This is a genomic window from Candidatus Hydrogenedentota bacterium (genome assembly GCA_016791475.1).
Classification (GTDB): Bacteria; Hydrogenedentota; Hydrogenedentia; order Hydrogenedentales; family JAEUWI01; genus JAEUWI01.
Map to the genome: position 1 here is coordinate 1 of JAEUWI010000046.1, position 57,671 is coordinate 57,671.

40 protein-coding genes and 1 tRNA gene (1 of these 41 running past the window's edge) are annotated in these 57,671 nt (G+C 60.7%); 20 read left to right on the forward strand and 21 right to left on the reverse strand.

The features are described 5' to 3' along the window. Positions 1-204 precede the first annotated feature (204 nt). From JNK74_20950 to JNK74_20965, 4 genes are all read left to right on the forward strand, one after another. Positions 205-3,027: a family 78 glycoside hydrolase catalytic domain gene (locus JNK74_20950; protein ID MBL7648652.1), complete on the forward strand. Its 2,823-nt coding sequence runs from the start codon at positions 205-207 to the stop codon at positions 3,025-3,027. 1,223 nt (positions 3,028-4,250) lie between these two features. Beyond that, positions 4,251-5,027, forward strand: coding sequence for a carboxypeptidase regulatory-like domain-containing protein (locus JNK74_20955; protein ID MBL7648653.1), 777 nt, complete (start codon positions 4,251-4,253; stop codon positions 5,025-5,027). A 1,937-nt stretch (positions 5,028-6,964) separates the two neighbouring features. Further along, a complete protein-coding gene (locus tag JNK74_20960; protein MBL7648654.1) occupies positions 6,965-7,540 on the forward strand; it encodes a DUF4256 domain-containing protein in 576 nt (191 codons plus the stop codon). A gap of 195 nt (positions 7,541-7,735) precedes the next feature. Further along, complete coding sequence (locus JNK74_20965) at positions 7,736-10,729, forward strand: beta-galactosidase trimerization domain-containing protein (GenBank protein ID MBL7648655.1); 2,994 nt, start codon at positions 7,736-7,738, stop codon at positions 10,727-10,729. A gap of 75 nt (positions 10,730-10,804) precedes the next feature. Here the strand turns inward: JNK74_20965 and JNK74_20970 are convergent, their stop codons facing one another. Then, positions 10,805-11,644 (reverse strand): hypothetical protein, encoded by an 840-nt coding sequence (locus JNK74_20970; GenBank protein MBL7648656.1) that lies wholly within the window; start codon positions 11,642-11,644, stop codon positions 10,805-10,807. A gap of 853 nt (positions 11,645-12,497) precedes the next feature. On the opposite strand from JNK74_20970, the gene JNK74_20975 reads away from it, so the two are divergent. From JNK74_20975 to JNK74_21015, 9 genes are all read left to right on the forward strand, one after another. Further along, the gene (locus JNK74_20975; GenBank protein MBL7648657.1) at positions 12,498-13,964 is read left to right on the forward strand and encodes a PQQ-like beta-propeller repeat protein; all 1,467 of its coding nucleotides are present in this window, start codon (positions 12,498-12,500) and stop codon (positions 13,962-13,964) included. Between the two features lie 29 nt (positions 13,965-13,993). Beyond that, positions 13,994-15,001 (forward strand): hypothetical protein, encoded by a 1,008-nt coding sequence (locus tag JNK74_20980; protein MBL7648658.1) that lies wholly within the window; start codon positions 13,994-13,996, stop codon positions 14,999-15,001. A 75-nt stretch (positions 15,002-15,076) separates the two neighbouring features. Continuing rightward, positions 15,077-15,304: a hypothetical protein gene (locus tag JNK74_20985; protein MBL7648659.1), complete on the forward strand. Its 228-nt coding sequence runs from the start codon at positions 15,077-15,079 to the stop codon at positions 15,302-15,304. Then, positions 15,273-15,839 carry a ferredoxin gene (locus JNK74_20990; protein MBL7648660.1) on the forward strand — a complete coding sequence of 189 codons (567 nt, stop codon included), beginning with the start codon at positions 15,273-15,275 and terminating at the stop codon, positions 15,837-15,839. Before JNK74_20985 ends, JNK74_20990 begins: the two co-directional genes overlap by 32 nt. Before the next feature lie 2 nt (positions 15,840-15,841). Further along, a complete protein-coding gene (locus tag JNK74_20995) occupies positions 15,842-17,107 on the forward strand; it encodes a 4Fe-4S binding protein (protein MBL7648661.1) in 1,266 nt (421 codons plus the stop codon). A gap of 9 nt (positions 17,108-17,116) precedes the next feature. Further along, entirely contained in the window at positions 17,117-18,931 is a 1,815-nt protein-coding gene (locus JNK74_21000; GenBank protein MBL7648662.1) for a PQQ-binding-like beta-propeller repeat protein, read from the forward strand. Next, complete coding sequence (gene nuoE / locus JNK74_21005; protein ID MBL7648663.1) at positions 18,928-21,384, forward strand: NADH-quinone oxidoreductase subunit NuoE; 2,457 nt, start codon at positions 18,928-18,930, stop codon at positions 21,382-21,384. Before JNK74_21000 ends, nuoE begins: the two co-directional genes overlap by 4 nt. 473 nt (positions 21,385-21,857) lie before the next feature. Beyond that, positions 21,858-23,372, forward strand: coding sequence for a (2Fe-2S)-binding protein (locus tag JNK74_21010; protein ID MBL7648664.1), 1,515 nt, complete (start codon positions 21,858-21,860; stop codon positions 23,370-23,372). 70 nt (positions 23,373-23,442) lie between these two features. Next, positions 23,443-24,675 carry a PQQ-like beta-propeller repeat protein gene (locus JNK74_21015; protein MBL7648665.1) on the forward strand — a complete coding sequence of 411 codons (1,233 nt, stop codon included), beginning with the start codon at positions 23,443-23,445 and terminating at the stop codon, positions 24,673-24,675. A gap of 8 nt (positions 24,676-24,683) precedes the next feature. Here JNK74_21015 and JNK74_21020 read toward each other — a convergent pair whose 3' ends face one another. From JNK74_21020 to JNK74_21030, 3 genes are all read right to left on the reverse strand, one after another. After that, positions 24,684-25,370, reverse strand: coding sequence for a sulfite exporter TauE/SafE family protein (locus tag JNK74_21020; protein MBL7648666.1), 687 nt, complete (start codon positions 25,368-25,370; stop codon positions 24,684-24,686). Continuing rightward, on the reverse strand, positions 25,370-25,849 hold the full coding sequence (locus tag JNK74_21025; protein ID MBL7648667.1) for a hypothetical protein: 480 nt from the start codon (positions 25,847-25,849) through the stop codon (positions 25,370-25,372). The genes JNK74_21020 and JNK74_21025 overlap by 1 nt, the downstream gene beginning before the upstream one ends. A gap of 232 nt (positions 25,850-26,081) precedes the next feature. Then, the gene (locus tag JNK74_21030) at positions 26,082-27,395 is read right to left on the reverse strand and encodes a PQQ-like beta-propeller repeat protein (GenBank protein ID MBL7648668.1); all 1,314 of its coding nucleotides are present in this window, start codon (positions 27,393-27,395) and stop codon (positions 26,082-26,084) included. A gap of 253 nt (positions 27,396-27,648) precedes the next feature. On the opposite strand from JNK74_21030, the gene JNK74_21035 reads away from it, so the two are divergent. From JNK74_21035 to JNK74_21050, 4 genes are all read left to right on the forward strand, one after another. Then, a complete protein-coding gene (locus tag JNK74_21035) occupies positions 27,649-28,941 on the forward strand; it encodes a glycosyltransferase family 4 protein (protein ID MBL7648669.1) in 1,293 nt (430 codons plus the stop codon). Then, positions 28,938-30,326, forward strand: coding sequence for a PQQ-binding-like beta-propeller repeat protein (locus JNK74_21040; GenBank protein ID MBL7648670.1), 1,389 nt, complete (start codon positions 28,938-28,940; stop codon positions 30,324-30,326). Before JNK74_21035 ends, JNK74_21040 begins: the two co-directional genes overlap by 4 nt. Positions 30,327-30,453: 127 nt before the next feature. After that, the gene (locus JNK74_21045) at positions 30,454-31,143 is read left to right on the forward strand and encodes an ABC transporter ATP-binding protein (protein MBL7648671.1); all 690 of its coding nucleotides are present in this window, start codon (positions 30,454-30,456) and stop codon (positions 31,141-31,143) included. Then, positions 31,143-34,406 carry an FtsX-like permease family protein gene (locus JNK74_21050; protein MBL7648672.1) on the forward strand — a complete coding sequence of 1,088 codons (3,264 nt, stop codon included), beginning with the start codon at positions 31,143-31,145 and terminating at the stop codon, positions 34,404-34,406. Before JNK74_21045 ends, JNK74_21050 begins: the two co-directional genes overlap by 1 nt. Before the next feature lie 81 nt (positions 34,407-34,487). On the opposite strand, the gene JNK74_21055 is transcribed toward JNK74_21050, so the two are convergent. The 5 genes from JNK74_21055 to JNK74_21075 all read right to left on the reverse strand — a co-directional run bounded on the left by JNK74_21055 (position 34,488) and on the right by JNK74_21075 (position 40,959). Further along, positions 34,488-35,393 carry a hypothetical protein gene (locus tag JNK74_21055; protein ID MBL7648673.1) on the reverse strand — a complete coding sequence of 302 codons (906 nt, stop codon included), beginning with the start codon at positions 35,391-35,393 and terminating at the stop codon, positions 34,488-34,490. Between the two features lie 312 nt (positions 35,394-35,705). Beyond that, positions 35,706-37,724 (reverse strand): right-handed parallel beta-helix repeat-containing protein, encoded by a 2,019-nt coding sequence (locus JNK74_21060; protein ID MBL7648674.1) that lies wholly within the window; start codon positions 37,722-37,724, stop codon positions 35,706-35,708. 52 nt (positions 37,725-37,776) lie between these two features. Next, positions 37,777-38,190, reverse strand: a complete 414-nt coding sequence (locus JNK74_21065) for a type II toxin-antitoxin system MqsA family antitoxin (GenBank protein ID MBL7648675.1) — start codon at positions 38,188-38,190, stop codon at positions 37,777-37,779. Between the two features lies 1 nt (position 38,191). After that, entirely contained in the window at positions 38,192-38,524 is a 333-nt protein-coding gene (locus tag JNK74_21070) for a type II toxin-antitoxin system MqsR family toxin (GenBank protein MBL7648676.1), read from the reverse strand. 89 nt (positions 38,525-38,613) lie between these two features. Then, complete coding sequence (locus JNK74_21075; GenBank protein ID MBL7648677.1) at positions 38,614-40,959, reverse strand: DUF4838 domain-containing protein; 2,346 nt, start codon at positions 40,957-40,959, stop codon at positions 38,614-38,616. Between the two features lie 170 nt (positions 40,960-41,129). Between JNK74_21075 and JNK74_21080 the strand changes: the two genes are divergently transcribed. Both JNK74_21080 and JNK74_21085 read left to right on the forward strand, forming a co-directional pair. Then, complete coding sequence (locus JNK74_21080; protein MBL7648678.1) at positions 41,130-42,413, forward strand: acetylxylan esterase; 1,284 nt, start codon at positions 41,130-41,132, stop codon at positions 42,411-42,413. Between the two features lie 205 nt (positions 42,414-42,618). Next, complete coding sequence (locus tag JNK74_21085) at positions 42,619-43,896, forward strand: acetylxylan esterase (GenBank protein MBL7648679.1); 1,278 nt, start codon at positions 42,619-42,621, stop codon at positions 43,894-43,896. Positions 43,897-44,115: 219 nt separating this feature from the next. On the opposite strand, the gene JNK74_21090 is transcribed toward JNK74_21085, so the two are convergent. From JNK74_21090 to JNK74_21145, 12 genes are all read right to left on the reverse strand, one after another. Continuing rightward, positions 44,116-46,899, reverse strand: a complete 2,784-nt coding sequence (locus tag JNK74_21090; protein MBL7648680.1) for a hypothetical protein — start codon at positions 46,897-46,899, stop codon at positions 44,116-44,118. 101 nt (positions 46,900-47,000) lie between these two features. After that, on the reverse strand, positions 47,001-47,393 hold the full coding sequence (locus JNK74_21095) for a BlaI/MecI/CopY family transcriptional regulator (GenBank protein MBL7648681.1): 393 nt from the start codon (positions 47,391-47,393) through the stop codon (positions 47,001-47,003). 210 nt (positions 47,394-47,603) lie between these two features. Next, the gene (locus JNK74_21100) at positions 47,604-49,244 is read right to left on the reverse strand and encodes an acetolactate synthase large subunit (GenBank protein MBL7648682.1); all 1,641 of its coding nucleotides are present in this window, start codon (positions 49,242-49,244) and stop codon (positions 47,604-47,606) included. Positions 49,245-49,508: 264 nt separating this feature from the next. Beyond that, a tRNA-Asp gene (locus JNK74_21105) sits at positions 49,509-49,585 on the reverse strand. A 109-nt stretch (positions 49,586-49,694) separates the two neighbouring features. Further along, the gene (locus JNK74_21110) at positions 49,695-51,131 is read right to left on the reverse strand and encodes a UDPGP type 1 family protein (GenBank protein ID MBL7648683.1); all 1,437 of its coding nucleotides are present in this window, start codon (positions 51,129-51,131) and stop codon (positions 49,695-49,697) included. Between the two features lie 58 nt (positions 51,132-51,189). Further along, positions 51,190-52,383 (reverse strand): DUF1573 domain-containing protein, encoded by a 1,194-nt coding sequence (locus tag JNK74_21115; GenBank protein ID MBL7648684.1) that lies wholly within the window; start codon positions 52,381-52,383, stop codon positions 51,190-51,192. Positions 52,384-52,387: 4 nt separating this feature from the next. Beyond that, the gene (locus JNK74_21120) at positions 52,388-53,398 is read right to left on the reverse strand and encodes an ATPase (protein MBL7648685.1); all 1,011 of its coding nucleotides are present in this window, start codon (positions 53,396-53,398) and stop codon (positions 52,388-52,390) included. A gap of 117 nt (positions 53,399-53,515) precedes the next feature. Then, on the reverse strand, positions 53,516-54,352 hold the full coding sequence (ybgF, locus tag JNK74_21125; GenBank protein MBL7648686.1) for a tol-pal system protein YbgF: 837 nt from the start codon (positions 54,350-54,352) through the stop codon (positions 53,516-53,518). A gap of 53 nt (positions 54,353-54,405) precedes the next feature. Then, entirely contained in the window at positions 54,406-55,269 is an 864-nt protein-coding gene (locus JNK74_21130) for a tetratricopeptide repeat protein (protein ID MBL7648687.1), read from the reverse strand. Between the two features lie 27 nt (positions 55,270-55,296). Then, entirely contained in the window at positions 55,297-55,809 is a 513-nt protein-coding gene (gene pal, locus JNK74_21135; GenBank protein MBL7648688.1) for a peptidoglycan-associated lipoprotein Pal, read from the reverse strand. 437 nt (positions 55,810-56,246) lie between these two features. Beyond that, entirely contained in the window at positions 56,247-57,038 is a 792-nt protein-coding gene (locus JNK74_21140; protein MBL7648689.1) for an endonuclease/exonuclease/phosphatase family protein, read from the reverse strand. Positions 57,039-57,056: 18 nt separating this feature from the next. Then, positions 57,057-57,398 (reverse strand): cytoplasmic protein, encoded by a 342-nt coding sequence (locus JNK74_21145; protein ID MBL7648690.1) that lies wholly within the window; start codon positions 57,396-57,398, stop codon positions 57,057-57,059. Positions 57,399-57,631: 233 nt separating this feature from the next. Between JNK74_21145 and JNK74_21150 the strand changes: the two genes are divergently transcribed. Next, positions 57,632-57,671 carry the 5' portion of a polyprenyl synthetase family protein gene (locus tag JNK74_21150; protein ID MBL7648691.1) on the forward strand. 842 nt of this gene lie beyond the right edge of the window, so 40 of the gene's 882 nt are visible here — the first part of the coding sequence; the start codon lies at positions 57,632-57,634; the stop codon falls past the right edge of the window.

The following is a 57,671-nucleotide window of genomic DNA, read 5'->3' on the forward strand; positions in this document are numbered from 1 at the left end:
ACCTCCTTTCCGAGATCCACAGTATGGGGACATTTTCAAAGAGTTAGCAGGGGGACATTTTCAAAGAGTTTCGACACAGCTTGCCCTCACCAGAGGTGCTGTCTATACCGGCGGAAGAAATGTTTTATTCACGGGCCAGAGCCGTTATGATGAAGGGCGTTGTCCAATTGGCCCTCAACTCAACACAACCGAGTGAGTTATCCCATGTTTCGCTTCCTGAATGCCCTACTCTTCCTCGCCCTCCTCGCCACCGCCGCCCATGCGGAGCTCACGCCCGGGCGGCTCCGCTGCGAATACCTGGTGAACCCGCTCGGCATCGACGCCACGGCGCCCCGCCTGAGCTGGATCGTCACCTCCGAAGAGCGCGGCCAGAAGCAGACCGCCCGCCAAATCCGCGTCGCTTCTTCGCCCGACTTGCTCGAAACGCCCGACCTGTGGGACAGCGGCCAGATTACCAGCGACGAAACCATCCAGATCGCCTACGCGGGCAAGCCTCTCGCCTCGCGACAGGCCTGCTACTGGCAGGTCAAGGTCTGGGACAAGGACGGCAAGCCGAGCGAATGGAGCGCGCCCGCGTCGTGGTCCACGGGCCTGCTCAACAAGTCCGACTGGTCCGCCCAGTGGATCAGCTTCAAGGACGATTCCCCCCTCGAAGCCTCGCCCGAGAAAATGGTCCTCCCGCCCGCGCGGCACTACCGCAAAGACTTCGCCGCGCCGAAAGAAGTGAAGCGTGCCACGATCTACGCCACCGCCCTCGGCGTCTTCGAGTTCAGCCTCAACGGCAAGACCATCTCCGATCAGCGCTTCGCCCCCGGCTGGCCGGACTACCACAAGCGCGCCTACTACGAGACCTTCGACGTCACCAGTCTCGTGAACAGCGGCAACAACACCTGGGGCGCCGTCCTGGCCGATGGCTGGTACAGCGGCTACATCGGCTTCGGCCTCCTCGTGGGCTATGGCCCCAGCAAATCCGGTCGCGCCTTCTACGGCAAGACCCCCGCCCTTCAGGCCCAGCTCGAAATTGAGTACACCGACGGCTCCACCGAAACCGTCATCACCGACCCCTCCTGGAAAACCGCCACCGGCCCCATCCTCACCGCCGACATGCAAATGGGCGAAACCCACGACGCCCGCCTGGAAATGCCCGGCTGGGACGCCCCCGGCTTCGACACGGCAACGTGGCAAAACGCCATCCTCGCCAAGGACAACGGCAGCATCAAATCACCCTACTGGGATCAGGGCGGCAAGCGCGAAGTGGAGCTGGGCTTTCAGGAGCCCGCCATCTACCAGGCCCACAGCGGCGTGCCCGTCCGCCCCATCCAGCGCATCAAGCCCGTTAGCGTGAAAGAGATCAAGCCCGGGGTCCACATCTTCGATCTCGGCCAGAACTTCTCCGGCGTCGTCGAGCTCAAGGTCAATGGCCAAGCCGGTACCCGCGTGCAACTCCGCCACGGCGAAATGCTCCACCAGGACGGCACACTCATGACGGAGAACCTCCGCAAGGCCCTCGCGACGGATGTCTACATTCTCAAGGGCGACTCGGCAGGCGAAGTGTGGCAGCCCCGCTTCACCTTCCATGGCTTCCAGTACGTCGAAGCCACCGGCCTGCCCGAAGCCCCCACGCTCGACACCATCACCGGTATCGTCCTCCACTCGGACACGCCCCTCACCAGCAAGTTCGCCTGCTCCGACGACATGGTCAACCAGCTCTACAGCAACATCGTCTGGACCCAGCGCTCCAACTTCCTGGAGCTGCCCACCGACTGCCCCCAGCGCGACGAACGCCTCGGCTGGACCGGCGACGCCCAGATCTACGTCCGCGCCGCCACGCTGAATGCCGACGCCGCCGCCTTCTACACCAAATGGCTCGATGACCTCTTCGAGGCGCAAGAGCCCAACGGCGCCTTCCCCGAATACGCCCCCCACCCCATGAACCACGGCCGCGACGGCATCACCTGGGGCACCGGCTGGATGGACGCGGGCATCATCTGCCCCTACACCATCTACAAGGTCTACGGCGACACCCGCATCATCGCGAAATACTACGACGCCATGGCCCGATTCATGGACTTCCGCCGCGGACTCGCCCCCGACTTCCAGGGCGTCTACACCGGCAACGACTGGGGCGACTGGCTCTCCCTCAGCAAGACCCCCATCGAATACATCGACGCGGGCTACTTCTACTACACTGCGTCCCTCATGGCCGAAATGGCCGAGGCCCTCGGTAAGAAAGAAGACGCCGTGAAATACCGCGACTGGATGAAAAAGATCCAGGGCCGCTTCATGGCCAACTACCTCAACGAAGACGGCAGCCTCGCCATCCGCACCCAAACCGCCTACGCCGTCGCCCTGTGGATGAGCATCCTCCCCGAAGACAAGCGCGCCGCCGCCGGACAGCACCTCGCCGACCTCATCGCCGAAGAAAACAACGCCATGAGCACCGGCTTCATCGGCACCCGTCCGCTACTGCCCGCCCTAACCGCCACGGGACACCACGACCTCGCCACCCGCCTCCTCCAAAACCGCAAATACCCCTCCTGGGGCTTTGAGGTAGTCAACGGCGCAACCACGGTGTGGGAACGCTGGAACAGCTACACCAAAGAAGGCGGCTTCGTCGCCGGCATGAACTCCTTCAGCCACTACTCCTTCGGCGCAGTATGCGAATGGATGTTCGGCTCCCTGGCCGGCATCGACACCAAAGGCCCAAGCTACAAGCACCTCATCCTCCGCCCCCAGATCCCAACAAAAGACAGCAACCCCGACTTCACCCCAATCAACTGGGTAGAGGCCGAATACGACTCCATCCGCGGCAAGATTAAAGTGGCCTGGAAGAAGACCGATGCCGGGCTGGAGTACATCGTTACCATTCCCGCCAACACCACCGCAACGCTGCAATTGCCCGTACCCGACGGCGAGACAGTGACCGAAGGCGGAAAAGCCCTGGCGGAAGTGCCGGGAGTGACCACGAGCGCGACCAGTGTGCTAACACTCGCGGCGGGCACCTACCACTTCAACGTCGCGCCATGAAGGAATTGCAGCAATCGATTCTGCCGCATACGATATGCCGTTCCTTCTTAGTCGCGAAGCGGCGCCATAGCGTAGCCCAGCGGCGAGCGAAGCGAGTCCTGGGATCAAGGCCCCCCACCGTATGAGTCCCGGAGGGGCGACATAGGTCTCGCCTCTCTTCAATCCAAGATCCACCGAACATCGTATTTCCACTCCGTGAACCGACAAAAAATATCAGTCGCGAAGCGGCGGCATATCGTAGCCCAGCCGCGAGCGAAGCGAGTCCTGGGTCCCGTGTGCCCTCCCAAAAATAGTCCCAACGGGGCGCAATAGGTCGCGCGTATCGTCGATCCAGGTCCACCGCGCGTCATATTCCTCCTCCTGAGCCAATGCAAAGAATCAGTCGCGAAGCGGCGACATATCGTAGCCCAGGCGCGAGCGAAGCGAGTCCTGGGTCCCATGTGCCCTCCCCAAAATAGTCCCAACGGGGCGACATAGCCCCCGCGTCTCCTCAATCCCAGATCCAACGCACGTCACATTCCACTTTGTGCGCCAACGCCGGATCCAGTCGCGAAGCGGCGGTATATCGTAGCCCAGCGGCGAGCGAAGCGAGTCCTGGGTTCAAGGCCTACCCCCCACCGCATGAGTCTCGGAGGGGCGGCATAGGTCTCGCCTCTCTTCAATCAAAGATTCACCGAGCATCCTACTCCACCTCCTGACCCAACGCGAGATCAGTCGCGAAGCGGCGACATATCGTAGCCCAGGCGCGAGCGAAGCGAGTCCTGGGTCCCGTGTACCCTCCCCAAGTTAGTCCCAACGGGGCGACATAGGCCTCGCGTATCGTCAATCCCAGATCCAACGCGCGTCATATTCCTCCTCCTGAGCCACCACCCGATCCAGTCCCGACGTGGCGGCATCTCGTAGCCCAGAGTGAAGCGAGGCACGAGCGAAACGGCTCGCTCTGAAAAGGACTCATTGAACATTTTCCCGTTCCCATCGTTATAGAATCAGGAGTGCATTTCGACCATCAAAGCTCGGAGTGAAGCATGTGTATATTTGGCAGGATTTCGAAGGCGTGGCGAGTTAACCTCGTGCTGTATTTCGCCCTGTGCCTGCAATCCTGCGAAACAACGAGAACGCCGCCATCGCCATCCCATACTCCAGGGCCCATTGGTGGTCGCGTAGTCAATGAATGTGGTGAGCCCGTTGACGGTGCGAAGCTATACCTCGTACAGGAATCAGATTTGCATGCAGACCGTTTGCACACCATCGTGGAAACGGATTCCACAGGCCGTTGGATGCGCATCCCCAACCGACCCATTCCGCTCGATCTTGCCATCGTCGTAGAGCACCCCAAGTACGCTCCGTCCGTTTTCAACATCAGTCCGCAGCGCCATACGGAACTCTCAAACCATACCGCTGAATTGAAAATCGAGAGAGGGTGTGAAGTATCCGGAGTGACCGTGGACCAATTAGGTAAGCCTGTTCATCGGGCAACGTTGCGCGTGCTTCTACCCATCTCGGCGACCAGAGAAGTCCTGTATTGGCCGATTCTCGTCCCCTCACGAACAGACGGCACCTTCGATCTGAGAATACCATCGAAAACCACCTGTAATGCGCACCTTCTTGCGCGGGGATATCGTGAGCAATCCATCGAACTGACTGCCCAGGCATTGCCGCTTACTCTCACCCTCACACCTTACGAAAAATTGCGCGGACGAATCGTGGATGAATCCGAGCTTCCTGTTAAGAACGCCGAGATTGAACTCCACCCATCGGACGACGAATTCTGGAACAGCGTCGAAATGTCGGTCTCCCCAGACGGATGGTGCGCCCAATCCGCTGGTGGTGAAACTTGGAGCCGTAAGTCGGATCCAGATGGTATTTTCGGATGGCTCGAACTTGAAAACACTCGTTATGACCTTACGGTAAAGTGTGAGGGATATCGAGATCTTGTGCTTGCTCTGCCCACGTCCGACGAAATTCAAACAATCATACTGTACCGCCTGCCTGCGGAATGAAAATTCACGGGGGACTTGGGGCAATCTTCGTTCACCTGCGGTAGAAACGTCTTCACTCGTCCCCAAGCTCCGCTTGGGAATGCAGTCCCCGAAGCTCCGCTTCGCCACCGACTTCCGCGCACCAAGTGAAACCTGACTGTTTCACCCTCTCCTAATCCCCTATGAACCTCGCTGCCCCCGACCATTCGGAACGAGATTCTGGCGCAGGATCACGGAACGAGCAAGCCGCTTCGTTGGCCAGGAGCGAAGGCTAAAACCATTCAATGGGGAAGCGTACTTTCGACTGAGCGTATGCGAACCATTCGAAAGCTTCAGCTTTCGCACGGGTCAATGTCGTCATTCGAGCGAACTTGCTCCAGTCCGAGAATAGAGAACCGGTCACGCATGATACCTGCGCGAACGCCCACATGCTTCAATGCCCGATTGATCACGTCCGATTCGCCCCACTCCGGGGCCATCCGTACCTCACCTCCCGAGTACACAACGCCGCCCTGACCTCCCACTCCGCCGAAATACTCCGTCTCTACGTAAGCCAAGTCTCCCAAGTGAGAAAGGTCTCGGAGGAAATCCTGAAAATCACTCGTCAGCCAGAGAAAGTCCTCGAACGGTTCGGAACGACTTGAGTGTATAACCACATCGTAAAAGTCCGAATTAACAGGAATTATCGCAAAGCCAACTGCCGTATTCCGACGCGGAAGCATTGGATACCGATGGCAAATCAAATCTGCGGTGGCAGTTGATGTGATAATGGCCTGTATATTATGTCCCATTGTCTTCTATCCTCAACTGCTCACAATGTCCACTACTTAGGTGTCCCTCACTAAGAAACTTTTCGCGTACGACCCCGCTCTAAAGGCTCAGTATCAGAATCAGGCTTCCGCCCCACATGACAATTTCCCCGCACTTCATCAACGCCTACTCGCCACCCTGCGCCTTCGCCAATTCCGTACTCGATAAGAAACGCTGCGCTGATCGCCGGCCGCCGCCTGGCAGCGGGCCGCGACCGCATCGTTAGCGTAGTGTGATTTCAACATAGTATGCGCAGACCGCGCGCGGTGTTCAACGCTTTCATCCCGAAGGACCGAGATTGTCACGCGCAGCGGCATGTGCGGAAGACGTCTTCAGACTTTGTAACACTATACCCAAATGGAATAGCCACGGTGCGCCTTTCTAATGCGCTACTGCCAGGGAAAGTGTCATCCAGAGGCTCTTGGACATTCATGTCCAAGATCCGTTGAGCGGTCACACTCAAAAAACCAGCGATCACGGCATGGGACAAATTCTCCTTCATTCCGCTAACGTATGGTCATTCTTCCAACGCTCCCCCCCCCAAAAAAGTGCAACGCCCGATCCATATATATGGAGACCGATTGCGAGGAATATCCAATCGGCGTACAACGCGCTGGCCGGGCGTCGCGCGGACCATCCCCTGGGGAATGCTAGCTACCCCCTTCGGATGCCGCCGATGCCCCCGGTGCCATTTGGATGGCACCCAAAACGGTACGCCGCCTGGACCCGGGTTCGCAATCGATCCAACCCCACCCATCGAAGACCAAGGTGGAACCGTATCCGGCGCAAGGATCTTGGGCATTCCCGCCACGGCGCGTCTTTGACTTGCCCGAGACAAAGCGCAACCAGCCAGGAAGGCACCCTTCGAATTGCAGGTGTGTACTGCACCATCCAAGTTGCGACTTTGGTGATGCACGACCTCCTTGCAAGTACTAAGGTCGTATGGATTTGGCGTGAGCACTGCCTCGGGCAAGTCAAAGACGCGCCGTGGCGGGTCAAAGACGCGCCGTGGCGGGTCAAAGACGCGCCGTGGCGGGAACGCCCAAGATCCTCGGCTTCCCCCTTGAAAACCCCACCACCCCGCGCTATCCTCTACCCATCTGGCAGCAACCCTTTCCCGACACCCCATTTCCAAAGAGGCAGCACCCATGAGCAAAGCCAAGCCCACGACGAAATCGCTCACCCCTGCGCAACAATCCGAACTCCTCGCCACTCTGAAAACCCGCTTCGAAAAGAACCCACAGCGCCACAAAGGCATCGAATGGGCCGCCGTCCAGAAGAAGCTGGAAGCCGCGCCGGAAAAGCTATGGTCCCTCAATGAAATGGAGCAAACGGGCGGCGAACCGGATCTCGTGGGTCAGGACAAAAAAACCGGCGAATTCCTCTTCTACGATTGCGCGGCGGAAACGCCCAAGGAACGCAGAAGCATCTGCTACGACCCCGCCGCCCTGGAATCGCGAAAGGAACACAAGCCAATAGACAGTGCCATCGGCATGGCAACCGCCATGGGCATCGAAATCCTGACGGAGGAAGAATACCGGGCCTTGCAGGAACTCGGGAAGTTCGACACAAGAACCTCAAGCTGGTTAAAGACACCCCCCGAAATCCGGAAACTCGGCGGCGCGATCTTCGGCGACTTCCGCTACGGCCAGGTCTTCATCTACCACAACGGCGTGGAGTCCTACTACGCCGTCCGGGGCTTTCGCGGTTCGCTGCGGGTTTAATGCTGCCGGGCTGAAAACGCGAATGAAAACAAAGGGATTGGAAACCACATAGAGCACAAAGAACTCAGAATCGTATTCTTTGTGCTTTTTGCGTTCTTTGTGGTTAAAAATAGAAAGCCTCTACGCTGTATACCCGATATCCCGAAGTTAATCCTTCGACACGCAGCCCCCCAAACCCTGTGAGATCCCGAACCCATGCTGAGTCTCCCCCGGGCGACGCGCCATTCCGCCGCCCTCCTCCTGGCCCTGTTCGCTCTTCCTCAACTGGCCCACGCCGAGACCCACTTCATCGAAGCGGAGTCCTTTGCGCCGTCCGAGGGCTGGAAAACCAACACCGACTCGCTGCTGCGGAAGGCTTCGCGGGCGACCACCTTGTCCGGTGCGGATGGCCCTGGTGATGGCGTGGCCACGGCAACGGTGACGCTCGAGACTGCGGGGCGCTTTCGCGTCTGGGTGCGTTCCCTGCAGGTTGCGGCGTGGCGCGGACCCTTCCGGGCTTCCGCGAGCGCGGGCGGAAAAGATCTCGGGGCCGTGGTGGTTGACCTGGAGCCGGATCCTGCGGTGGAGGACTGGAATTTCGTTTGGAAGTCGTTCGATGCGGACCTGCCCGCCGGCGAGATCACGCTGTCGCTGGCGAAACACGAGCAGCAGAATTGCAGCGGCTATGTGCGCCAGGTGGATTGTCTGCTGGTCACCAGCGACTTCAATCTCGTGCCGGACCATGTTCCCTTCGGTCCCCAGACCTTTCTGCGCGTCACGGTCGGAAATGAAATGGAGCAACCCGTATACCTTCACTTCTTCGCGGACCACTACCGCGATCCGTGGTACAGCTATCACGCCCTGGGGCGCGCCACCCTGCACGATGCGACGAGCGTTCCGGAAGCCGAGTTGCTCGCGCCGGGTGAGTCGTCTCCCTGGAGCAACATCTCCCCCATCGTCTTTCAGGATTCCGGCGTTGCGCTGGATTTTTCCCTGCGCTTCACCTATCAGTCCATGCCCGACCACATGAATGCCCGCATCGAATTTGGTCGCGCCGACACGCCGGAAGGCACCGTCGAACTCGTCCGCGCTTTTGATGTGGACGCTCGACCCAATGGCGTGGTGGTCGTGGTGCCGCCAAATCTCGATTCCCCCGAGAACGTGGCGCGGCTCCGCCGCGATGCGGAGTTTGCCGAGGAAACAGGAGTACGCGCCGACGCCCACCCCTGGCCCACCATAGGCAAGCGCCCCAAACGCATCCCCTTTTTGGTGAGCGCCCATATCGGCGGCTACGATCTGGATGTGGACGCAGCGGTGACGGCCCGGGAACAGAAGACGCTGAACTATTTCGGCTTCAACGGCGACTATGACCGGGTGCTGGGCGGCCTGTGGTACATGGAAGACCAATCCTATTGCCGTCCCGATGTAAAGCAGATGGGCGAGCGGGTCCAGGCGGAAGTGACCAAGTTTCACACGTCGGGACGCTCCCTGGACGACATTGCCTACTGCATCCTCATGGACGAGCCCGCTGGCCAGAGCGCGGCCCTCATGGTGAAGGACGAGGCGAGCCGCACGGCCTTTACAGCGTGGCTGCGGGCACAGGGCCTGACGCCGGCTGATCTGCTGGTGCCCGACTGGGATGCCGTGCGCCCCGTGGAGCCCGCCGAGCGCGAGGCCTTTCCCGCACTTCATTACCACACCCAGCGCTTCCGCACCGTGGCGCTGGGCGACTTCATGGCGGTGCAGCGCGGCATTATCGAAGCGGCCTACGGCCGCAGCTTCCCCACCCTCGTAAACTTCAGCGATGGTGCGATCTACACCGCCAATTTCTACGATCAGGGCGTTGACTACTTCGAGCTGATGAACCGCGATGATCAGAACGCGCTCTGGAGCGAGGACTGGGCCAACAACGCCTCCACCTATCAGTGTGCCGCCTTTAACGTGGACCTGATGCGTGCGGCGGCCCGGAAGCGCGGCCAGACCCTGGGCCACTACCTGATCGCCCACGCCGGGCGCACGGCCTGGGACACCAAATTGAAAGCCACCAGCGAGACCGCGCGGGGCGTGCGCCTGTGGATGAATTTTTCCTACGGTCCGACCTGGGGCAGCCACGAGGGCGGGCCCGCCTGGAAAAGCCACATGTGGTACAACAAGCCCGAGAATTGGACCGCGAACGCGGAAATCACGCGTGAAATCGGCGCGGTGGAAGACTGGCTGCTCACGGCGGAGCCCGCCCCCGCCGAAGTGGCCCTCCTCTATTCCTCCTCCTCCGACATCTGGTCGCTGGAAAACAGCGCCTTCGGCTTCGATCGCATGCACACCTGGCTCGCCCTGAGCCACGGCCAGGTCCCGGTGGATGTCGTCTCGGAAATGGACGTCGCCGAGGGACTCCTGTCGAGGTACCGCGTGTGCTACCTCTCCGGCCCGAATCTCACCCGCGCCGCGGCCGGGAAGCTGGCGGCCTGGGTCCAGGAAGGCGGTACCCTGTTCGTGACGGCGGGCGCGGCGGAACGCGATGAGTACAATCGCCCCCTCGACACGCTGGCCCACCTCCTGCCCACGCTGCGGGGCCCTCTGGTCACACTCGAGCCCTGGCAGTCCGCCGGACGCTTCCTTACCGCCCTGTCGCCGCGAGATACGGTCACCTGGGATGGCGAAACCGTCGACGTCCTGTCGGTGCGGCAGGTCCAGGCCCCGAATGCCATTGCCACCACACTCGCCACCTTCAGCGATGGGAGCGCTGCGGTGGTCGAGTCCCCCGCGGGCCGGGGGCGGATCATCAGCACCGGCTTTCTCCCGGCGCTGGCCTACATCCGCGGCGCACTCGCAGCCCGCGCAAGCCTGGAGAAAGCCGCCCCGGATACCCCGCGCCTCAAGACCTCCTACAACCCCTTGGACTTCTCTACCGGCCTTCGCGAGCGCATCCTCGTTGCCACCGGTGAAACGCGTTCCACGAACCTCACGTGCGACACACCACTGGTGGACGCGGTCTACCTTCCGTGTTCCCAGGGTGCGCTGGTAGCGCTTGCGAACTACACCCTCGCGCCGATTGACGAGCTCACCCTTCGTATCCGTGGCGCGGACCCCGTGGAAAGGGTTGAGTCAATCCATCACGGCAAGTTGGACTTCGAAAAGACGGCGGACGGCGCACTACGCGTTTCGCTCCCCCTCGGCGCAAGCGACTGGTTGATGATCACCCGCACAAACTAAAACGCGAAACGGCCCGCCCGAAGGCAGGCCGTTGTACTTGTCTAATGCCGTGGAGACCCAGGCCGCGAAGGCTCGTTATGCCGCGCGACGCTTGCGCAGCGCCACGAGGGCCATTCCCATGCCCGCAAGCATGAGTGGCGCGGGCACCGGTACCGGAACCGGATCGGGATCCGCGGGGGGCGGCGGAACCGTGGACAGGGGGTTGGTATCATACACGTTGATATTATCGTTGCCGCAGGCCATGGTCCAGTGGAAACCGATACCGCCCAGGGCGATCGACTGTTCCAGATTTCCATCCAGAGCGAGGGCGATTTCCAGGAAATTGTGGGCCGATCCGGGCCCATTGCCCGTATCCCAGTCCACCACGGCATTCGTGAAGTAGGTCGCCCCCGGCTGCGTTTCACGCACACGGTAAGGATTCGAGCCGCTGTGGGAGGAAATCGTCACACCGCTGGTCGACCAGTTCCCCGTATTGGCCCATACGTCACCAAAGCGGGAGCCATTTTCCGTGCCCGTCGCAATGGCCAGATCATAGGTCGTGGGACCGCCCGTATAGCCCAGGTCGATGAACAGGTCACCGGAGCGATAGGTGGTATTCGACGGCTCGTATCCCGTAACCATACCGATATAAAGGGTGCCGCCGGTGTAGGCGTTCGCGTCCGAATCCTGGTACAGGTAAAAGAACTGCTCAATGTCGTAGTTCTGCCCGCCGTACGCATCGCTGTCCGAATCGTCCAGATAGCGAATGCTCGTATTCAGCAGCGACCCGGACGCCGCGCTCTGGTTCCAGTTGTCGTTGGACGTGCCGCCGTAACTGAACCAGTCGTTCCATTCACCGTCCAGGGTGATGGCGGGCGCGGCGGCGGTGATCGCCATAGTCGCCAGTGCCGCCATCCAGATGGTCGTTCTTCTCATTGTAACCCCTTCTCTTACCCGGTTAGGTCGGCGACTCGGCCTTGCGCTTCTTCGCACACGCATGGACCAATGAACCGGAGCTGCCGTGGGTAGCCGCAGCCCTGCCGATTTCTTGCAAATTACCGCGAAAAAACTCGCGGCTTGGATGATCCTCATCCCGAATGAAGTTATGAATCGGGCGAAACAGGGGGGTAGGAAATAAAGCCCAAAAACCCACAGTATCGCACGCCCATGCCTGATCATATCACCGAAGAAATGTCATTGCAAGTCCTTTATTATAATATGTTTACAACTCTCCTCCTAACACACCCCATGTTCGCTTCCCGTCGACCGGGCAGCCGCCTGTAATTTTAATAAAGCCACTGTTTTCGAGGCCGCTTAACCCGCATAGCGCACCCAAAATTCCATTAAATATAAGTGTCGAAAATTTCGCGTTATGGCGGATTTCTGCCATTCACTTCCGCAAATTTAGCCCTATTGAGAATAATTTACCGCAATTTCCTGCGTGCCCCATTCCGCAGCGTGGCCAGCCAACAGGTCCTTCGGAACCGTGTGGTGATGTTGGGCGGTCACGGGTGCGCGCCTCCGATGGCCGCACTTCGAGCCATGCCCGACCACGAGGATTCAGCGGTTCGGATGGCCGGGGCCCGCCCCTGGCCGACGGATGAAACGGCAAAGCTACACCAATCCCCGTGGCAAAGGAATGGAATAGTGAACACCGTTGTTCACTCTGGTGGTTAGTCATAGGTTTTTGAGTTTTCCTTGCGATATACTGTGGGCGTGTGCACCCGGACGGGCAGGTCTGAGGCACCAGAAAACACCGCCACAGCAGGTTCAGGAAGTACCTTTTGCCGTGAATATGAAATTCGATATCAACGCGCTGGATAACAATCGCAAAGCGAATTTGTATGCGATGGCGGGTGCGGGAACCATCTGCTCCCTCGCCGGCATTGTGTCCCTGATTTTATGGCTGGTCAGTGCGCCCGCCATCGTGGTGGAGGTACAGGTGCCCGGCACCGATGGCCTTCCCGATCTTTCCGCCCTGCAAGCCAAAGGCCCGGAGTTATCCGGGGTCTTCGCGAAGGGCGAAGGCGCGCCGTCGGATCTGCCGGGAATATGGAGCCAGTTTCGGGGACCCAATTCGGACAACATCGTATTGGACGGTCCTCCTCTGGCTGCGGATTGGGGCAGCGACGGCCCGAAAGTGGAATGGGCCCTGCCGATCGGCGATGGCTACGCGGCGCCCGCCGTCTATGATGGCTGTGTTTACCTGATGGACTACGACGTGGAAGGCCGGGCCGACGCCCTGCGCTGCCTTTCGCTGGCGGACGGCAAGGAAGTCTGGCGCCGTTCCTACGAGATTAAGATCAAACGCAACCACGGGATGTCGCGGACCATTCCGGCGGTGAATGAGAAGTATGTGGTCACCATGGGGCCGAAGTGCCATGTGGTATGTCTTGATCGGGCCACGGGCGACTACCGCTGGGGTCTTGACCTGCAGCGTGACTATGGCACGGTGGAGCCCCTCTGGTACGCGGGTCAGTGTCCGCTGATAGTGGACGACGCGGTCATCCTGGCGCCGTCCGGAGAAGAGGTGCTGATGATGGCGGTAAGTTGCGAGACCGGCGAGGTGCTGTGGAAGGCGCCCAATCCCCGCAAGTGGGCCATGTCCCACGCATCCATCATCCCCATGACGGTGCTGGGCCGCAAGATGTACGTGTACAGCGCGATTGGCGGTGTTGCGGGCGTGGCGGCGGACGGACCGGAAGCGGGCAAACTGCTGTGGGATGTGCCTTGGGATGCGAAGGTGGTGGCCCCGTCGGTGGTGCATGCGGGCGACGACAAGATCTTCGTGACGGCGGGCTACAGCACGGGCTCGATGATGCTCCGACTGAAAGAGTCCGGCGGCGCCTATGAGGCGGAAATTGTGAAGCGGACCTCGCCGGAAGAGGGGCTGGCCTGCGAACAGCAGACGCCGATCTTCCACAATGGTCTGCTGTACGCCATCATGCCGAAGGACGCGGGCGCGCTGAAGGGCCAGTTCGCCTGCTTCGACACCGAAGGGAATCTGGTGTGGTCCAGTGGGAACGACAACCGCTTTGGATTGGGCCCGTTCTTGCTGGCCGACAACAAGTTCTATATACTGGACGACGACGGCAAACTGACCATGATCGACGCCTCGACAAAAGAGTTCAAGAAGCTCGGCGAGGCACAGGTTTTGCAGGGTCATGACGCCTGGGGCCCCCTTGCCATCGCGGGTGATCGCCTTCTCGTGCGCGATATGAACAATCTGGCCTGTGTCAACGTGGGTGCGGCTTGAGCCCCCCCCTCATTCAAGGAATTTGAGTCATGAAGGAACCGGTACGCAAGACAAAGCACCCCTACATCGTGGGCGCGTGCGTTGCGGCCATTGCCGGATTCTATTTTTATCTCGTGGCCGATAAGACCAAGTTCCCCGAGCCGGGAGAAAATCTCGTCTACGATATAAAGAAATTTGAAGACGTGGACAACGTGGCGACCCGCTACAAAGAGGGCAAGCCGATCGTGCCCACGGTCGACGGGCCAAAGGCGATGGAGATCGATGGGGCCGGCAACCTCTTCGTGGGCGGCAAAGGCGCGATCGCGGTGTACGACGCTTCGGGTGCGGAGACCTCCCGCATCGCGGTTGATGGCGCCGCGACTTGCCTGGAATTTACACCCGACGGTCGGCTTCTCGTGGGGCTGGAAGATCGGGTGGCGGTCCTTGGCGCGGACCACAAGACCATGGCGACCTGGAGCGGCTTTGCGGAGCGGACCCTGATTACCTCCATCGCGGCCAACGCGGAGGAAGTATTTCTCGCGGATGCGGCGAACCGCTGCGTGCTCCGCGTGGACTATGACGGCAAGGTATTAAATGAAATTGGCAAAGCGGACGAAGCCCGGGACATTCCCGGCCTGGAAGTGCCGAGCCCGTATTTCGACATGGCTTTTGACGACGAAGGCTCCCTCTGGGTGGTCAATCCCGGCAAGCTGGGGCTGGAGCGCTATCGCAGCAATGGCGATATCGTGACCTCCTGGTATCGACCCTCACTGGAGCTGGACGGATTCTCAGGGTGCTGCAATCCCACCCACATCGCCTTCAACAGCGCGGGGCGTCTGGTCACCTGCGAGAAGGGGCTGGTTCGGGTAAAGATTTACGAAGTCACCGCGGGCAGCTTTGAAGAGTTGGTCGTCGGATCAAAATCCTTCAAGGTGGCCCAGTCGGTGAGCGACATGGTGGTGGATGCCTCGGACCGTGTGCTGGTGCTCGATTCCCGGCAGAAAGCCGTGCGCATCTTCGAGCCCGAAGCGCCGGCGGTGGCAAAGGCTGTTCCTTAGACAATTGAACCTGGCGGTCCGGGCGCGCTGTCGCGCCGGGACGGGAGGCCAGGCGACTCAGCAGAGGTAAATCGGATGGATAAAGCGATGAATCGGCAGGCCTTCCTGGAGCGCCTGGTGCGCGGAAGCACCCTCCTCGGACTGGGCGGAATCGCCCTGGCCGCGACGCACGGATCGAAGACTCCGGAAGAGTGCTTCGAGACCACCACGCACTGTAAGGAGTGTTGGACGAACGCCTCCTGCAACCTACCGGAGAAAGGACTGGAGCCCGATGAGCGAGCGAAAAAAACTCGACAGGCGTGATTTCATGCGCGGTGCCGCGGCGGTCGCTTTTACGGGAGCGACCTGGGCGGCGGTGGGCGAAAAGACCGAGACCAAGTACTGGCAGCTTGACCCGGCCAAGTGTACCCAGTGCGGCCGGTGCACCACGCACTGCGTATTGACGCCGAGCGCGGTGAAGTGCCTGAACCAGTTTGATATCTGCGGGTATTGCGACCTGTGCTTCGGCTACCTTCAGCCGGGCTCCCGCAACCTGGATACGGGCGCGGAGAACCAGCTTTGCCCCACAGCGGCCATCGAGCGGAAATACATCGAGGCGCCGTATTACGAATACAAGATCCACGAAGACAAGTGCATCGGCTGCGCCAAATGCGTGAAGGCCTGCCTGGTCTTCGGCAATGGCTCTTTCTATCTTCAGATCCGACAGGACATCTGCATCAACTGCAACGAGTGCTCGATCGCAAAGTCGTGCCCCTCCGATTGCTTCAGCGAAGTGCCCGAGTCGAATCCCTACATGTTCCTCACCGGCGATACCCATCTCGCCCATCCGCCGGCATGATCATGCGATACGTCTCCGCCCTCATCGCCCTGGTCGCCGCCACCGCAGTGCAAGGCGCACGCGCTATCGAGCTCAAGTTCGCCCCGCCGGACTTTGAGACCGAATATGCCATGCCCTATCTGTTTACGCCGGCGCCAGCCGGCAGCAACACCTGGTGGGAATCGCTGATCCTTTTCGCGGCCTTGTCACTCACGACGTATATGGTCTTCAAGGCCCGGTCGCGCCGAGGGCTCTTTGCCATCAGCGTGTTTTCCCTGTTGTTCTTCGGGTTCTACCGCAAAGGCTGCATCTGCCCCGTGGGTTCGACGCAGAATGTCATGGCGGCGGTGTTCCTGCCCGACGTGGGCGTTTCCTGGGTTGTTGTATCATTCTTTGTCATGCCCCTGCTCTTTTCCCTCTTTTTCGGTCGGGTTTTCTGTGCGTCGGTCTGTCCCCTGGGCGCCATTCAGGAGCTGGTAGCCATCGCCCCAATCCGTATCAATCCGGCGCTGGAGCGGGTGCTCGGCCTGGGCAAATACATGTACCTCGGACTGGCCACGCTGGGCGTGGCCACCGGCGCTGGCTTTCTGATTTGCCGCTGGGACCCTTTTGTCGGTCTGTACCGCATGGGCCACAGTTACAACATGCTTATCGCGGGCGCGCTCATGCTGCTCGTCGGCGTATTTATCGCGCGCCCCTACTGCCGCTTTCTCTGCCCCTACGGTGTGTTGCTGGGCTGGATGTCGCGCTTCTCCAAGTTCCACCTGGAAATCCCCCCCTCCCCCTGCGTCGAGTGCCGTCTCTGCGAAGATTCCTGTCCCTACAATGCCATCGACATGCCTACCCCGCGCCACCTGGTGGAAGATCCGGCGGTCGGCAAGAAACGTACGCGCCTGCTGGTATTCCTGGCGCCCGTGTTCATCCTTCTGGGTGCCGTGGGCGGGTATCTTTTCCATGAGCCCCTCTCCCACATTCACCCGACGGTGAGTCTGAGCGAGCGCATCGCCAAGGAGGATCGGGGTATCATCAAGGGCGAGGTCTACCTCGAGTCAGATACCTTCCGCAAGGAGAGCAAGACCGCAGCGACGCTGCATGCCGAGGCGCTGGCGGTCACCGAGAAGTTTAAGACGGGAAGCGCCCTCTTCGGCGCTTTTCTGGCCCTGATCATCAGCATCAAGCTGATCGAGTTGTCCGTTGTGAAGAAGCGCACGATTTTCGAGCCACACAAGGAGACCTGCTTCAGTTGCGGCCGCTGTTATCCTTATTGCCCTGTTGAAGAAGGAGCGTAGTACCCTGGAATGCTTGAGAAACGGGAGTTTGACAAGAGCGATTTCTTCTGGCGTCTCTCGACGACAGTAACGATAGTATCGGGTCTGTTTTCGGTCATTATCTTTATCCTGCTCGCGGTGAATTACTTTCAGATCACCCGGCTGGATCCGGTTAATCATGAGTTGTTGACCGAGTTGCGCCAGACTTATGCATCCCTTCCCGAGAAGGACGAAGCGCTGGCCCAGCGAATTCGCGATTTGGATCTGATCACGCGCAGGGCTTTTTTCACGAGCCAGACCTTCCTGCAGGGCGGCGCGTGGATGATGCTCATCACGGTTTCGGTTTTCCTCATCGCCTTCAAGAATATGATTCGCTGGCGGCCCCATCTGCCGGAACTGGCGGATGTGCCCACGGCGGACAAAGAGTTCCTGGCTTATGCCCAGTCCCGCCATCTGATCACGTGGGCGGGCGTCGGGTTGCTTTTTGGAGGCATGATGACCGCCTACTTCAGCGAGAGCGCCCTGACGAAGGAAATGGTGGAGGCCGCGACCAGCGCGGCGTCCGCCGACGGTGCGGCGCCCGCCGACGGTGCGGCGCCCGCCGATCCCGCGGCGGCCCCGGCAGGCGATGCCGCCGCGGTGCCCGCCGTGGCCACGGTACCACCGCCCACGTGGGAGGAGATGCTGGTGAACTGGCCCAGTTTCCGGGGACCGGGGAGCAACGGGGTGGCCCATTTCACCACCGCGCCAACCACCTGGGATGTGGACGCGGGCACGAACATCAAGTGGAAAGCGGACTTGACGCTCCCCGGGAAGAACTCACCCGTATTCTGGGGCGGCAAGCTCTACATCAGCGCGGCGGACGAAACGACGCGCGAGGTATACTGCTACAATGCGGACACGGGTGAACAGCTCTGGAAACAGACGGTTCCGAACTTCCCCGGTACGCCGGCAGAATCACCCAAGGACGTGATGGAAGATACGGGCTTCGCCGCATCGACCATGGTGGCCCACGGCGATATGGCCTTCGCGATTTTTGCCAACGGCGATCTCGTGGCCTACAAGTCCGACGGCACCCAGGCCTGGGGGAAGAACCTCGGGGTGGCGAAGAACCACTACGGCTATTCATCCTCCCTGCTGGCCTATGACAAGCTCCTGTACGTGCAGTACGACGATTCGGAGAAGCCGAGGCTATTGGCCTTCGACACGGCCACGGGCAATGAAGCGTGGACCGTAAACCGCAAGAAGATTTCCTGGGCCTCCCCCATCTTCGCAAAGACGAATGTGGGCGATCACCTGATCCTCACTTCGGAAAAGGATGTGGACGGGTACAATCCGTTGACGGGCGCGCCGCTATGGACCGTGGAGTGTCTGGGCGGCGAAGTGGCGCCGTCGGCGGCCTACGCGAACGGCATGGTCTTTGCCGCGAACGAGTATGCCATGGCCAACGGCATCACCCTCGGCGGCACGCCGGAAGCGGTGGAGGCCACCGTGACCTGGGAGTTCGACGAACTCCTGCCGGAAGTCTCCAGCCCGGTGGGCGATGGCGAGCGGTTCTATTACGGCACCACGGTGGGCGATATCGTTTGCCTCGATGCGAAGACCGGTGAAAACCTGTGGACGCAGGAAGTCGAGGATGGCATAGACGCATCGCCAATTCTTGTGGGCGACCGGGTGTACCTCGCGGACAAGAGCGGCATCATGTATATCTTCCGCGCCAGCGCGACCTATGAGGAGCTTGGGAAACTGAAGCTCGGTTCGGCGTCCTATGCGACCCCGGCCTATCTGGACAAACGCATGTACGTCCGTACCCCGGAACAACTCTACTGTATCGAGGCGCCATGACACAGGACACACTGGAACTGGATATCAGCCACATCGATGCGATTGTGGAGGCGAAGGGGCGGGGCCCGGAGGCGGTAATCCCGATCCTTCAGGCAATCCAGTCGGAATACCGCTACCTGCCCAACGCGGCCCTGGAACGGGTGTGCGAACTGACCGATATTCAGCCCGCATCCATCGAGGGTGTGGCGACGTTTTATTCCCAGTTTCGCCGGGACCCCGTGGGTGAACACCTGATCAGTCTCTGCGATGGCACGGCGTGCCACGTAAAGGGCGCGGAGGATGTCCACGAGGCGATGGCGGAGCGCCTGAACCTCAAGAAAGGCGAAGACACCGACGCCGACCGCAAGTACACCATACAGAAGGTGGCCTGCATCGGGTGCTGTTCCCTGGCCCCCGCGATGCAGATTGACGGCGTCACCTACGCCAACGTGGCCCCTGATTCCGTTGCCGCCACGTTGCGCGATTTCGAGAATCGCGAGTCCAAGAAGGGGACGCTTGAGAAGCCCGTTCACCGCGAAGTGGTGGAAAACGGCGCGGAAATCCGCATCGGCCTGGACTCCTGCTGTGTGGCGGGCGGCACCGACCGCATCGAAGCCGCGGTGGAAGAAGCACTGGCCGGCATCCACTCGACCGTCCCCATCAAGCACGTGAGCTGCGTCCACATGTGCCACCAGGTGCCCGTGCTGGAAATCATTCAGGAGAACAAGGCCCCGGCCATGTACCTCCGCGTGACGGTGGACGACGTTCCGGGAATCATTGCGCGCCACTTCAATCCTCAGAATCCGTTGACCCGCCTGCGCTCTGCGGCGCTTCGCTGGGCCGACAGCCTCTATGTGGATGCGGACACGAGCGAGAACGCCGTGAAGCGCCATGACGGCAATGTGCGCGATCCCCAGGTGACCGCCTTCCTCGGCAATCAGATGCACATCGCCACGGAATACCATGGCGAGATGGATCCCTACAGCCTGGACGAGTACTTGAAGAAGGGCGGCTTCGCGGCGGTGGAGCGTATCCTCTTTGGCAAGTTGACCGGCGATGTGATGCTGTTCCGCCATCAGAAGAAATCCCTGCGCGACCTTCCGAAGAGCGACAAGGCCTGGACCGCCCAGCAGATCATCGACGAAGTGCTCGCGAGCGGCGTGCGCGGTCGCGGCGGCGCGGGCTTCCCCACAGGGAAAAAGTGGCAGTTCGTCCACGATGCGCCGGCGCCCACCGGCAAGAAGTATGTTATCTGCAACGGCGACGAGGGCGACCCCGGCGCCTTCATGGATCGCATGATCCTTGAGTCCTACGCGTACCGCGTGATCGAAGGCATGATGATCAGCGCCCTGGCCGTGGGTTCCGACGAGGGCATCCTCTATATCCGCGCGGAGTATCCCCTGGCGACAAAACAGATGCGCCGGGCCATTGAAGATTGCATGGAAGCGGGTATTCTCGGCGAGAATTTCATGGGTACGGGCCGCACCCTGCACCTGCGGGTGAAGGAGGGCGCTGGCGCTTTCGTATGCGGCGAGGAGACGGCGCTTATCGCCTCCCTCGAAGGCAAGCGCGGCATGCCCACGATGCGTCCCCCCTACCCCGCGATTTCCGGCCTCTACGGCTGCCCCACGCTGATCAACAACGTGGAAACGCTCTCGGTGATCCCTTGGATCGTGCGTAAGGGCGCGGCGGAATTCGCCAAGCTCGGCACGGAGAAGAGCAAAGGCACGAAGGTATTTTCGCTGGCCGGCAAGATACGCAATGGTGGCCTGATCGAAGTGCCCATGGGCATCACGATCCGCCAGATCGTGGAAGACATCGGCGGCGGCATCGCGAACGGACGGAAGTTCAAAGCGATCCTCGTGGGCGGCCCTTCGGGGGGCGTGATTCCCGCGTCCATGGCCGATACGCCCGTGGACTACGAGGCCCTTTCGCAGATTGGCGCCATGATGGGCTCCGGCGGCATGGTGGTGCTCGACGACTCCGACTGCATCGTGGAAATGGCGCGCTATTTCCTCTCCTTCACCCAGGACGAGTCCTGCGGCAAGTGTTCCCCCTGCCGCATCGGCACGATGCGCCTGAAGGAGATGCTCACGCGCCTTTGCAACGGCCAGGGCAAAGAGCAGGACATTGAAATGATGGAGGAGCTGGGCAAGGTCGTAAAGAGCCAGAGCCTGTGCGGCCTGGGCAAGACCGCGCCCAACCCGGTGCTGACGGCACTCATGTATTTCCGTGAGGAATTCGAAGCGCACATCGCGGGCCGGTGCCCGGCGGGCAAGTGCAAGCCGCTTATCGACTACTGGGTGGAGGACAACTGCATCGGCTGCACCAAGTGCGCCCAGGTGTGCCCCGTGGACTGCATCGAGTCCGCGCCCTACAAGATGCACCATATTGATTTGAGTATTTGCACGCGATGCGATTACTGCCTGGTGGCCTGTCCGGTGGACGCCATCAAGGCGGGCTCCCGGGTATAACGAGTCTATAAGAGAATATGTAACCCTCTAACCGCCTGAAGAAGTCATAAACGTTGGGCTCAGCATTTTTGCGGCCTATAGTCTAGCGTAGAACGCCCAATAGTTGTATGGTGACATAAAATTGAATCGCGCACCAACGTGGCTTAGCCTTCCAGGCTGAGACAAAGCCCATTTTGGATATCGACGGGCCTTGCGTATTGTTGGTGGTTGAAAGTCAAGAGACAAGAAAGAGGGCGACTCAAAATTTTAACGAGCGCTCTGCCTCAGCCTGGAAGGCTAAGCCACGTTGGCGCCCTTCCGCGCTTCAGGTTAACTTCAAAACGTATCAGATTGCAGGAGTGCCCAGTCGAATGGGTGCCACACGACATCGAAATGATGTGCCAACGCCGGTGGCGTAGCTTGAGAACGACCAAGTAGGTTAAATTTCGCCGTGATCGCTTCTGCAAACTGGCGGCTTCTAAACGGAGTAATTCATGCCCACCGTAACGATTAACAATCGAGCGATCGAAGTCGAGCCCGGAACGACGCTGCTGCAGGCGGCGCGGAAACTGGACATCGAGATCCCGACGCTGTGCTACTGGGAAGGGGTGCGCCCGATGAACTCGTGCATGCTTTGCACGGTGCGCAATACCCAGACGGGGCAACTCCATTCTTCGTGCTCCACGGTGGTGCAGGACGGCATGCAGATCGAGACGGACACGGGCGATGTGTGCGAGGCGCGCAAGGAAGTGCTGGAGCTGATCCTCAGCGAGCACATTGGCGACTGCGAAGCCCCCTGCACCCACACCTGCCCCGCTTCAATGAACATTCCGGTCATGATGCGGCAGATCTATGACGGCGATTTCGCCGACGCGGCCTACACGATCCACAACGGCCTGGTCATTCCCTGGACCCTGGGCTATGTGTGTCCCGCGCCCTGCGAGAACCCCTGCCGCCGTAAGAGCTACGACGAGACGATGAAAATCCGTACGCTGCATCGAAATGTGGCGGAGAAATCACTCAAGGAGAATCCTGAACTGCTGGAGTGCCCGCCGGACACGGGGAAGCGCACGGCCGTTATCGGTGCGGGTGCGACGGGTATGGCGGCGGCCTGGGTCTTCCGCAAGGAGGGCCACGCCGTGGTCGTCTATGAAAAAGACGACAAGGCCGGCGGCAAGCTGCGGGAATTGCCCGACGACAAGCTTCCCAAGGAAGTACTCGATACCGAGATCGATTTCATCACCCGTTTGGGCGTGGATTTCCGCTATAACCAGAAAGTGGACGCGGAGATGCTGGAGGCGATCCGCGAAGAATACGATGCCGTGGTCATTGCATGCGCGGGCCTGGGCAAGGCGGGTGGCAAGGTTTTCGAGGCGAAGGAGCACAAGCTCACGGTGATGGCGGTGGGCAATGGCAAGACGGCGGCCGCGTGGGCCAACCGCTACATGGTCAGCGTGGATGCGAAGCCGGAGCCGGAGCTTTTCCAGTCGAAGATTGGCAAAATGGTGAAGGCGGAGATGGAGGCCATGCGCGATCACAACGAAAATAAAGAGGCGATGCTGGTGGTTCCCATCACCACCGAGGAACCGCTGGCCGATTCGCGCAAAGAAGCCGGGCGGTGCCTCCACTGCGACTGCCGCAAGCGCGTGACCTGCACCCTGCGCAAGTGGTCCCACGTGTACAACGCGGAGCAGCGCAAGTACAACACGACGGAGACCAAGGATGTTCGCTACCTCGGTCTGGGCGGCGACGTCTACCTGGAGCCGGGCAAGTGCATCCGGTGCGGCCTGTGCGTGGAAATTGCCAACATGCACGGCGAGGATATCGGCCTGGCCTTCATCGGCCGCGGTTTCGATATGGAAATCAAGGTGCCCTTCAATCGGAGTCTCGACGAGGGCCTGCGCAAATCCGCCGCGGCGTGTGTAGCGGCGTGTCCCACGGCGGCTATCGCCTTCCGGAACAAGGAAGACATCGAAGGGTGTCACACGACGGTTTGGATTGAACTCTAACCGAGCGATCTCGCAGTAGCGCTGGCGCGTTCAATTCACAAGCAATCTCAAGCAAACAGGGCGGGTCATCATGGTGCGATTTCTTCTGCTGGGTCTGGTCGCGTTGGGTCTCTATGGAACGGCACACGGCGGCGACGCCCGCCAGTTTCGCGGACCTGATCGCGATGGAAAGTTTGACGAGAAGGGACTGCTGAAGGCGTGGCCCGAGGGCGGCCCGGAGTTGCTCTGGGAAATTGACCTCATCGGCATGGGCTACGCCTCCCCCACCGTCGTCGGCGACACCATCTATGTGCCCGGCATGATCGAGACGAACCAGGGCTATCTCTTTGCGCTCTCCCTCGACGGCCAAGAGAAATGGCGGCTGAATTACGGGCAGGAAACGGAAGATTCGCAGGCACCAGGCGCACGCTCCACCCTCACGGTGGATGGCGCACACGGATACCTTATGTCGGGCCTGGGCGTCCTCTACAAGATCGACCTTGGCGCGCCGGCCATCACATGGCAGGTGGACCTGTTGAAGCGCTTCCAGGGGAAGCAGATTCAGTGGGCAATCGCAGAATCCCCGCTGGTCGATGAAAAGCTGGTGTATTGCATGCCCGGCGGACCCGACGCCGCCGTCGCCGCGCTGGACAAAGCAACCGGTGAGACCGTCTGGACTACCAAGGACTTCGGGGATGCCTCGGCTTATTGCTCGCCCAACATCATCGTCCACAACGGGCGCCGTATCCTCGTAAGCATGACGGGCAAGGGACTCGTCGGCGTGGACGCGGCAAGTGGCGAGGTGCTGTGGACCCGCGACCATCCAGATCAGTGGGATATTCACGCCAACACGCCCGTGTACGCCGACGGCATGCTCTATTTTGTTGCCGGCAGCAAGGTGGGCGGCGTCATGCTCAAGCTCTCCGACGATGGCACGGAGCTGACCGAGGTATGGAAAGACACGGCACTGGATACCCTGCACGGCGGTGTGGTGCTTCATGAAGGCTATATCTACGGAACGGCCCATCGCTCGGGCAGGGAAATGCTCTGTCTCGAGCTCAAGACCGGCAAGATCATGTGGCGCACGCCGGAGGTTACGGAGGGGGCGCTTGTCTATGCGGACGGCATGCTCTACAACTACGAGGGGCCGATGAAGGGCGTCGTGAGTTTGATCAATGCGTCGCCGGAGGGCTTCGAGCGCACGGGGGAATTCAAGGTCACGAAGGGCGAGGCGAAGCACTGGGCGCACCCGGTGGTGGCGAATGGGACCCTGTATATTCGGCGCGGCGAGTATCTCTGGGCCTATGATGTAAAGGCGAAGTGATCCGTCTTTCACCAGAGCACCAGTGAATAGGCCAGCGTAAAGTAGAAACCGACGGCGATTGAAATGACGCCGGCGGTTTTTCGCAGCCACCACTCGACGCGGTTCACGCCGCGCACCACGCGCCCGACACGATGGGCGGCGAAACCCACGAGGTAGACTACGATTACCACGGGGAGGGATACGCCCAGTGAGAAGGCCAGCGGGAGATACACACAGGAATGGTGCAGAACCGCCATTTGGATGAGCCCGCCGAAGAAGAGGGCGGCGGAGGTGGGGCAAAAGGACAAGGCCAGAAACAGCCCCAACACGGTCGCACTCCACAGACCGCCGCGGCTGGCATAGCGCACGGCCCAGGCCTTGAGGCGTCCCCGGTGGAGTTTCACCGAGACCAGTTCCAGCAGAAACAATCCCATAATCATGAGGATCGGCCCCATCAGGCGAAACAGATACTTCTGGAGACCCTGCGACACCACCGGCGCCGTCACGAGACTGCTCACGACCAGTGCCGCCAGTATCACGAAGGCCAGCGCCTGCCCCAGGGTGTAGCAGCCACCGGCCAGCAGCAACGTTCGCGGCCGCTCGATACGTCGCGCGATAAAGCTGATGGCGGTGACGTTGGTGGCAAGCAGACACGGGCTGATCGACGTCATGATGCCCAGGACAAAGGCCGGTCCGGCGGCGAAGACCCAGTCCATCAGTCCGCCTTCTCGCGTCCATCGAGCGCGGCCCGCACCTCGCCGCGCACGTAGTTCATGTAAGCCTCCTTATCGTACACCAACTCCCAGATGCGGCTCAGGCTTCGGTACTCCGTCTGCCGCCCCCCCTCAAAACGGACCAGCACCACGGCCTTGGTATAAAGCCGGAATTCGTCAACGAAATGGGTATTGGCGGCAAGGTCAACGTCCACGCGGCGCCACTCAACGCGCCCGCGCGTCAGATCGTTCTTGAAATGAGCCTCCAATACCTCGCGGGTGTACACTTCCAGGTTCTGACATGTCGTGCAGTCCTTTCCCATGTCCATGTAATACACGATCAGCTCCGTAACGGGAGAGGCCGGCGCAGGGTCGACGGCGCCCGACGCCGCACCTTCGGACAGGACCACATAGGCCATACTGCCGAGAGCAAACAGAAGCACCAGCGTGGTAAAAAGCGATTGGAATGATTTTTTCGGCATGGTAGCCACGGTATGTTGTACCCCGGCGCCGCGCAGCGCGGGCGGGGCTGCAAGTGGAAATGGGTGCGCATCGAAACCGCATTGGCGAGCGACCACTATTCATTCGCCATACGGACCCGCACGGTGTCATCCGTGGCAAAACGCGTCCAGTATACCGCGCCCGGTCCCGCTGCCGCGAAACAGGATAATAGGCCTTACCCTGACGGCGCCATTCGATTCACAGGTTCCGCGCTTACTTGTTTCCAATGCAATAGAGTGTATCGGAGGTCCGAATGAAAAGCTTGCCATGGGCGATGGCCGGGGTGGACTTGCATTCGTGCCCACCGAGATTGTTTCGAGAAAGGATGGTGAGGCCGTCGCCGATTCCCGCCGTGATCACCTGACCGCTCTCGGTCATGACGTACATCTTGTCGTCGGCAACCACGGGCGAAGACCAGATACGGCTGTCGGCCTCCAGATCGCCCAGCCAGGCGGGCGCCCCCGTCTTCACATCGAGGCAGAAAACCTTGCCCTGGACGTCATTGAGCAGGATCACGCGGTCCTTATAGAAGATCGGGTTGGGTACGTCGGTGGTCTTTTCATCGTAAATCCAATGGGATTCCGTGTAGGCGAATGACTTGCCGGGCTGAGGCAGAATGGCGAAGGCGGCCTGGCCTCGGGGTTGCACGCCGATGACATATTCGCCCGCCGCCATGGGTGACGGGATCAGGCGCCACATCTTGCCTTTTTCCGGGTTGTGATTCTGCCGCCAGAGCTCCTTACCCGTGGTCGCGTCGTGGCCGATAACGTAGTTGCCGCCCTGGCTCAGGATGGCGGCCGTGTCGCCGAATTCGTAAGGCATGGGGCTGGAGTAGGAATCGAAGGCCTCGTCGCCGCCGTCGCTGGAACGGTGGGCTTTCCAGACTTCCTTGCCATCGGCCGGGTCGAGGCAGAGAATGTGCGAGGTCTCATCGGTGAACTCTTCCAGCTCCCGACGCTCCCACTGACCGCGCATGATGGCAATGTACAGCTTGCCCTTGAAAAAAAGCGGTGTCGAGCTATAGCCGAATTGCTGATTGATGGGGCCATACTCCGCGACCAGGTTCTTGGACCACTTCACGTTGCCGTCGAAATCGGACGCGATGAGATCGCCCGTGCCAAACATGAAATACACCGTCGTGCCGTCGCTCACGGGCGAGGGCGAGGCCAGGGTATTGCGCCGGGGCTGCTCGGCATCCTTTACGAAGGTCTTTTCCCAGAGGAGCGCTCCCGTGTCCCGGTTAAAGCAAAGGCCGAGGAGGGATTTCATATCCGCACTGTTGGACACGCAAAAGATGCGTTCTCCCACCACGATGGGCGACGCGGAACTCTGGCCCGGCATGGGGGTTTTCCAGAGGATATTGTCCTGGGTCCAGGCCCCGGGCAGGTTGGTGGCATCCGCGGTACCGTTGTGGTTTGGTCCACGCCAGTGGGGCCAGTCGTTGGCCGGAGCCATGCCCGCCGTGGCGAGGGCGACCCCGAAAACGAGACCGCGAAAGGCCTGGCGGATAAAACGGTGGAAGCGCATTGGTAAAACCCTCTGTGAATTTCCACCGGCGAAGTACCGGTGGTCTGCCTGTAATTAGCGGCGCTGCCGCCGCGTGGCTTATAATGGACTTGGGTGCCATGACGGATCCCGCTGCGAAATAGCAGGCGCCCAGCCTTGAATACAACTCTAAAGGAACGGCGCCCGTTCCTTCAACATGGCGGCCCCGCGTTGCCCGGCAGGCATGCCGCCCCAATGCAGTGAGCAGTAGAAATCGGAAGGAGTCCCAGCGCAGATGAAGATTGTTTACATCGTACCGGGAACGGGGGGCACATTCTACTGCCAGAACTGCATGCGGGATATCGAGTTGGTCCGGGCGCTGCGGCGTATGGGCCACGACGTACTCATGATCCCGGTCTATCTGCCGGTGCTCATCGACTCGGGCGAGATCGGCAAAGGCGTCCCCGTGTTCTTCGGCGGCATCAATTGCTACCTCCAGCAGAAGTTCTCCCTTTTTCGTTACACACCGCGCTGGATGGATCGCCTCTTTGACACATCGTGGATGCTGCGAAAAGCGGCGAAACAGGAAGGTACAACCGAAGCGGCCGGACTCGGACCCATGACCCTCTCGATGCTTCAGGGGCCGGATGGCAACCAGAAGAAGGAGCTGGAGCGCATGATGGCCTGGCTGGTGGAGCAGGAGAAACCGGATGTCATCCACCTCTCCAATGCGCTGCTGCTGGGGATGGCGCGCACGCTTAAGCAAAACCTGAAGGTGCCCCTGTTTTGCAGTCTGCAGGACGAAATGCCCTGGCTGGACGCCATCGACGATCCCTATAACCGGCTTTGCTGGGACGCCATGACCGATTGCAGCCGCGATGTGGACGCGTTTGTGGCGGTGAGCCAGTGGTACGCCGATGAAATGGCCGTGCGGATGGCGCTTACACCGGAAAAGATTCAGGTAATCCATCTGGGCATCAAGTGCGATGACATTCCCAAAGCGCCCATGACCTTCGAGCCTCCGGTGATTGGATATCTTTCGAAGATGACCGATTCCCTCGGGCTGGGTCGACTGGTGGACGCCTTTATTCATCTGAAGCAGCACCCGCGCCTCAAAGATCTCAAATTGAGGGCGACCGGGGGCCAGGTCGGCTCGGATGCCACGTACATCAAGTGGCTCAAGCAGAAGTTGCACAAGCACGGCTTCGAACATGATGTGGAATTCATGGAAGAATTCGATATCGAAACACGCCGCGAGTTCATCCAGTCTTTGTCGGTCATGTCGGTTCCGGCGCCCGAGGGCGAGGCCTTCGGGCTGTTCATCATCGAAGCGAACGCCGCGGGCATTCCGGTGGTGCAGCCGAGGGCGGGGGCCTATCCCGAAATCGTGGGGGCGACGGGTGGAGGACTGATTTACGACGGCCATGACCCTGAGGCCTTGGCCAAGTCGCTGGAAACCGTCCTGCTGGACGCGGAAGCCGCACGGGCTCTGGGGGCGAAAGGTCGTGAGGCCGTGGCGAAGAAATTTTCAACCGAGCGGATGGCCAACGACACCATCGCGCTGTATTCGAGGTTCGCTGTTACATGAAAGACAAAATCATTTCGATGGCGCCGTTTTTCGTCATTCTGGGTATCGTGCTGGTCTGGGGATTCATGCAGGGATGGTTCTCCCCCGCCCCGGCGTCGGAAGAAGCGCCTGATGACGTGGCGGCGATTTCAGGAACAGCAGAGCCCGCAGGGACGACGACCGAACCGGTACCTGCCGCGCCCCCCGCGCCTGTGGAAACTGCGCCCGCCGCTTCGACGCCCCCGGTCCCCGCGCCGACTGCGGTGCCCACACCACTCGCCGCGGCTCCGGTCGTGGCGGCGAACGAAGCCCCTGCAACGCTGTGGTCCACCTATCACGGCGACGCCAATCTGGCCGGCGTGGCCGCAGGCACCCTCCCGGATGCGCCCGCGCGACTCTGGCGCTTTCAGACGAGCGCCCCGCTTTTCTATGGCCCGGTCTCCTCGGCGTCGATGCTGCACTTCGTGAACAGCCACGGCGAGATCTCGACGGTGGACTTCACGGGGAAGAAGATCTGGTCCAAACAGCTCACGCGGAAATCGGTCAACGACGATACCGAGCAGAATGCGCGGGTGGACGGTCCTTTGTGCTGCTTCGACTCGACGCTCCTCGTGGGGACGATGGCGGGCACGATCTACGCCTTCGACGCGGCAACGGGCAATGAGAAGTGGCGGCATGAAATGGGCAGCCCGGTGCTGGGTTCCATCACCTATCAGCCCGCCAGCGCCACCCAGCCCCAGGCGCGGGTCTATGTCATCGGTCAGGACGACGGCGCGCTCCATTGTCTTTCCTTTGCCGATGGAACGCCCCTGTGGAAAAGCGAACCCATTGATCGCTGCGACGGCTCACCCGCCGCGGGCGACGGTGTGGTCTCCTTCGGGAGCTGCGCCTCGGCCCTTCATGTCGTGAGTGCCGAGGACGGCGCGATTCTGAAAAATATCGCCATCGGAAAGGAATCGCAGGTAGCGGGCGGCGTGGCCATCCGGGGCAACTCGGTGTTTTCCGGCACGCACGCGGGCGAGTTGATCCACGCCAATCTGACGACCGGCGAGATCGTGTGGACCAATACCGATTGCGTGGCGGAAGTCTTCACCACGCCGGCGGTCAGCACGGACAAAGTCATCTACGGCGGCATGGACGACACCGTTTACGCGGTGGAGCGCGCCACCGGTAAGAACGTGTGGAAATTTGATGCCAAGGGTATGCCCGGTTCGGCGGTAATTGTGGGCGACAAGGTGGTGGTAACGGCAAACGGCGTGCTGTACCTGCTGGCGCTGGCCGATGGAAAACAGCTTTGGTCCTACGAAGTCAGCGATGAAATTACGCCGCCTTCGATCATCAACGGGATGATCCTCGTCGGCGGCAAAGATGGCTCGCTGTCGGCCTTTGGGGCGGCGCAGGGCTGAGGCCGAAGTCATAAGACGGATAGGACCGATAGGACAGATTGATCCAATCGGTCCTATCGGTCGTATCGGTCCTGAACGTTATGGCCACGGCACCATTTGCCGTTTGAGACACTGAAAGGAATACCCAGTGACCACACCAGGCGCCTTGCTTGAACTCAACGACGTCTCCAAGACCTACAACGAGGCCGACGCGTCCACCGCGATCCTGAAGGGCGCCTGCCTTTCCGTTTCCGCTGGGGACTCCCTCGCGATTGTCGGGCCTTCCGGTTGCGGCAAGAGCACCCTGCTCAACCTCATCGGTCTGCTGGACTCGCCCAGCGGCGGCACGCTCCAGTTCAAGGGCGAACGGCTCGACGGCTTTAATGAAGAGCAGCGCGCGGCCTTTCGCAATCGCTCCATTGGCTTTGTGTTCCAGCACCACCACCTGCTGCCCCAGTGCACGGCGCTGGAGAATGTGCTGGTGCCCACGCTGGTGAGCAAGGACGCGACAAACGCCGCCGAACGCGCGGAGAAACTGCTCGTTCGCGTAGGCCTGAAGGATCGCATTCATGCGCGACCCGGCCAGCTCTCCGGCGGCGAGCGGCAGCGCGTGGCGGTGGTAAGGGCGCTCATCAACCAGCCGGCGTTGCTCCTGGCCGACGAACCCACGGGCTCCCTCAGCCACGAAGGCGCGGATGCCCTCGCTACCCTCATGCTCGAATTAAACGCCGAAGAAGGCATGGCGCTCATCGTGGTGACTCACTCCATGGACGTGGCGCGACGCATGGCCCAGGTCTATGAACTTGCCGACGGCAAACTGCGCGGGAAGGCGGCCTGATGTTTTCTCTGATCCGCAACAGCCTCCGCCACTATTGGCGTATGCACCTCGGCGTGCTCGCGGGCGTCACCTTGGCCGCCGCCGTGCTGACTGGCTCGCTGCTGGTGGGCGATTCCGTGGACTACTCGTTACTCCGCTTCGCGAAGCAGCGCCTGGGCAACATCGACCACGCCATCAGCACACGCACCCAGTACTTCAGCCAACGCGTGGTGGAAGCCATCGGCTCGGACGCGAAGATCTCCACGGCGGGCGCGCTGCAATTGCGCGGCATGGCCATCCGACAGGGTGCCACAACCGATGACCGCCGCCAGATCAACCGCGTCGAAGTCATCGGCGTCGGCGAGGACTTCTGGAAACTGGCGGCGGACTCCACGCTGGCCCTCGGCCCCAACGAAACGGCGCTCAACACGAAACTGGCCGAGGCGCTGGGCGTGACAGAGGGCGGCGAGGTGGATCTGCGCATGGAGAAGCCCTCGCTGCTGCCCCGTGACGCCGGTCTCTCCGTGCGCAATGAAGATCGCTCCGTGCGCCAGACCTACACGGTCAAGAAGGTGCTCAGCGATGACGAAATGGGCCGCTACAGCCTTTCCGCGAGTCAGATCGCGCCCTACAACGCTTTCGTGAATCGAGACGCGCTTCAGGCCCGGGTGGCGCTGCCGAATCGCATCAATCTGCTCTTTGCCAGCGGCGAATTGGCCGACGACGCGCTCGATGAAACCCTCGCCCGCGTGTGGACACCCGAAGACATCGGCCTGGCTTTCGACACGCACCCGAGCGGCGTGGTGCAACTGAAATCGGAGCGTATCTTCATTCCCGCGGAACTTGCCAGCGCCGCGCAGGAGATTCCCGGCGCGCAAGGCACGCTGACCTATCTCGTAAATGGATTTTCGAAAGGCAACCTCGCTACCCCCTATTCCTTCGCCGTTGCGGGCGCGGTGCCCCCGGAGATGAAGGACGATGAGATCATCATCAACCGCTGGATGGCGGATCAGATCCAGGCTGCTATCGGCGACACGATCACCATGACATACTCGGCCCTGCTGCCCTCGAACAAGTTCGAAGAGCGCAAGCGCGATTTCAAGGTGAGCGCCATCCGCGAGATGGCCGATCTCGTCTCTGAAAAGGAGCTCACGCCTGTCTTCCCCGGCCTCACGGACGTGGACAGTTGCGCCGACTGGGATGTGGGCATGCCCATGGACGAGGAGAAGCTCAACGACAAGGCGAACGAGGACTATTGGGACGCGTACAAGCAGACGCCCAAGGCCTTCGTGACGCTGAAGACCGGCCAGGAGCTCTGGGGCAACCGCTTCGGCGATCTCACGAACGTCCGCTTCCCCGCCGCGCCCGACACTATCGCAAGAGTGAGCGATCACCTGAAGCAAAACGCCGACCCCGCGCGGACGGGTCTCGTCTTCATCCCCGTGGAGGCGCAGGCCCTCGCCGCCGTGCAGAAGGCCATGGACTTCGGCGGCCTCTTCATCGGCATGAGCTTCTTCCTGATTGTCGCGGCGCTGCTGCTGACCGGACTGCTCTTCGTCTTTGGCATCCAGCACCGTATCGAGCAGATCGGCATGCTGTTGGCCCTCGGCTTTCGACACAAACAGGTGCGGCGGCTCTTTCTCGCCGAAGGCGCGATTGTGGCTGTAGCGGGTTCCATTCTCGGGGCGGTGTCGAGCACCTTCTATACCCGCGGACTTCTCCACGGCCTCGCAACGTACTGGCAGGGCGCGCTGGCGAATTCCTCCATCCAATACCATGCCACCTTCGGCAGCATCGTAGTGGGCGCGGTCATCAGTCTGGTGTGCGCGCTCGTCACCATGTTTTTCGCGTTGCGGAAGTACATGAAGAAACCGGCACGCGAACTGCTCTACATGGACTTCTCTCAGTCCCTCGAAACGAGTCGCGAAGGCCGGGGCCGCCGCGCCACGCTCTACCTCGGCGTCGGTGGTGTTGTCCTCGCCGCGCTTATCATGGCGTTACCCCTTGTCATCGCCGTGCACAACGCCGCCCTCCTCGGATTCGGCGTGGGCACCCTCCTGCTCCTTTCCGCGTTCTGCCTGTGTCGCTGGAAGTTGATGTCCATGGACCGCGCGCAGGGGGGGCGGCCCTTCACCTTCACCGCGCTGGCGCTGCAAAACGTGTCGCGTCGTCGCGGGCGCAGCCTGGCCACCATCGCGCTGCTCGGCGGCGGTGCATTCATGGTCTTCGCCGTGTCCTCCATGCACGAAGATCTCTATGCCTCCGCCCACCTTCGCTCGTCCGGCACGGGCGGCTACAGCCTGCTCGCGGAATCCACCTTTCCCCTATTGGAAAAGCCCGAGTTCATCGTGAAAAGCGATACCCTGTCCGCCGCCGCCATCAAGGTGCGCGATGGGGACGACGCAAGTTGCCTGAACCTGAATCACTCGCAACAGCCAGGTGTGCTCGGCGTAAACGTGGCCGAATTCGCTGCGCGCAAGGGCTTCGCCTCGGAGGATGCGGCTGCGGAACTGTGGGAGCGCCTCAACGTGAAGCTGGAGGATGGCGCCATCCCTGCGCTCGCGGGTGATGCGAACACGGCCATGTGGACGCTGAAGAAAAAGACAGGGATTGAGAAGGGTGACTACCTGATCTATCAGGACGAAAGCGGCGCTGAGGTGAAGGTCAAACTCGTGGGTGCGCTGCCCATGCGGCTCAGTGTATTCCAGGGCAAGATCCTCATGAGCGACGAGAACTTCACGCGCCTCTTCCCCGCCGAGGACGGCTACCGCATGCTCCTGATCGACGCGCCCGCCGACGCCATCGAATCCACCATCCAGAGCCTCAATCGGGCCTATGACCGCTTCGGTCTCGACGCCATCCCGCCCGTGGAGCGCATCCTCGAATTCTACGCTGTGGAGACGACCTACCTCGCCATGTTCCTCGTACTTGGCGGGCTGGGCCTTGCCATCGGCAGCGTGGGTATGGGGGTGGTGGTACTGCGCAACCTCCTTGAGCGACGCGGTGAACTCGCGATGCTCGGCGCGCTGGGCTACCCCCACCCCGCCATCATTCGCATGCTCTACATCGAGTACGGTTTTCTGCTCGTCGCAGGTTTGGGGACGGGCATCGTCGCGGCGTCCCTGGCGATTATTCCATCCTTCTTCGCCACGAATTCCCAGGTCAACGTGGGCACGCAGGTGCAACTGGCCCTGCTGGTCTTCATCGTGTCCGTCGGCTGCACCGCCACGGCGATTGTGCTGGGATTCCGCCGAGAGCGCTTCGATGCGTTGAGAATAGAATAGCGGGAGCGCGGGTTTTCATACCCGCGTCTTGTGCAGCCAAGCTGCACAACCAATCACGGACTGGAAAGTCCGTGCTCCCGCTTACCGCGCGAACCAGCGCATGGCGTAGCGCCCGTTGCTGCGGTTGAATTGCAGGGTGTACGGATCGTTCAAGAGTCGCGCGCAGTAGCCGTCGGTGCGGGGCATGAGCCAGCCGAAGTCCCAGCCCTGGCTCGTATAGCGCAGGGGGACGGCGGGCTTCACGCGCACGGTGGGGATGGTGCCGGCGATGAAGAGCTTCTGCGCGGTGTAGTAATAGGCCGAGCCGACGTTCACGAAGATTTCGTGGTCGGTGGTGGTTTCCCCTTCCTTTGTGAGGTCGGCGCACAGGCCACGAATGGCCACCTTCAGTTCGCAGCCCTGGGTAAAGGCGTCGCCCAGGGCGTCCACTGAGCCATTTACGACCGATCCGTCCGCGTTGTGCGATAGCAGCTCCTGCCAGTCATCGCGCACGAGGTAGCGGAATACATTGAAGTCGTAAATAAAATTGCTGCTGGGTGCGTTGGTACCCGCGTCGAAGCTGTCCTGCTGGTGATACTTCGGCATGGCCGAGTGATCGTCCAGCGGCGAAGGGCCAGGCGCGCCCATGGCGGGTGGCCCGTCGAGAAAGGGGCGCGCGATCGCCTGTTGTCCATCCTGGTTATACATGAAAAAGGACATGGAGGGGCGCGGCCCGAAGCCGTCGGGCAGGCTGATGGGCTGGCGCAGGGTCATGATACCCGCGACGGCCCTGTCTTCCAGCAGATAGGTCGTGCGAAACTCCGCCACCTCGCGAATCAGTTCGTCGCTGTTGGAGTCTGTGTCGATGTGTTCGTTGTGGATGAACTCAGTCTGCACCTGGAGGTCTGCACCACGGCGAATGGCATCGGCCAGGGCGGCGTTGCTTCCGGCGGTGACGTTGCGCTGGGAATCGAGCGCAACGGCGCACTTCCATTTGGATTGGAACACGGGATGCTCCTTTGCCTGGTTGGCGGATGGGGATTCGGCTTTGGTCTCGTTTCCAAAGGCGTTGGCGATGGGCCAAAGCGCGGCGGTGGCCGCAGCGCCCTTCAGCACGGCGCGTCTTCCGGGTTTGTTGGATGGGTTCATTGACTACCTCCTCGCAACGATACGTGTATTAACCCGTTCGAAGTGAAACTTTGGAACGGCGGGAGCGCGGGTTTTCTTACCCGCGTATCGTGCAACGAAGTTGCACGATTTAATCTCAAAAAACGGTGCGCCGTAGGCGCATACACGGGTAGGAAAACCCGTGCTCCCGCTTTACTCGACCACCGTGCGATACTCATCCACCATCAAACCAATCTCGTCAAAAGGAATCGGCTCGAAGCCGGGAATCAGTCCGAAGAGTTCCGCATCCTCTTTCAGGGCGAAGTTCTGGGCCTTGTAGTCCACAAAGCCGGGATCTTCCTGGGTGATGAAGCTGTCCTTCACGGTCCAGTTTCCGTTGACCAGGTTCTTGGTTTTCACGGCTACGTTGCGCGCGGCGTGGTTCAGGCGCAGGCCGCTTTCGTACTCCATGTAGCCCTTCAGCTCGGGATAGCGCTCGGTGAAGGGCGCTTTGGTGATGTCCACCTCTTCCAGCAGTCTACCCTGCCAGAGGGGCTCGCTCAGCCACTGCTTCCAGAGGGCGTCGGGCCAGGGCGCGGAGCCCAGGGCAAGGCCGCATTCGATGAAGATGTTGTTGGTCACGATATTGTCGTGCCCGCCGTGGTTGAACACCGCGCCGAAACTGCCGCCCGAGGCCTTGTAGAAGACATTGCCATGTACCGTCTGGCCGCCGTCGCCATCGTCGAAGTAGATCGCGCAACTGCCGTGGGCCATCTTGCTGCCTATTTCGTGCCAGTAGTTGTGACGGATGACGGTGCCGCGATCCGAAGGATTGCGGCCCATGTAGAAAGCGCCGCAGTCGTCGGAATTCATGCTGACGTGGTGCACGTCGTTGAACTCAAAGACGTGGTCATTGCCGGACACGAGAATGGCCTGATGGGGCGCGTCGTTGATTTCGTTGTGGGCCACGTGAATGCCCACGCCGGCCATGACGATGTTGTACGCGGCGGTGCGCATGCGCTCGGACACGCGGTAGATGTGATTGTTCACCACGCGATGTCCGGAGAGCGTGAGGGTCTTCCGGTCACCGCCGCTGATGCTGAGGCCGCCGGTGCCGTTGTTGTAGATGTCGCAGCTTTGCACGGTGTGGTTCGTGCCGCCGTCAATCACGGCGCCGATGAGGCCGGCGTTGCGGAGGGTACAGCCGGCAAGGGTCACGCCTTCGCCGCCCGTAACCGAGAGTGCGTTGCCCGCGCTGTATTCGAAGGTGATCCCCGTGAATTGAAGATGGGACGCGCCGTTCAACGCAACCAGCGGCTCCGCGGTGAGCGAGAGGACGATTTCGCCACCGTCCAGGGTGGCGGGCGGCCAGAAATAGAGCACTTTGGCGGCGCGATCAATGTAGTACTCGCCCGGGACGTCGAGCTCCTCCAGCAGATTCACCGCGCGATAGCGGCGCGGCGCGGGGTTGCCGCTGCCAATGCCGTAGACGTGCTGCGAACCCAGGGTTATCTGGCGCGTAGCGGGATCGATGGACTTCACGCGGATGGTCTCGGAGGCCCAGTCGAAGCACCAGTAGCCTTCGAGCCAGAGATCGGCCACGTTGGCCCAGCGCGCCTGATGATCGCCGCTGTAGGTAAAGACGCCGAGGGCATCCGAAGCAAAGTTGCGCCAGGGCGCGGGCCCGCTCTCAACGATGGTTTCGATTTCCGCCCAGCCCTCGTTGGGCCACTGGGCCAGGGTCATGCGCGCACCGTTGAAGAAGAGCTCCGGCACGGGTTGGGCGCTGCGGAAGGCATCGGGCACATCGCCAAGCGTAGCGATGGCGGAAAGGTCCGCCTGCCGCACGGTTGCGCGGCCCTCCTCCGGGATGCGTGCCAGTGCGGCGGCATCACTCACTGCCATAAACGCCTCACCCGCAAGAAAGTGTCCCCCATGGAGCCGGGCCTTGCCGGTGTTTACGGCGCGGTAAGCAATGGGGGCCGCCGCCGTGCCGCTGTCTTCTGCGCTAAAGGGGACGGACCTCGGGTGGATATAGTCGCCATCGTGCAGCCACACGGTATGGGGCCCGACGCCGGCGGCCCGCACGGCATCGCGCGCGGCGCCGAGGGAGGCCAAGGGCGCGGCTTCGGTTCCTGGATTGGTGTCGTTGCCTGCAGGGGCGATGTGAAATTCTGCGGCCCAAGTGCTGAGGGTGCCCAGTGTGAGTACCAATGCCAAAGCGAAGCGCATTGGATGTCCTTTCTTTGCGGCTGGAAATTGCCCGTCTTGCGAGCGGCCCTGGTCAGGTCAGCACATGCTGCCTGGCTTTGACTCTCGCTGCGAGGTCCTTGCGTATCGGCAAACGGGAACCACCAGCGACCACGTAGCGCAGCCGCCCTTCGTCCATCATTTTGTGAATACCCTGTACGGTAACGTGCATGGCCGCCGCCGCCTCCTTGACGCTGACGAGTTCCGCCGCCACGACCCGTTGTGCGTCGTACTGGGCCATATGCTGCGCCAACATCCGCGAAATGGTCCGCTCTGAGGTCTGGGACCAAAATCCTTCTCCGCAAGTTTCGCAAAACTGGCCATCCAGGCCTGTGATATCGAGGGGTGGATACCCCTTCGGATTATAACGTTCGTCTTGCCCCTTCAAATGGCGCATACTCTTTTTTTCGCCGCAAGCGGGACAATCGATCCATTGCTTCTCGCGCATCTTAATCGTCCTCCAGGGATTTGAATGAGATTACTACCGTCATGATGTCTACTATCTGTACTTTTACGTAGGCCGGTATTCCACCTACATCGGGGCGATAGACATCCTGCCAAATTGCTGAATCCCGCAGCATTGTCATAGATTTGAGAAAGTCCGAATTGTCCAAACTCAGAATCGCCTCTGCGATCTCGGCCGGTTCAGAGAATCCAAAATCGTTCGTCGCGCATCGCATCGCCGTTCGGGTAACGCGATAGCCACCCTCCCGGATGAGCGCTTTAATCCGGGCCAGTGGATAATGTGGCTTTCGTTTCTCCTTAGAGAATTTTACCTTAATCGGTTTAAGTTTTCAACTCAAAAACCATCATTGGAGGCGGGTCTTCCGCAAACGGTGCGCAATTTCGAACTAACGCACCTTCATCTTCCCTATTTCGGACTCCACAAAAACACCCGGCGGTGCAGGCCGCCGCGAACGCTTCGACCGGGCATCTCCAGATCGACGAGCACCGCGACGCTGTTCTTCTCGCCGGGGCGGATCAGATCGCTGACGTCCACGTCGAAGGAGTACTTCGACTTGGGCGCGCCGCTGCGCGTGGGCATGTCAGACTGGACCGGCCGCATCACGCCGTTGACCCAGACCCAGACCGCGGTGTTGTAGACGCCGCCAAAGGTGAGCCTATACGCCGTCCCTTCGCTTGCGGCGGGCACGTCGAACTCGGTGCGGTACCAGGCCTTGCCCCAAAGGTTCCAGCTCTTCTCGTCCTGGTAGCCCTGGGTCTCCCAGGATTGGGTGACGTCGATGGGCTTCCAGCCGCTTTCCACGCCGGGGAGATACCACTGATAGAGCGTGCCGATGTCTTCCGGGTCCGGCTTGAATTCCCACTCGCGGGGCAGCATGGCCACGAGGGTACCTTTGGCGCCCGAAGTTCGCTCCCGGAGGTCCCGATAGATCTTCAGATGGGTCTCCAGGCTTGAGGACTCGGCCACCGCTATTTCCGGGGCGATGGGAAGCAGCCCCGTGCGAATGGCAGACGCCTCCTCGCGCAGGGCCAGCATGCCTTCGCCGTGGTGGATGGCGGCGGCGAAGTTGCCCTCCACCACCGCCGTCTCCATGGCCAGGAAGGCCATCATGTGGTCGTGGGCCAGTCGCAGCACGCGAACGCGCCCTTTAAAGGGTTCGTCTACTGCATTTTCCGTGGCGGAGGCCATGAGGGCGTCCAGCTTATCCTGAACATCGGACAGAATGAGGCGCCACTGCATGAGTTCGCCCCAGCGTTCGTGGGTGGTGGTAGCCTCGACGGCGTCTTCAAGGGTCCAGATGTACTTTTCAATCGCTTCACCAGCGGGGCCGTAGAACTGCTGGCAATACTCGCGCACAAGCGCATCCACGTCGGCGTCGGCGTCCCACATGAGACGGGCGCGGACATAGTAGTTGAGATGGGTCACCATCCAGGCATTGTTGCCCTCGGTCCAGAAGCCCCATATGCCCTTATCGCGAAACCAGGGCAGATCATGCTTCAGGCAGTGGAGCGCGGGAAAGGGCAGATTATCCACGGCCTTGCCGGGGTCGTAGTCATAGATGATGATGGGGTCGGGGGCATCGGTCCAGCGTTCCAGCACCTGCTGGTAGTGGATGCGCTGCCAGCACCGCGGGTCGCCCGTGCGGTGGATGTTGCAGGTGCCCAGCATGGCGGACTGGATGCCCAGATTGGGCGAGAGCGGCCCGGTGGATTCGGGCGGACGCACGCGGTTCGCATAACCATTGGTGAGCACCCAGCGCTCGGGGAATTCCTTGTAGACCTCGGCGGCGACCTGATTGGCGAAATGGAACCACAGATCGCTCAGGCTCGGATCCCCATAGCCCTTGCCCACAAACCCCGGAAAGAAGCGCTGACAATTCGCGCAATAGCACATGGGATGACCGTCAGGCGGCGCAAAGCCGAAGGTGAGCATGTCCGGGTCCGCGCGGAAGGCCCTCTTGATCGTCTCCGCACCGATGCGCACGCCCTCGGGCTCGGTCATGCACATCATGTCGCGCAGGCGCTCGCCTTTCTCGTCGATGGCATAGATCTCGGGGTGGGCGTCGAAATACTCGTCGGCGGGCGCGAGGAGGCTGATGGAGCCATCGCCGGGCAGGCTCAGGTCTAGCTTGCTGAGTTTGTTGCGGTCGTACCACTGGGCAAAGTCCGCACGATCTTCCTCGCTGACCGGCATCCAGCCCGAATACCAGATGTCGCGGATTCGGAAACTCGGCTTTTCCATCCGATCGATTTCGCCAATCTTTATGGTGGCGCTTGAGGGCAATACTTCGCCGAAGGTACCAGGAAAAAACCAGCGACAACCAAGATCCTGCTCCAGAAAGTCATAGACGGCGAAGAGTGTGCCGCTGTAGTTCCAGTCTTCATTCCCCGCAAGCACCAGGTTGGAGCCCTCGGTCTTGACGATAATTGCCTCTTCGTTCATTTCAGGGGCATGACCCGACGGAACCTCGATTCCGAGTGCTTCCACGGCTTTGCTCCGACCCACGAGAATTCTGGGACCATCGCCCGGCTCGGACTCATGGACAATGGGCAGTGCTGCTCCGCTGATACGCCCGAGTATTTCGCTGAGTGCCCGGGCGCCTTTCAGGGCCTGCTCCGTAGGCGCATCCGCGACCACAATACGGGCGCGAGGCTTTCCCCCCTCCGCTATCATCATGTCCGCACGCACCGTCGCTGCGCCAGGCAACACGATGCCGACAATGGCCATCAATGTCCAAATTTTATCGCGCATGATCATGAGAGGCCTCCAGGGTCCGGGTCCGATTGCACCGTCCTCGATTGTGGCAGAGCACCGCGGTGGATTTCCAAGTACAGACTGGCGCAATTTTGCCATCCACACATCGTTGACGCCCTCCCCACCCGTTGTTATACTCCCGGGCATCAATCAACCGGAGAAGCCCCATGACCCAATTCCTCCCACGCGCATTTACGTTGGCTGTCTTCCTTGTACTGGCCGGATGGCCATCATTCGCACTAAGCCCCTATACGTTCTCCGTGCTGACCGATCGTGAGGACGCCCTCTACAAGGTATCGGATCCCGTCACGTTTCGAATTCAGTTGCTGAAGGACGGAACACCGGTGACAGAAGGTGAAATCGGAATTGAACTCGGCAATGACGGCTCGACCGTAATCAAAAGCGGCACACGCCCGTTGAGTGTCGAGCCTGTTATCGTCACCGGGACGCTGGATCAGCCAGGCTTTCTCCGCTGCACCGCCACCTTTGCCGCGCCCGATGGGGAGAAGGTGGTCGGCCTGGGCGGAGCGGGGCTCGATCCCCTGAACATCAAACCGAGTATGCCGGTGCCCGATGATTTCGATGCCTTCTGGGCCGCGAAGAAAGCAAAACTGGCCGAGGTTCCCATGAATCCCAGGCTCACCCCCGTAGAGTCCACCCTGGCGGGCGTGAAGGCTTTTGACCTGCAATTGGACTGCCTGGGCGGCGCGCCGGTCTCCGGGTACTATTGCATGCCGGAGGGCGCGGCGCCGAAGTCGCTCCCGGCCACGCTGGTGGTGCATGGCGCGGGGGTGCGCAGCTCGATTCTGCGGCCCGAGCTGGCGGCCGAGGGCCTGCTGGTGCTCGACATCAATGCCCACGGCATTCCCAATGGCCAGCCCGACGAATTTTACAAGAACCTCAACGAGGGCCGCCTGAAGAATTACCGCCAGCATGGTCGCGAAGATCGCGAGACCATCTATTTTCTCGGGATGTACTACCGGCTTATGCGGGCGCTGGATTTCCTCACGGCACAACCGGAGTGGGACGGAAAGTTTCTGGTTGTACAGGGCACCAGCCAGGGGGGAGGGCAGTCCCTCGTTGCTGCGGGGCTCGACCCGCGGGTGACGGCGATTGCGCCGGGGGTGCCCGCCATGTGCGATCACTCGGGTGTGATCAATGGCTGGCCGCGCATCGTGCCTCGGGATGACGCGGGCAAGCCCGACCCGAAGATTCTAGAGGTGGCGCGCTACTATGACGCCATGAACTTCGCCGCGCGAACGAAGGCCGAGGCGCTGGTGTCGGTGGGCTTCATCGACAATACCTGCCGCCCCACGACGGTGTATGCGGCGTACAACAACCTGCAGGGGCCGAAGAAGATCTTTAACATGCCGCTGATGGGCCACAAGAACGCGCCGGAATGGGATGGCATGGTGCTGGAGATGATCAAGGCGCATGTGGGGAAACAATGAAGGACGAAGGACGAAGGACCTAAGGGACCTAAGGGACCTAAGGGACGATTGACTGAACCATTGACCCACAGGTAAGTCCACAGCACGCTCCTGCCGTAGGTCCTTTGAGTCCTTTGTGTCCTTTAAGTCCGTCGTCCTTCGTCCCCTTGAGTGATCGACGGTCCCTTGCTATACTCGCCAGACCAAAACCAACTGGAGAGCCCCCATGTCCGCTTTTGTCCCCCGCGCTTTTTTTCACCTCATCGCGTTTGCCCTGCTGACCTTCACCGCCGCCGCGCAGGATGGGGTGGTGGTCTCGGTCGCCACGGATCGTGAAGACGCCCTCTACAAGGTGGGTGAAACTGTGACCTACACGATTACCGTGAAGAACAACGACGTACCCGTAACCGAGGGCGAGGTGAATATTGAGCTGAGCCAGGACGGCATCACCCAGGAGCGCGTAACCCGTCCCCTCTCGGCGGCCACGATCACCAGCACCCTCAAGACGCCCGGCTTCCTGTGGTGCATCGTCAGTTATGCGGGGGCCGATGGCAAGGCGACGGTGGGCTATGGCAGCGCGGGCTTTGACCCGCTGGACATCAAGCCCAGCCTGCCCGTGCCCGATGACTTTGACGCCTTCTGGGCGGAGAAAAAGGCCAAGCTGGCCGAAGTGCCCATGAATGCGAAGCTGACGCCGGTGGAGTCTCCGGCCGAGGGCGTGGAGTGTTTCGACGTGCAGCTTGATTGCCTCGGCGGTGCGCCGGTGTCGGGTTACCTGACGCGACCCGTTGGTGCGAAGCCGAAGAGCCTGGCGGCCATGCTCTTCGTTCATGGTGCGGGCGTGGTCAGTGCGCGGAAGCAGCCGACCATCGCGGCGGAGGGCGTGCTGGCGCTGGATATCAACGCCCACGGCATCCCCAACGGGCAGCCAGCGGAATTCTATAAGGAACTTTCGGCGGGCAAGCTTAACGGCTACCCCCACTTCGGCAAAGACGACCGTGAGACCTCGTACTTCCTGGGCATGTACCTGCGCCTCATCCGCGCGATGGAGTTCCTCGAAGCGCAGCCCGAGTGGGACGGCAAGATTTTGATGGTCGAAGGCACCAGCCAGGGCGGCGGCCAATCCCTTGCGGCCGCTGGACTCAACTCGAAGGTGACACTGCTCTGCGCCGGTGTGCCCGCCATCTGCGAGCATACGGGCGTCATCGCCGGGTGGCCGCTGCTGGTACCGCGCGATGAAGCGGGCAATCCCGATGCGAAAGTATTGGAAGCTTCGCGCTACTTCGACGCCATGAACTTCGCGGCCCGGACCAAAGCCGACGCGCTGGTGTCGGTGGGCTTCATCGACGGCGTCTGCCGCCCCACCAGCGTCTACGCGGCCTACAACAACCTCCGGGGCAAAAAAGAAATGCTCAACAAGCCCCTGATGAACCACGCCGTGGCCCCGGAGTGGGACGCCATGGTGCTGGAGAAGGTGAAGGCGCAGATTGCAGCGCGCAAGTAGGGACTGACGCACCCAGGATCACTACAAAGATCTTCGGGAAGCCAGACTCAACGAGCGCAACAGTGCGAGCTCGTGACGTCGCCGGGTGTGGCCGATCCAAAATCAACCAAATTCTCGCTACCACGGTCCTCCGTGGTAGCGAATACCGTTCCCCTCTGCGGAACAAGACGTCGCGAGCGACGCTCCGAACTTTTCATCGTCTGTGGAAAAAGCGAAGCCTCACGAAGGGCTGTTCCCCGGCGCGTCCGCTCCACCCACAATATCCGCCTTAAGGAACAGAAGTTTCACACGCTCGTTACGAACTGGCCCAAGCATCTGACATAACCAACGCCCCGACTCTCCCAGTATAAGTTTTGTGTACAATTCGTCTACCTTCTCAACTGGCGTGTCTTCGACTGAGGCGCCCTGGGTCGTAAGCTTAAACGCTATTTCCAGCCCAATAAACTCCGACTCTTCCTTTGACGGTTTCAGTGTTGGTATGATCTCCAGCGAAAAACCCAAGATGTCAGATTCAGCCTGGCCCTCTTCCCCGGACGGCACCGCTTTCCCTATGCTGATAGACTCCTTCTGTCCCGCGTTCGCAATTATCTTCGGAGCAGATAACAGTCGTGCCTGGTTTTTCCCGACCAAACGGTGAACAAATTCAACGCAGGAAGACCACTTTTCCGAACTCTCGGCCCACAGCGCATAGTTGGTGCCGGTAACGTCTGCCTCACTATTTTCCGTGTTTTGTGATTCAGGCCGAGCCTGATCGCTTTGCAGGAGGTTACCTGAGATCAACTCGGTGAGCTGCGGACCGTCGGGAATGGAAAAATCGGCGTCCCGGTCCATCTCCACGATCATCGTGTCAATCGCAATTTGCCGCACCACCGCAAAGGGCAGGGTCAGCCATTCGCCCTTGGCCGCGTTTTTCGCGCTTTCGCCCAGGGCAGCTTTCAGCCGTGTTTCGTCTACGGTTCCATTCAGGATGTCGAGCCGTCGCCCCACGGGGTCTACGCGAACCTGCTCGGCCTGAATCTTACCAAAGTCTTCGGTCTCTAACAGCACATCGAAAAACAAGAGTGCATCGCCAATTTCCAAACGCTGTCCATCAATAACCATCTCCGGATGGGTGACATGCATGCTGCCCGAGATCGTAACCAGACCTGGGTCTTCAGTGCTGTAATCAAACGCCAATCGTTTCCCATGAATCGTTACGTCCTCCCCCTGAGGCTCATATTTCAACACCAACGTCGCATCGTCGATTGACTCAATTTTTCCCTCAGGAAAGCCCCCGTGAATGGTTTCCGCATTGACAACCAGGCGAGGCAAGGAAGCGCCGAAGTTTTCGGTTTCCGTCTCCTCGGGGTCCTTCGCTATTCGCTCTGGTCGAATGCAAACAACGTTCACACGATCCGCGTTCGTTTCGGAGACGAGATAGATCCAACCGGGTCGCTCCATGTTATTAAACTTTGCCGAACTCGAGGTTGCCACTTCATTGTAGCTCATCTTTCCCGCATTAATGCCTGCGACCACGGGTTGCCTGAGCGCGAGGTTCAAATCAAGCGACGGTCCCTGATTACCCAGATCGACGATTCGTGCGAGCATTTTCACCTGAAGTGCGATGAACTCCACGGTATCGCGACCATCGCGCACGCCGTCGAGCGCTGTCGGAATCACCGCGAGCACCGGCTCCGCCCCGGCATCGAAGCACCCCACATAGGTAAAGTCAGCTTCCCCGGACTCGCGGAGTGACTGAAGGCGCGCGCCAAATGAGGTCCACTTCTCATCCGACACTTCCCCCGAGGGCGTTTCATCGTTGCGATTTAGCCGTTCAGCCAGCGTTTTCCCATCTGGCAGCACCAGTTCAGCCGTCCGGTCAACCTGGATACCCCGTACCGCGATTCGGACAAGCATGCCATCGGCCTCCGGGGCAGCCACACGATCTCGTGCCCCACTTTCCACATTTAGGAATTCCTCCAGCGAATACTTCACCATGGGCCAAGACGGCCTAATCCCTCGTTTGGCAAACCCTTCGGAATCATCAACTCCGACAGCCGCCCCCGCTCCAGCTTTTACTTCCTCCTCCGTCGCCCCCGGCAACACCCAGCCCGCAACCAGCAAAAGCGTCACCAGCGCCCCATAGCGCCGCCAGCCTGACTCCGTGTATCCTCCTTCCAGCGCGCGGCGCACGCGGCGGTCAATTGCGCCGAAGTTGTCGGCCATGCCCGCCATGGCCCAGCTCGACTGGGGCAGCGAGACGCGCTCGGCCACGTTCACCAGCGTGCGCGAGTAGGCCGCGCCGCTGGCTATCCCTTGCGACAGCACGAGGTCGTCGCAGCAGAACTCGCGCTCTTCGCGGATGCGGCGGTTGAGCCACCACACGGCGGGATTCCACCAGAGCAAGGCTTGGGCGGCGGCCTGGAGGCTGTTTACCAGGGCATCCATACGTCGGATGTGGGCAAGTTCGTGGGCGAGGAGGATATCGAGTTCCTCATCGGGCATTGTGGCGACCCAGGCGGGCAGGATCACGAAGGGACGGAGGATTCCGCCCGACTGTGGGGCACCGACGCTTTCGCTAAGGCAGAGGCGGGGCGCGCGACGGAGTTTCATGGCGCGAACCGCCGCATTGAAACGCTCCTGGAGCGCCTCATCGGCGCCCGCGCCTTGCTTCATAAATTCCCTCGCGGCCAACCACTGCCGCGCGATGAGGACGAGGATGGCGATTGCGCCCGCAGCCTCCAGCAGCAACAGCCATGCCTTCGGGGAAAGGACGGGCGCTGGCGGCATCACGGGCGCAACCGGGACTATTGGGGAAGGCGTAGCCGGTGCTGGCGACTTTTCCACGGTCACGCGGAGGTCCGAATTCACCAGAGGCGCGGGCTCGTTGGTAAATGCACGCGCGAGCAGATCTGAGAATCCGTAGGCCACGCCGAAGACCGGGGGCACGGCGAACTTCAACAGGACCACCAGCAGAAGTCCGTAGCGCAGACCCGGACGAAGGGATCGGCCTGCGGCCAGCACCGCCAGGACCAGGAGAAGCAGCAAGCCCCCCTGTCCCGTGGAGACCACCGTCCACTCCCACCAGGTCGCCGCAGCCCGATTTAGTGTTTCCACTATTCCGTTCATGATTTGCCTCCTTTGCGTTCTTCCTGCTCATCCAATAACTGCCGCAACGCCGCTATCTGCTCCGTGCTCAAGGGCTGCTCTTCGAGAAACATGGACACCAGCGGAATGGGGTTGCCGCCGAAGACCCGGTCCACGAGTTTCTTCACCTGCTCACGCCCGGCGGAGTGGCCGCGCTTGTTGGGGCGATAGAGGAAGGCCCGCTGTCCTTTGAGCTTGCGATGGGAAACAAGTCCCTTGGTTTCCAAGCGCCGGAGAAAGGTGATTACGGTGGGCTGGGCCCAGCCGGTGGACTCCGCCAGGGCCTCGTAGATTTCGCGGGTGGTGCCCTCCCCCATCTCCACCAGGGTTTGTAAGACTTGCGCTTCCGCTTCCGAAATCAGGGGTGCCATGGGTGCCTCCTTGGGTTGGGCATGGGGCATTATGATTTACATTTGTAAATTTGTCAAGCATAAATTTACAAATGTAGATTTTGCATGTTTGGGAATTGGACTGGCGGCGGAGGCGCGGATGGAGAGGTTGGACGGTGTGGACAGGCGCCTGTGAAAAACGCGGGCTGATTTGCATCAGCCCGCGTTGGGTACTCGATTCTGGTGACGCTGCTAGATCAGCAGGCTCTTGGCCTTGAACTCGTGGTTGAGGATGCGGTCGTTGTCGGAGTAATCGATCGGTACGTCGATGAGGTGGACGCCTTTGCTATTGAGGCACTGCTCGATCAACGGAATCAACTGATCGGCGGTTTCGACCCGGTGGCCGAAGGCGCCGTAGGCTTCGGCATACTTCACGAAATCGGGGTTGCCGTAGTCCAGTCCGTAGCTCGGGAAGCTCATGTTGGACTGCTTCCACTTGATCATGCCGAAGGCGTCGTCACGGAGAATGAGGATGACGAGATCCATGTTGAGGCGGACGGCGGTTTCCATTTCCTGGGAATTCATCATGAATCCTCCGTCGCCGCAAACGGAGAGGACCTTTCGGTCGGGGAAGACGAGCCGCGCGGTCATGGCGGAGGGCAGGCCGGCGCCCATGGACGCGAGGGCGTTGTCCAGCAGGACGGTATTGGGCTGGTAGGCCTTGTAGTTGCGGGCGAACCAGAGCTTGTAGACGCCGTTATCCAGGGCGATGATACCGTCTTTCGGCATGACTTTTCGGATGTCGGCGACGAGGCGCTGGGGGTAGACGGGGAAACGGGGGTCGTCCGCGCCTTCGAGGATACTCTTCTCGATGTGCTCCTTCACGACTTTGAATCGCTTGAAGTCCCAGGATTCCTGAATCTCCAGCTTTTCCTTGATGCGCCAGATGCTGTTGGCGATATCGCCGACGACTTCGAGCTGGGGAAAGTAGACGGGGTCGACTTTTGCGGAGATAAAGTTGATGTGGATTACCTTGAGGTCTTCCCGGCCCATGAAGAAGGGAGGCTTTTCGATCACGTCGTGGCCCACATTGATGATGAGGTCGGCCGCGTCGATGGCGCGGTGGACGAAATCGTTGGCGGACAGCGCGGAGTTTCCGATGAAGAGTTCGTCGTGCTCATCCACCACGCCCTTGCCCATCTGGGTGCTGAAGAAGGGAATGCCGGTCTTGTCGATGAACTCGCGAAGCATTTTCGAGGTCAGCTTGCGGTTGGCGCCCGCGCCGATGAGGAGGAGGGGGTGCTTTGCGTCCTCGATCATGTTCACGGCGGCGCGGATGGCCTTGATCTCGGCGATGGGCCGCCGGGTGCGGCTGGCGGGGATCAGGGGCGAATCGGTTTCCTCGGCGGCGACGTCTTCCGGCAGTTCCAGGTGGGAACAACCGGGTCGCTCTTCTTCCGCGATGCGGAAGGCTTCGCGGACGCGGGCGGGGATGTTGTTCGCGCTTACGAGTTGCCGGGTATACTTGGTGATGGGCCGCATCATGTCGACCGCATCGATAATCTGAAAGTGGCCCTGCTTGCTTTTCTTGACGGGCTTTTGTCCTGTGATCATCACCACGGGCATGGCGCCGAGCTGGGCATAGGCGGCGGAGGTCACCAGGTTTGTTGCGCCCGGTCCGAGGGTGCTGAGGCAGACGCCCGCGCGGCCGGTCAGGCGCCCGTAGGTTGCGGCCATGAACCCGGCGGCCTGTTCGTGGCGCGTCAAGATGAGTTCGATGCTGGACTGTCGAATGGAGTCGAGCAGGTCGAGATTTTCTTCACCGGGGATGCCGAAGATATATTTTACACCTTCGGCTTCCAGGGCCTTCACCAGCAGGTCGGATGCTTTCATTAGGGCTCCTCTATATCGGCCGGGGGCGCTGCAAAACCACGGGCCGACAACAGCAATTTCAATTCGCCATCAACTTCTGTCCGCGCGGGCCTGGACAGTTCCGAATTGCGTAGACGAATCCGCGCGCTTGACGCGAACCGTATCGCTTCCAGTCCTTGCCCACAATACCAAACCGCGCCCTGCGGAGCAAACTCACTTGGACACACACACAGTACAGGTAAAAAAAAACGCCAGCAACCCGAGAGTCACTGGCGTGATATTTTATGGCGGAGACGACGAGACTTGAACTCGCGACCTCCGGCGTGACAGGCCGGCGTTCTAACCGACTGAACTACGCCTCCGCTGCATAAGAGCGTTTCCGCTCCCCCCGAAGGGAAGACTAATATACCAAATGTTTCCGGGCTGTTTCAAGCGTTCAGCGAACTTTTTTTCGCGTATCGCGATTTTTTTTTACGCGCGCGCGTTGCCGTCGGCGTCGATAACCAGATCGGCCTCGACAGGCCAGGCCTTCCCGACGCTCTTTGCCACGAATTCATCGCACGTGAGGGCGAAGAGGGGGCTGATCTCGATGGCGATGGCCGACTTGCCGTCGGCCCTTCTTGGCACGGGTTGTCCGGCGGCATCGAGCCACTTCGCCCAGAAGTTGGTCATGCTCTCGCGCGCCGCGACGACGGAGTTGTCGCCGTCGAACTGCTTGGTGGGGGTGTACTCTCCGGGCGGGTCGATTTCCAACGCCACGGGGGGATGGTTCGCCATGCGCAGGGCATCGAAGACAAAGGTCTCGAACTTGTAGCCGTTGGGCCTGTCCGGACTGATCTGTTCCCCTTCCGCGTTGATGTAGGGGATCTTCTTGTGGGCCAGGTGCCAGGGGAACTGGTCGAAGTTGTCGTAGACGCGCTGGACGAAGTCCACCGAGAGAATGTGAATGGCCGGATTGCCGGCGTAGTATATGACTTTGCCGTCGGCGTCGGTTTCGAGCAACTGGGGATAGATATCCAGTTCACTGTATTCGATTACCTGGTAGACGCCATCGCAAAGGCAGTGGACGCCGACCGCTTCGCGGGGCTCGTGCTTCCGGTGGTTCTTGCTGGAAATCTCCGCCTGGGCCTGGAGGTGATAGCCGATGAAATAGGGGTCGGCGACCTTGACGGCCCAGTTGTCCACCTGGAAGTAGCAGAGGGTATCGATGCCGCGCTTGCGGGCGTCGTCCAGCACGTGGTGCTCCACCATGGCCTGGATGCAGCCGCCGTGGCCGTTGGGGTTCATGGCGAGGCGCCCCTTTTCCTCCAGCATGAATTTGCCCTCGCCGTCCATACAGGGCACCATGTGCTGGGTGATGAATATCACGTCCGCCGGGGAGAGCCCGAAGAAGGCGTGCTCTTCGAAGTACGCTTTTGTCGCGGGGCCGTTGGTGTTGCTGACCATGATGTACCAGGGCAGAACGCAGCCATAGCGCCGCTGGAGATTCAGGATTTTCTCTGCGTGGTACTGGAAGAGCGATTTGCCGGTGAGCCCGCCGATGGGGTAGGAACCTTTGGGGCCGTCGAAGCCGAGGCGCGTGCCCTGGCCACCGGCAACGAGAAAGAGGCCGATGCGACCGGCGCGCAGGGCATCTTCGCCCAGCGCAAGGGCCGCCTGCGCGTCGGGGCGCCGGGGATCCACGATGGGGATGACGGGCACGGGTTCGATCCGTTCAAACGCGGCAACGACCGGTGTGGACTTGATCCACTCGGCGGCCAGCCGGTCCATCAAGGGGAAATCGACCTGGGACAGATCCGCCAGCAGGGCTTGGCGGCCCGCGGCGTCCAGTTCGTCCCAGAAGCGGAACACGTGCTCCTGCCCATGCGTTGCGGCGATGTCCCGAAGCTGAATTTCACTCATTCCCATGCGATGCACTTCCTTCCTGGCGTCTCAACTTCTGTTTTGCCTGGGTCGCCGGCATTCGTCAATGGGCGTGGCTCCCCTCGGCATTTTCTTCGTTGGTAAGATTGCGGATACCCACAATCTCGGTGTAGGTGTTGCCTTCGGCGGTGACTTGAACGCTCACGGTCTCGTCAAAGGGTTTGCTCCGAGCCTCGGCATCGGGCACGAGCATGTCGACATGAACTTCATTGGGGGAGCTTCCGGGCACGACGCTGGCCGTGATCGCGGGGCTGCTCGTGGCGGCAATGGCCAGGGCCAGGGGCCCGGTGGAGACGAAGGTGGCGCGCGCGGTGAAGTTTGCGCCGTCCGCACCTGGGCGGAGCATGGCGCGTTCGGGGTAAACCGGGGCGGGCGTGTAGGGCGCTTTGGCGGTGCCGGTGACGTGGATGCGGTGGCGCGGCAGACGCTTCACATCCGTCAGAAGGACGACGTTGCGCTCGAAGGCCCCGGCGGATATTTCGGGCCCGGTGGTGATGATGATGTCGCACTCGGACTTGCCTGGTGTCTTCCACTGGTCTTCGGGGAGCACTTCGACCCGGGCGGTCAATCCGGGAATCCGCGGGGCGCGGGGGCCGACGGTAAGCACTTCGACCCCGGTCACGTTTGCGGGGGCGTCCTGAATCTGCCGGAATCGGACGCGCCGCTCAACGACGTCGCCCTTGTTGAATTCGCCCAGCACGAGTTCTTCGGTCTCGATGTAGTATTCCGGCTCGATGGAGGCCCGAACATCCACGGTGACCTGGGGCTGGGCGGGGTCGGTCGAGGTGATGGTCAAGATCTTGTGGGAACTGAAGCCCGGGACGCGGTCGGGATCGAGGGTCACATCGATCCAGGATTCCTCGCCCGGCTGAATGGTCGCACGTTCCGGGGGAATATTGCCCATGGTGCAGGCGCAGGTGGTGTCGATCTTGGTGATCTTGAGGGGCATCTTGCCGTCGTTGAACACCTTCAGCTTGTGGTGATGAATCTGGTCGTTCTTCACGGTGCCCAAGTCGAGGTCATTGGTCTCCAGGCGTATGATGGAAACCTGCATGGGCTCGCCGACGGGGGGCATGGTGCCGTCCGCTTCGCCCTTGGGGGCGCCATCCTTGTGAAGCGACTCGATGAATTCCTCGTCGGATTCGAAGTCGTTTCCGCCGCACCCGGCGAGCGCCAGAATGGGCGCGGCGATGATGAATCCCCACATCAAGAGAATGAGTGCACTGCGCTTTTTCATTTTGCTACTCCGATTTGAAGCGTACGCCATATTTGAGTTCGGACTCCTCAAGGGAGGCTGAGAGTTGCTCGTAACAACGGTCGGTCAGGGTACAGTCGAGCTCCATGCCCAGGAGCAGCGCGCCAACCACCGGCTCGTAAATCGGCATGACGAGTCGCGCGCCGGGGCACTCCCGGTGCACGACGACGGCGAGCGCGTCGACGAGAACCGGGCTCATGCCTTTGAAGACACTGCCGGCCATGACGACGTCGAAGGTATCCCGTTGCATATTCAGGTGTCGGATGGCGGCATTGACCATCTGGCCGAGGTAGCGCCCGCCCCACTCCAGGATATCGCAGGCGATGGCGTCGCCCTCCCACGCCGCATCGAAGACCAGCTTGGCCATGGGCTGCAGATCGCGGTAGGTAATCTTTCCGTAGTACATCTGGTGGAAGAGTTCGTCCACGTCCTTGCAACCGGCGCGATCCACGAATTTCTCGGTCATGAGGGTGGGGCCGGTGACACCGTCCCGGGCGCGGAAGACCGCCTTGAGCCCGTGGATGCCGATGGAGGAGCCGCTCACGCGATCACCATAGTCTTCGCTGATGCCGCCGACGCGGGTTTCTTTGCCTTCGCGGTTGACGCCGGCGCAGACGCAGCCGGTGCCGCAGGCGATGACGACGCCGAAGGGGTCCCGGGTGCCGCCGCGCAATCCGCCCATGGAATCGTTGCGGAAGACCCTGGGAATCTCGCCGAAGAGGGGGGTGAAGAGCTCGCGCTCCAGCATGACGTAGTCGTCCGGAATATCGGCGCCGGCCACGCCCATGCCGATCCCGCTGATATCTTTCAGTTCCAGTCCGGCGTGCTCCAGCGCCTCGCCGACCGCACGCTCAATTTCGCGGCGGGCGGCCTCGACGCCGTACCCCTCGTAGTTGCCGGTGCCGCCCCGGCCAAAGCCTTTGATCTGCCCTTGTTCATCGCCGATAAGGCAGAACGTTTTCGTTCCGCCGGCGTCCAGTCCCAGATAGAAGGCCATAAACTACGTTCCTATAGTGCCGGGCAGTGCATAACTGCAAAAAACGCGGGAAAAAAATTCCCGCGTATTGTCAACATTGTAAGGGCAGAATACAAATCATCACGGCATGAAATTCGATCAGTTGCCTCTCAGCTTGGCAAGATCGGTTTCCGCCTGGCGTGCCGCGGTGGTGGTGGGGTATTTCTTGACCACTTCTTCCAGCAGCTTCTCCGCCTCGTCGTTGCGACCGAGCCGGGAAAGGGCCACCGCCTGAGACTGCATCGCCTGAGAGACTTTGCTGTCGTTCTCGGGGTATTTGGTGCGAACATTCTGGAATGCGCTGACGGCGTCATCATACCGCTCGAGTTTCAGGTAGCAGCGGCCCTGCCAGTACTGGGCGTTGCCGGCCTGCTCCGTGTTGGGGTAGCGATCAAGAAACTCCGAGAATTGCTGGAGCGCGCCTTCGTAGTCGTTGCTCAGCCAGACTTTCTGGGCCTGCTGATAGGCGGCCAGGGCCGCGCCGGAGTTTGCCGCCGTGGCGGGCGCCTCGGGGGCGGGTTCCGCCGCCGTGCCCAGGGCCGCGCCGGGGTCGCCCGCGGCGGTCGGGGGCACGATGGCGACGGTGTCGGAGGGCATCTGGGCTTCGGCGGCCTTGCCGCCGGCGGTCAGATTGAACTGACGGTAGATCGTCGTGGTCAGTTCGCCGAGCTGCTTTTCGAGTACGTCGAGCTTGACCTGATTCTCTTCCATCATGCTCCGCAACTGGCGGGTCTGCACTTCGGTTTCGTCGACGCGGCTGACCAACTGGGTGGTCGTCTCGTTGAGCTTTTTGATGGCGCCGTCGAGGTTGTCGTTCAGGTTCGTTACCTTGCGGTGCGTGTCGTAAAGGAGGGTTTCGACCTGGTTCGCGGCTCCCGCTTCCAGGCAGGATCCCAGAACGACCAGCACGCCGAGGCTGCACATTGTGCGTACCATGTGATTCGCTCCTGCTGTTGATGCATGGCGGGGGTTTGCCCCGAATAAAGTACTCATGGATTGCCCTTCCGCAGGGATTCGAGGTCGCGGCTTGCGTGTTCCGCCGCGGTAGAGGTGGGGTAGTTGGCGACCACCTCTTCCATCAGCGCGACGGCCGTTTCCCGATCACCAAGCTTGTAATGGGCAACCGCCTGATTGTGCAAGGCGTAGGCCATATAGCTGCTGTCGGGATAGTTGCTCCGGACAGCTTCGAAGGCTTCAATGGCCCTGGAATACTCGCTCTGGTTCAGCAGTGACTTCGCGATCCAGAACTGCGCCTTGTCACGGTTCGGCGACTTGGCATAGGTATCGAGGAATGCGGTGAAGGCCGCAATGGCCCCGGCATAGTCCTCGCTCTCGTACATCGCCTTGGCGGCGGCAAAGGCATTGCCGTCGTCCGCATTCGCCTTATCCTCCGAGATGAGGGGCGGAGCCGCCTCTGCCCCGGCAGGCTGCGCGATTTCAGCCGGAACAGTGGATGCGGACGAAGTTGCCGCCTCGGGGGACTCGACGGGAGCGGGCTCTTGCGAAGGACGGGACTTCGGGATGGGGGTGGGCGAATAGCTCAAGCCCCAATGCCGATAGAGCGTCTTCTTGAGATCTTCGAGCATCTTGATCAGGTTGTCGACCTTGCGCTGATTTTCTTCCATCAGCGAGGCCAGCAGTCGGATCTGCTGCTCGTTTTCACTCACACGGGCCATGAGGGTGGCCGTGGTCTCGTTCAGCCGGGCCAGCGAGTCGGCCATGCTCGTGTCGAGCAGGTTGACCCGCTGATGCATGTCGGTCACCACGGTCTCCATGTTCTTGGAGCCCGTGGTGACACAACCTGAAAACAGCGTCACAGCCAGCAGGGCCGACCATGCTATGTTTCTATGCATGCGCACGCGATACGTCGCTTCCCGCAATTAGTTTGCAGTCGCCCGCATGAACTCGGCGCGGCGGTTCTGAGCCCAGGCGGCTTCGCTGCTGCCGGGGACGGCGGGGTTTTCTTCGCCGTAGCTGATGGTGATCATGCGATCACCGGAGATGCCGAGCTGGCGGAGGTGTTCGCGGACCGCCTGGGCACGACGTTCGCCGAGGGCCAGGTTGTACTCCTGGGTGCCGCGCTCGTCGCAGTTGCCGGCGATCTGGATGATGACATTCGGCACTTCCTTGATGCGCTCAGCGTTGGACTGGAGGGTCGCAATCGCTTCGGAGCTCAGGGAGGAGCTGTCGAAATCGAAGTAGATCGGCTTTAGGCGGGAATCGCCTTCGAAAAGGAGCTTTTCGAGATCGACGTTGGGCAGACCGCCGGTGCCGGAGCCTTCACCACCGGCGTTCGCGGAGGTGTCGGAAGCAGCGTCAACGGGCTTGTCTTTCTTCTTGCAGCCAGCGAAGCTGACCACCATGAGGGAAAGGCACAGTACAGTAAGGAACATTCGATACGGGTTTGACTTGTGGGCTTGCATGGTTCTCTCTTACCCCTAGTTCAGGTTAATTGGTTTCTCACATCCACGACACATACGCTTTGAATTGATGCAGTTTACGGGTAAGTCGTTTCGGGCGCAGCACCCGCGTATCAGCACCTTGAGCTGCATTTTTTCTCCGCGCAAGCGTATTTTACAATTTTGAAGGCCCTGAACACAACTTTACGTCCCGCACGCGCTTCGAGACATTTTCCGGGGTGTTTTCTACCCAATCTATGGGCAATGGGCGACAAAAAGTTCCCGATATTCCGCAATTCATCGGTGGAAATAGCAACGCTTACTGGCATTACAGGAATTTGTCAGAATTCCCGTCCTTGCCGACGTTGGAAAAGTGTTTTCGTATCATTTTGCTCCATTCCGGAGCACTGGGCTGCAACAATAGTGGCTGGTCAGGGCGTGGAGAATTCCAGGGTGCAGAGCAAGGCAAAATGATCGGAGGCCAGCGTGTTTTCTATTACCCGGGTCTCTTTCGCGACCCAGCGTTCCCTCGGTGAAAAAAATACGTAGTCGATCTTGATTTCGGGCTTGTTGGAGGGAAAAGTAGGTGGCGCGTCGAGCCCGTCGGTGGGCGTCCAGGATTCTTTGAGAATCGTGACGGTCTCACTGTCCGGCGTGGCGTTGAAGTCCCCCGCCAGGAGGCGGGGCAAGTCGCGCTTTCCGAATTCCTGGTTGATCATCCGAGCCTGCGCCGCGCGATCAATTTTCGAGGCATTGTCCAAATGCGTCGCGACAAAGGCTATCGATGGCCCGTCGGGCAGGTCCAGGACCGCTTCCAGAGCGACCCTGGGCTCGTTGTCGGGCGAGGAAGGCAGTGGGATTGCGCGGGTACTCCGAAATGAATAGCGGGACAAGATAGCGACGCCATACTCGCCGCCATCGAAGGCCATGGCCCGGGCAAAGAGGGGGTGAAGCCTGGTGCGGTGGCCAAGTTGCGTGGCCAGGTCCTGACCGCCAACCCGTCCCGTTCGCACGTCTACTTCCTGCAAGGCCACGAGGTCCGGGTCCAGGTCGAGAATGACCTGGGCGACCACATCGAGGTTGCCGTCTTTTTTCATGGTCGCGCCATGGAGAATGTTGAAGGTCAGTACTTTGATTGTTGTTGTTTTCATGGTGTCCGCATAAACTTCACGGTCCGTGCCGGCGACCAGCAGCGCCAGCAATCCCAGTCCTCTAGCTACCATCCACATGGATGCCTCGTTTCAGCCCCTATCCGCAGTCGGCTCGTTGACTGCGATGGAATAGAGCCACCATCGCTTTGACGCGGCCCCCGCGCGGGGCCGCCGCTCGAAATAGACTCGCCAGGTATTTCCGCCCGCCGTGGCGAATCGGTACCAGTGTTTACGCACGTACAGTTCACCGCTGCCGTGGGTGCAGGGGCCCAGCCCCCGACCCGATTCCAGCACCGCGAGCACGGGATAGGTGGCGCCGCGCCAGACAAAGGCGCGGGGAATGAGGGGCTCTCCGGCAATCGCCGGGGAATCCAATCCTTCGCCCTTGAAGAGGGGACGGAGCGCTTCACTGATCAATTTCTCGGCGGGCATATCCTGTATTCCGCAGCCGCCCCATGGAAAGGCGCATGAAAGGGAAGGAGACTGTTGCGACCACTATACCAGAACGATCCACCCCGCCCCAACGCCGCCGATTGGAACCCCAAAAGGCCCTGTGCTATACTCCACCGGTGAACAAAACCATCGATTTGACAGATCTGTACCGTCCAGTTCAGGCAGAGCTCCACGGGGTCAGTGACACCATCCACCAACTCTGGGTGGATGCTTTGACTCTTGTGCGCATCGACGCGAGCACGATGCCGAGGA

Coding starts and splice junctions, on each gene's coding strand:
- JNK74_20950 (MBL7648652.1), top strand. CDS start 205: ATGTTTCGCTTCCTGAATGCCCTACTCTTCCTCGCCCTCCTCGCCACC.
- JNK74_20960 (MBL7648654.1), top strand. CDS start 6,965: ATGAGCAAAGCCAAGCCCACGACGAAATCGCTCACCCCTGCGCAACAA.
- JNK74_20965 (MBL7648655.1), top strand. CDS start 7,736: ATGCTGAGTCTCCCCCGGGCGACGCGCCATTCCGCCGCCCTCCTCCTG.
- JNK74_20970 (MBL7648656.1), bottom strand. CDS start 11,644: ATGAGAAGAACGACCATCTGGATGGCGGCACTGGCGACTATGGCGATC.
- JNK74_20980 (MBL7648658.1), top strand. CDS start 13,994: ATGAAGGAACCGGTACGCAAGACAAAGCACCCCTACATCGTGGGCGCG.
- JNK74_20985 (MBL7648659.1), top strand. CDS start 15,077: ATGGATAAAGCGATGAATCGGCAGGCCTTCCTGGAGCGCCTGGTGCGC.
- JNK74_20990 (MBL7648660.1), top strand. CDS start 15,273: ATGAGCGAGCGAAAAAAACTCGACAGGCGTGATTTCATGCGCGGTGCC.
- JNK74_20995 (MBL7648661.1), top strand. CDS start 15,842: ATGCGATACGTCTCCGCCCTCATCGCCCTGGTCGCCGCCACCGCAGTG.
- JNK74_21000 (MBL7648662.1), top strand. CDS start 17,117: ATGCTTGAGAAACGGGAGTTTGACAAGAGCGATTTCTTCTGGCGTCTC.
- nuoE (MBL7648663.1), top strand. CDS start 18,928: ATGACACAGGACACACTGGAACTGGATATCAGCCACATCGATGCGATT.
- JNK74_21010 (MBL7648664.1), top strand. CDS start 21,858: ATGCCCACCGTAACGATTAACAATCGAGCGATCGAAGTCGAGCCCGGA.
- JNK74_21015 (MBL7648665.1), top strand. CDS start 23,443: ATGGTGCGATTTCTTCTGCTGGGTCTGGTCGCGTTGGGTCTCTATGGA.
- JNK74_21020 (MBL7648666.1), bottom strand. CDS start 25,370: ATGGACTGGGTCTTCGCCGCCGGACCGGCCTTTGTCCTGGGCATCATG.
- JNK74_21025 (MBL7648667.1), bottom strand. CDS start 25,849: ATGCCGAAAAAATCATTCCAATCGCTTTTTACCACGCTGGTGCTTCTG.
- JNK74_21030 (MBL7648668.1), bottom strand. CDS start 27,395: ATGCGCTTCCACCGTTTTATCCGCCAGGCCTTTCGCGGTCTCGTTTTC.
- JNK74_21035 (MBL7648669.1), top strand. CDS start 27,649: ATGAAGATTGTTTACATCGTACCGGGAACGGGGGGCACATTCTACTGC.
- JNK74_21040 (MBL7648670.1), top strand. CDS start 28,938: ATGAAAGACAAAATCATTTCGATGGCGCCGTTTTTCGTCATTCTGGGT.
- JNK74_21050 (MBL7648672.1), top strand. CDS start 31,143: ATGTTTTCTCTGATCCGCAACAGCCTCCGCCACTATTGGCGTATGCAC.
- JNK74_21060 (MBL7648674.1), bottom strand. CDS start 37,724: ATGCGCTTCGCTTTGGCATTGGTACTCACACTGGGCACCCTCAGCACT.
- JNK74_21065 (MBL7648675.1), bottom strand. CDS start 38,190: ATGCGCGAGAAGCAATGGATCGATTGTCCCGCTTGCGGCGAAAAAAAG.
- JNK74_21075 (MBL7648677.1), bottom strand. CDS start 40,959: ATGCGCGATAAAATTTGGACATTGATGGCCATTGTCGGCATCGTGTTG.
- JNK74_21080 (MBL7648678.1), top strand. CDS start 41,130: ATGACCCAATTCCTCCCACGCGCATTTACGTTGGCTGTCTTCCTTGTA.
- JNK74_21085 (MBL7648679.1), top strand. CDS start 42,619: ATGTCCGCTTTTGTCCCCCGCGCTTTTTTTCACCTCATCGCGTTTGCC.
- JNK74_21095 (MBL7648681.1), bottom strand. CDS start 47,393: ATGGCACCCCTGATTTCGGAAGCGGAAGCGCAAGTCTTACAAACCCTG.
- JNK74_21100 (MBL7648682.1), bottom strand. CDS start 49,244: ATGAAAGCATCCGACCTGCTGGTGAAGGCCCTGGAAGCCGAAGGTGTA.
- JNK74_21110 (MBL7648683.1), bottom strand. CDS start 51,131: ATGGGAATGAGTGAAATTCAGCTTCGGGACATCGCCGCAACGCATGGG.
- JNK74_21115 (MBL7648684.1), bottom strand. CDS start 52,383: ATGAAAAAGCGCAGTGCACTCATTCTCTTGATGTGGGGATTCATCATC.
- JNK74_21120 (MBL7648685.1), bottom strand. CDS start 53,398: ATGGCCTTCTATCTGGGACTGGACGCCGGCGGAACGAAAACGTTCTGC.
- ybgF (MBL7648686.1), bottom strand. CDS start 54,352: ATGGTACGCACAATGTGCAGCCTCGGCGTGCTGGTCGTTCTGGGATCC.
- JNK74_21130 (MBL7648687.1), bottom strand. CDS start 55,269: ATGCATAGAAACATAGCATGGTCGGCCCTGCTGGCTGTGACGCTGTTT.
- pal (MBL7648688.1), bottom strand. CDS start 55,809: ATGTTCCTTACTGTACTGTGCCTTTCCCTCATGGTGGTCAGCTTCGCT.
- JNK74_21140 (MBL7648689.1), bottom strand. CDS start 57,038: ATGGTAGCTAGAGGACTGGGATTGCTGGCGCTGCTGGTCGCCGGCACG.
- JNK74_21145 (MBL7648690.1), bottom strand. CDS start 57,398: ATGCCCGCCGAGAAATTGATCAGTGAAGCGCTCCGTCCCCTCTTCAAG.